At 71.2% G+C, this 54864-nt stretch carries 57 protein-coding genes and 1 pseudogene (2 of these 58 running past the window's edge); 31 read left to right on the top strand and 27 right to left on the bottom strand.

Going from position 1 to position 54864, the window contains the following annotated elements:
* The 4 genes in view from QRN40_RS00825 to QRN40_RS00810 are tightly spaced (at most 60 nt apart) and all read left to right on the top strand, a layout consistent with a single transcriptional unit that may run on beyond the window.
* On the top strand, positions 1 to 724 hold the 3' portion of the coding sequence (locus QRN40_RS00825; RefSeq protein ID WP_285113575.1) for an aldo/keto reductase. 248 nt of this gene lie to the left of the window's left edge; 724 of the gene's 972 nt are visible here — the last part of the coding sequence; its start codon lies off the left edge, out of view; it ends in the stop codon at positions 722 to 724.
* A 60-nt stretch (positions 725 to 784) separates the two neighbouring features.
* Positions 785 to 1426, top strand: coding sequence for a TetR/AcrR family transcriptional regulator (locus QRN40_RS00820; RefSeq protein ID WP_285113573.1), 642 nt, complete (start codon positions 785 to 787; stop codon positions 1424 to 1426).
* Positions 1417 to 3150, top strand: coding sequence for an ABC transporter ATP-binding protein (locus QRN40_RS00815; protein ID WP_285113571.1), 1734 nt, complete (start codon positions 1417 to 1419; stop codon positions 3148 to 3150). The genes QRN40_RS00820 and QRN40_RS00815 overlap by 10 nt, the downstream gene beginning before the upstream one ends.
* Before the next feature lie 11 nt (positions 3151 to 3161).
* Positions 3162 to 5135, top strand: a complete 1974-nt coding sequence (locus QRN40_RS00810; protein ID WP_285113569.1) for an ABC transporter ATP-binding protein — start codon at positions 3162 to 3164, stop codon at positions 5133 to 5135.
* 7 nt (positions 5136 to 5142) lie between these two features.
* Here QRN40_RS00810 and QRN40_RS00805 read toward each other — a convergent pair whose 3' ends face one another.
* Positions 5143 to 5934: a DUF1206 domain-containing protein gene (locus tag QRN40_RS00805; RefSeq protein WP_285113567.1), complete on the bottom strand. Its 792-nt coding sequence runs from the start codon at positions 5932 to 5934 to the stop codon at positions 5143 to 5145.
* Between the two features lie 108 nt (positions 5935 to 6042).
* Between QRN40_RS00805 and nusA the strand changes: the two genes are divergently transcribed.
* A complete protein-coding gene (gene nusA / locus QRN40_RS00800; protein ID WP_285113565.1) occupies positions 6043 to 7050 on the top strand; it encodes a transcription termination factor NusA in 1008 nt (335 codons plus the stop codon).
* Between the two features lie 57 nt (positions 7051 to 7107).
* Here nusA and QRN40_RS00795 read toward each other — a convergent pair whose 3' ends face one another.
* The gene (locus QRN40_RS00795; RefSeq protein WP_285113564.1) at positions 7108 to 9552 is read right to left on the bottom strand and encodes a cell wall-binding repeat-containing protein; all 2445 of its coding nucleotides are present in this window, start codon (positions 9550 to 9552) and stop codon (positions 7108 to 7110) included.
* 135 nt (positions 9553 to 9687) lie between these two features.
* Here QRN40_RS00795 and QRN40_RS00790 point away from each other — a divergent pair, with 135 nt between their 5' ends.
* The 4 genes from QRN40_RS00790 to QRN40_RS00775 all read left to right on the top strand — a co-directional run bounded on the left by QRN40_RS00790 (position 9688) and on the right by QRN40_RS00775 (position 13710).
* Positions 9688 to 9939 (top strand): YlxR family protein, encoded by a 252-nt coding sequence (locus QRN40_RS00790; RefSeq protein WP_285113562.1) that lies wholly within the window; start codon positions 9688 to 9690, stop codon positions 9937 to 9939.
* A 106-nt stretch (positions 9940 to 10045) separates the two neighbouring features.
* Positions 10046 to 12862 (top strand): translation initiation factor IF-2, encoded by a 2817-nt coding sequence (gene infB / locus QRN40_RS00785; protein ID WP_285113560.1) that lies wholly within the window; start codon positions 10046 to 10048, stop codon positions 12860 to 12862.
* Between the two features lie 60 nt (positions 12863 to 12922).
* Positions 12923 to 13393, top strand: a complete 471-nt coding sequence (gene rbfA / locus QRN40_RS00780; RefSeq protein WP_285113558.1) for a 30S ribosome-binding factor RbfA — start codon at positions 12923 to 12925, stop codon at positions 13391 to 13393.
* A 26-nt stretch (positions 13394 to 13419) separates the two neighbouring features.
* A complete protein-coding gene (locus QRN40_RS00775) occupies positions 13420 to 13710 on the top strand; it encodes a YciI family protein (protein ID WP_285113556.1) in 291 nt (96 codons plus the stop codon).
* A 67-nt stretch (positions 13711 to 13777) separates the two neighbouring features.
* On the opposite strand, the gene QRN40_RS00770 is transcribed toward QRN40_RS00775, so the two are convergent.
* Complete coding sequence (locus tag QRN40_RS00770) at positions 13778 to 14644, bottom strand: iron-sulfur binding domain-containing protein (protein ID WP_285113554.1); 867 nt, start codon at positions 14642 to 14644, stop codon at positions 13778 to 13780.
* A gap of 39 nt (positions 14645 to 14683) precedes the next feature.
* Here QRN40_RS00770 and QRN40_RS00765 point away from each other — a divergent pair, with 39 nt between their 5' ends.
* Positions 14684 to 15268: a nucleoside/nucleotide kinase family protein gene (locus QRN40_RS00765; protein WP_285113552.1), complete on the top strand. Its 585-nt coding sequence runs from the start codon at positions 14684 to 14686 to the stop codon at positions 15266 to 15268.
* A 16-nt stretch (positions 15269 to 15284) separates the two neighbouring features.
* Here QRN40_RS00765 and QRN40_RS00760 read toward each other — a convergent pair whose 3' ends face one another.
* Both QRN40_RS00760 and QRN40_RS00755 read right to left on the bottom strand, forming a co-directional pair.
* Positions 15285 to 16292: a ketopantoate reductase family protein gene (locus tag QRN40_RS00760; protein WP_285113550.1), complete on the bottom strand. Its 1008-nt coding sequence runs from the start codon at positions 16290 to 16292 to the stop codon at positions 15285 to 15287.
* 41 nt (positions 16293 to 16333) lie between these two features.
* The gene (locus tag QRN40_RS00755; RefSeq protein WP_285113548.1) at positions 16334 to 17842 is read right to left on the bottom strand and encodes a DHA2 family efflux MFS transporter permease subunit; all 1509 of its coding nucleotides are present in this window, start codon (positions 17840 to 17842) and stop codon (positions 16334 to 16336) included.
* Between the two features lie 72 nt (positions 17843 to 17914).
* On the opposite strand from QRN40_RS00755, the gene QRN40_RS00750 reads away from it, so the two are divergent.
* From QRN40_RS00750 to QRN40_RS00725, 6 genes are read left to right on the top strand one after another with little or no spacing between them, the layout of a single operon-like run.
* The gene (locus tag QRN40_RS00750; RefSeq protein WP_285113546.1) at positions 17915 to 18595 is read left to right on the top strand and encodes a TetR/AcrR family transcriptional regulator; all 681 of its coding nucleotides are present in this window, start codon (positions 17915 to 17917) and stop codon (positions 18593 to 18595) included.
* Positions 18592 to 19515, top strand: coding sequence for a tRNA pseudouridine(55) synthase TruB (gene truB, locus QRN40_RS00745; protein WP_285113544.1), 924 nt, complete (start codon positions 18592 to 18594; stop codon positions 19513 to 19515). Before QRN40_RS00750 ends, truB begins: the two co-directional genes overlap by 4 nt.
* Positions 19512 to 19880, top strand: coding sequence for a hypothetical protein (locus QRN40_RS00740; protein WP_285113543.1), 369 nt, complete (start codon positions 19512 to 19514; stop codon positions 19878 to 19880). The genes truB and QRN40_RS00740 overlap by 4 nt, the downstream gene beginning before the upstream one ends.
* 29 nt (positions 19881 to 19909) lie before the next feature.
* Positions 19910 to 20386, top strand: a complete 477-nt coding sequence (locus QRN40_RS00735; protein ID WP_285113541.1) for a hypothetical protein — start codon at positions 19910 to 19912, stop codon at positions 20384 to 20386.
* Positions 20383 to 21357, top strand: a complete 975-nt coding sequence (locus QRN40_RS00730; protein ID WP_285113539.1) for a bifunctional riboflavin kinase/FAD synthetase — start codon at positions 20383 to 20385, stop codon at positions 21355 to 21357. Before QRN40_RS00735 ends, QRN40_RS00730 begins: the two co-directional genes overlap by 4 nt.
* On the top strand, positions 21357 to 22577 hold the full coding sequence (locus QRN40_RS00725; RefSeq protein WP_285113537.1) for an MFS transporter: 1221 nt from the start codon (positions 21357 to 21359) through the stop codon (positions 22575 to 22577). The genes QRN40_RS00730 and QRN40_RS00725 overlap by 1 nt, the downstream gene beginning before the upstream one ends.
* A 29-nt stretch (positions 22578 to 22606) precedes the next feature.
* Here QRN40_RS00725 and QRN40_RS00720 read toward each other — a convergent pair whose 3' ends face one another.
* Positions 22607 to 23599, bottom strand: a complete 993-nt coding sequence (locus QRN40_RS00720; RefSeq protein ID WP_502878888.1) for an ROK family protein — start codon at positions 23597 to 23599, stop codon at positions 22607 to 22609.
* Between the two features lie 57 nt (positions 23600 to 23656).
* Between QRN40_RS00720 and QRN40_RS00715 the strand changes: the two genes are divergently transcribed.
* The 5 genes from QRN40_RS00715 (at position 23657) to QRN40_RS00695 (ending at position 28804) form a co-directional block, all read left to right on the top strand.
* Positions 23657 to 24649, top strand: coding sequence for a sugar-binding transcriptional regulator (locus tag QRN40_RS00715; protein WP_285113534.1), 993 nt, complete (start codon positions 23657 to 23659; stop codon positions 24647 to 24649).
* Between the two features lie 16 nt (positions 24650 to 24665).
* Positions 24666 to 25703: a deoxyribose-phosphate aldolase gene (gene deoC / locus QRN40_RS00710; protein WP_285113532.1), complete on the top strand. Its 1038-nt coding sequence runs from the start codon at positions 24666 to 24668 to the stop codon at positions 25701 to 25703.
* A gap of 16 nt (positions 25704 to 25719) precedes the next feature.
* On the top strand, positions 25720 to 27216 hold the full coding sequence (locus tag QRN40_RS00705) for an aldehyde dehydrogenase family protein (RefSeq protein ID WP_285113531.1): 1497 nt from the start codon (positions 25720 to 25722) through the stop codon (positions 27214 to 27216).
* Positions 27213 to 28073: an aldehyde dehydrogenase family protein gene (locus tag QRN40_RS00700; protein ID WP_285113529.1), complete on the top strand. Its 861-nt coding sequence runs from the start codon at positions 27213 to 27215 to the stop codon at positions 28071 to 28073. The genes QRN40_RS00705 and QRN40_RS00700 overlap by 4 nt, the downstream gene beginning before the upstream one ends.
* A gap of 137 nt (positions 28074 to 28210) precedes the next feature.
* Positions 28211 to 28804: an SGNH/GDSL hydrolase family protein gene (locus QRN40_RS00695; RefSeq protein ID WP_285113528.1), complete on the top strand. Its 594-nt coding sequence runs from the start codon at positions 28211 to 28213 to the stop codon at positions 28802 to 28804.
* Positions 28805 to 28846: 42 nt separating this feature from the next.
* Here the strand turns inward: QRN40_RS00695 and QRN40_RS00690 are convergent, their stop codons facing one another.
* From QRN40_RS00690 to QRN40_RS00680, 3 genes are read right to left on the bottom strand one after another with little or no spacing between them, the layout of a single operon-like run.
* Entirely contained in the window at positions 28847 to 30211 is a 1365-nt protein-coding gene (locus tag QRN40_RS00690; RefSeq protein WP_285113526.1) for a M20/M25/M40 family metallo-hydrolase, read from the bottom strand.
* On the bottom strand, positions 30208 to 30738 hold the full coding sequence (locus QRN40_RS00685; protein WP_285113524.1) for an O-acetyl-ADP-ribose deacetylase: 531 nt from the start codon (positions 30736 to 30738) through the stop codon (positions 30208 to 30210). Before QRN40_RS00685 ends, QRN40_RS00690 begins: the two co-directional genes overlap by 4 nt.
* An 8-nt stretch (positions 30739 to 30746) precedes the next feature.
* Positions 30747 to 31025: a metal-sensitive transcriptional regulator gene (locus QRN40_RS00680; RefSeq protein WP_285113522.1), complete on the bottom strand. Its 279-nt coding sequence runs from the start codon at positions 31023 to 31025 to the stop codon at positions 30747 to 30749.
* 194 nt (positions 31026 to 31219) lie between these two features.
* Here QRN40_RS00680 and QRN40_RS00675 point away from each other — a divergent pair, with 194 nt between their 5' ends.
* The 3 genes from QRN40_RS00675 to QRN40_RS00665 all read left to right on the top strand — a co-directional run bounded on the left by QRN40_RS00675 (position 31220) and on the right by QRN40_RS00665 (position 34450).
* Positions 31220 to 31648 carry an RbsD/FucU domain-containing protein gene (locus QRN40_RS00675; RefSeq protein WP_285113520.1) on the top strand — a complete coding sequence of 143 codons (429 nt, stop codon included), beginning with the start codon at positions 31220 to 31222 and terminating at the stop codon, positions 31646 to 31648.
* 125 nt (positions 31649 to 31773) lie between these two features.
* The gene (locus QRN40_RS00670; RefSeq protein ID WP_285113519.1) at positions 31774 to 32121 is read left to right on the top strand and encodes a DUF6804 family protein; all 348 of its coding nucleotides are present in this window, start codon (positions 31774 to 31776) and stop codon (positions 32119 to 32121) included.
* Positions 32122 to 32290: 169 nt separating this feature from the next.
* Complete coding sequence (locus QRN40_RS00665) at positions 32291 to 34450, top strand: DEAD/DEAH box helicase (protein WP_285113517.1); 2160 nt, start codon at positions 32291 to 32293, stop codon at positions 34448 to 34450.
* A 70-nt stretch (positions 34451 to 34520) separates the two neighbouring features.
* Here the strand turns inward: QRN40_RS00665 and QRN40_RS00660 are convergent, their stop codons facing one another.
* Positions 34521 to 34721, bottom strand: coding sequence for a hypothetical protein (locus QRN40_RS00660; protein ID WP_285113514.1), 201 nt, complete (start codon positions 34719 to 34721; stop codon positions 34521 to 34523).
* A gap of 43 nt (positions 34722 to 34764) precedes the next feature.
* A complete protein-coding gene (locus tag QRN40_RS00655) occupies positions 34765 to 35157 on the bottom strand; it encodes a DUF3224 domain-containing protein (protein ID WP_285113513.1) in 393 nt (130 codons plus the stop codon).
* Positions 35158 to 35233: 76 nt separating this feature from the next.
* Between QRN40_RS00655 and QRN40_RS00650 the strand changes: the two genes are divergently transcribed.
* The 4 genes from QRN40_RS00650 (at position 35234) to QRN40_RS00635 (ending at position 38409) form a co-directional block, all read left to right on the top strand.
* Positions 35234 to 35863, top strand: a complete 630-nt coding sequence (locus QRN40_RS00650; protein ID WP_285113511.1) for a CYTH domain-containing protein — start codon at positions 35234 to 35236, stop codon at positions 35861 to 35863.
* A 97-nt stretch (positions 35864 to 35960) separates the two neighbouring features.
* The gene (locus QRN40_RS00645) at positions 35961 to 36989 is read left to right on the top strand and encodes a 6-phosphofructokinase (RefSeq protein ID WP_285113509.1); all 1029 of its coding nucleotides are present in this window, start codon (positions 35961 to 35963) and stop codon (positions 36987 to 36989) included.
* Positions 36990 to 37053: 64 nt separating this feature from the next.
* Entirely contained in the window at positions 37054 to 37977 is a 924-nt protein-coding gene (locus QRN40_RS00640; protein ID WP_285113507.1) for an NADP-dependent oxidoreductase, read from the top strand.
* A 24-nt stretch (positions 37978 to 38001) separates the two neighbouring features.
* Complete coding sequence (locus QRN40_RS00635; protein ID WP_285113505.1) at positions 38002 to 38409, top strand: hypothetical protein; 408 nt, start codon at positions 38002 to 38004, stop codon at positions 38407 to 38409.
* Here QRN40_RS00635 and QRN40_RS00630 read toward each other — a convergent pair.
* Together QRN40_RS00630 and QRN40_RS00625 are read right to left on the bottom strand one after the other, a co-directional pair.
* A pseudogene (locus QRN40_RS00630) lies at positions 38406 to 39742 on the bottom strand (alpha-hydroxy-acid oxidizing protein). The gene QRN40_RS00635 and the pseudogene QRN40_RS00630 sit on opposite strands and share 4 nt — an antisense overlap.
* Before the next feature lie 106 nt (positions 39743 to 39848).
* A complete protein-coding gene (locus QRN40_RS00625) occupies positions 39849 to 40505 on the bottom strand; it encodes a LysR family transcriptional regulator substrate-binding protein (RefSeq protein WP_285113503.1) in 657 nt (218 codons plus the stop codon).
* A gap of 33 nt (positions 40506 to 40538) precedes the next feature.
* Between QRN40_RS00625 and QRN40_RS00620 the strand changes: the two genes are divergently transcribed.
* The gene (locus QRN40_RS00620; protein WP_285113501.1) at positions 40539 to 40922 is read left to right on the top strand and encodes a DUF5997 family protein; all 384 of its coding nucleotides are present in this window, start codon (positions 40539 to 40541) and stop codon (positions 40920 to 40922) included.
* 6 nt (positions 40923 to 40928) lie between these two features.
* Here QRN40_RS00620 and QRN40_RS00615 read toward each other — a convergent pair whose 3' ends face one another.
* The 6 genes from QRN40_RS00615 to QRN40_RS00590 form a co-directional block, all read right to left on the bottom strand.
* Positions 40929 to 41396, bottom strand: a complete 468-nt coding sequence (locus tag QRN40_RS00615; protein WP_285113499.1) for a DUF1622 domain-containing protein — start codon at positions 41394 to 41396, stop codon at positions 40929 to 40931.
* Between the two features lie 94 nt (positions 41397 to 41490).
* Positions 41491 to 43470, bottom strand: coding sequence for an APC family permease (locus tag QRN40_RS00610; RefSeq protein ID WP_285113497.1), 1980 nt, complete (start codon positions 43468 to 43470; stop codon positions 41491 to 41493).
* A 40-nt stretch (positions 43471 to 43510) separates the two neighbouring features.
* A complete protein-coding gene (locus tag QRN40_RS00605; RefSeq protein WP_285113495.1) occupies positions 43511 to 45013 on the bottom strand; it encodes an SDR family NAD(P)-dependent oxidoreductase in 1503 nt (500 codons plus the stop codon).
* Between the two features lie 36 nt (positions 45014 to 45049).
* A complete protein-coding gene (locus QRN40_RS00600; RefSeq protein WP_285113494.1) occupies positions 45050 to 45316 on the bottom strand; it encodes a DUF6510 family protein in 267 nt (88 codons plus the stop codon).
* Entirely contained in the window at positions 45313 to 46065 is a 753-nt protein-coding gene (locus tag QRN40_RS00595) for an FAD-binding oxidoreductase (protein WP_285113492.1), read from the bottom strand. Before QRN40_RS00595 ends, QRN40_RS00600 begins: the two co-directional genes overlap by 4 nt.
* A gap of 14 nt (positions 46066 to 46079) precedes the next feature.
* A complete protein-coding gene (locus tag QRN40_RS00590; protein ID WP_285113491.1) occupies positions 46080 to 46673 on the bottom strand; it encodes a sulfite oxidase-like oxidoreductase in 594 nt (197 codons plus the stop codon).
* A gap of 79 nt (positions 46674 to 46752) precedes the next feature.
* On the opposite strand from QRN40_RS00590, the gene moaA reads away from it, so the two are divergent.
* Together moaA and QRN40_RS00580 are read left to right on the top strand one after the other, a co-directional pair.
* Positions 46753 to 47850: a GTP 3',8-cyclase MoaA gene (moaA, locus tag QRN40_RS00585; protein ID WP_285113490.1), complete on the top strand. Its 1098-nt coding sequence runs from the start codon at positions 46753 to 46755 to the stop codon at positions 47848 to 47850.
* On the top strand, positions 47843 to 48088 hold the full coding sequence (locus QRN40_RS00580; RefSeq protein ID WP_285113488.1) for a MoaD/ThiS family protein: 246 nt from the start codon (positions 47843 to 47845) through the stop codon (positions 48086 to 48088). Before moaA ends, QRN40_RS00580 begins: the two co-directional genes overlap by 8 nt.
* A 150-nt stretch (positions 48089 to 48238) precedes the next feature.
* On the opposite strand, the gene QRN40_RS00575 is transcribed toward QRN40_RS00580, so the two are convergent.
* The 8 genes in view from QRN40_RS00575 to QRN40_RS00540 are tightly spaced (at most 46 nt apart) and all read right to left on the bottom strand, a layout consistent with a single transcriptional unit that may run on beyond the window.
* Positions 48239 to 49270 carry a sulfate/molybdate ABC transporter ATP-binding protein gene (locus QRN40_RS00575; RefSeq protein ID WP_285113487.1) on the bottom strand — a complete coding sequence of 344 codons (1032 nt, stop codon included), beginning with the start codon at positions 49268 to 49270 and terminating at the stop codon, positions 48239 to 48241.
* The gene (locus QRN40_RS00570; protein ID WP_285113485.1) at positions 49267 to 50145 is read right to left on the bottom strand and encodes an ABC transporter permease; all 879 of its coding nucleotides are present in this window, start codon (positions 50143 to 50145) and stop codon (positions 49267 to 49269) included. The genes QRN40_RS00575 and QRN40_RS00570 overlap by 4 nt, the downstream gene beginning before the upstream one ends.
* Positions 50142 to 50945 carry a molybdate ABC transporter substrate-binding protein gene (gene modA / locus QRN40_RS00565; RefSeq protein ID WP_285113482.1) on the bottom strand — a complete coding sequence of 268 codons (804 nt, stop codon included), beginning with the start codon at positions 50943 to 50945 and terminating at the stop codon, positions 50142 to 50144. The genes QRN40_RS00570 and modA overlap by 4 nt, the downstream gene beginning before the upstream one ends.
* 2 nt (positions 50946 to 50947) lie before the next feature.
* A complete protein-coding gene (locus tag QRN40_RS00560) occupies positions 50948 to 51361 on the bottom strand; it encodes a TOBE domain-containing protein (protein WP_285113481.1) in 414 nt (137 codons plus the stop codon).
* 35 nt (positions 51362 to 51396) lie between these two features.
* A complete protein-coding gene (locus QRN40_RS00555) occupies positions 51397 to 51810 on the bottom strand; it encodes a molybdenum cofactor biosynthesis protein MoaE (RefSeq protein WP_285113479.1) in 414 nt (137 codons plus the stop codon).
* Positions 51807 to 52814, bottom strand: a complete 1008-nt coding sequence (gene moaCB / locus QRN40_RS00550; protein ID WP_285113477.1) for a bifunctional molybdenum cofactor biosynthesis protein MoaC/MoaB — start codon at positions 52812 to 52814, stop codon at positions 51807 to 51809. The genes QRN40_RS00555 and moaCB overlap by 4 nt, the downstream gene beginning before the upstream one ends.
* Positions 52811 to 54040 carry a molybdopterin molybdotransferase MoeA gene (locus QRN40_RS00545; RefSeq protein WP_285113475.1) on the bottom strand — a complete coding sequence of 410 codons (1230 nt, stop codon included), beginning with the start codon at positions 54038 to 54040 and terminating at the stop codon, positions 52811 to 52813. The genes moaCB and QRN40_RS00545 overlap by 4 nt, the downstream gene beginning before the upstream one ends.
* Before the next feature lie 46 nt (positions 54041 to 54086).
* On the bottom strand, positions 54087 to 54864 hold the 3' portion of the coding sequence (locus QRN40_RS00540) for a ThiF family adenylyltransferase (RefSeq protein WP_285113472.1). The gene runs 353 nt beyond the window's last position; the window shows 778 of its 1131 coding nt (coding positions 354-1131); the start codon falls outside the window, past its right edge — the gene reads right to left on this strand; it ends in the stop codon at positions 54087 to 54089.

The following is a 54864-nucleotide window of genomic DNA, read 5'->3' as shown; positions in this document are numbered from 1 at the left end:
GCTGGCCACGAAGTTCGGGATGGATATGTCCGGGGTCAACGGGCCCGACTGGAACGCACGCGCCTCACGCCGGTACATCCGGCTCGCGGTGGAGAGCTCGCTGCGCCGTCTCCGCACCGACTGGATCGACCTCTACCAGCTGCACCAGCCCGACGGCGTCACGCCGATCGAGGAGACCCTGGAGACGCTGGACGACCTCATCGCCGAGGGCAAGGTCCGTTACATCGGCCACTCGAACCTTCCGGGCTGGCAGATCGCCGAGGCCGAGTTCACGGCCCGGCTGCACGGGCATCCGAAGTTCGTCTCCGCGCAGAACGAGTACAGCCTCCTGGCGCGCGACGCCGAGCGCGAGGTGCTGCCGGCGGTGAACCGCTACGGCCTGGGGTTCCTGCCGTACTTCCCGCTCTACAACGGACTGTTCACGGGCAAGTTCACCCGCGAGGGCGGCCCGGCCGACAGCCGGATCATGAACCTCCGCAAGCACCTGCTCGACACTGCCCCGTGGGATCGCATCGAGCAGTATCAGGCGTTCTGCGACCAGCGCGGCGTCAGCATGCTGGCGGCCACGTTCGCGTGGCTGCTGGCGCAGCCGGGCCTGACCAGCGTGATCGCCGGGGCGACCAAGCCGGAGCAGATCGTCGCCAACGCCGAGGCTGCGACGGCCTGGAAGCCGACCCCCGCCGAGGTGGACGAGATCTCGGAGATCTTCGCACCAGGCGAGTGACCAAGAACTGGCGACCCGAACGCTTGTGAGTGAGCACTCACTCCGCGTAGAGTGTCGCCCGTGAACGACGATGCCCTGACCGTGGATGCGCCGCGCACGCGCGCCCAGCCCATGGCCGCGGACCACCGCAAAGCGATGATCGTGGATGCGGTCATCCCGCTTCTCCTCGAGCACGGCCGCGGAGTGACATCGCGGCAGATCGCGGAGGCCGCCGGCATCGCCGAGGGCACGATCTTCCGCGCCTTCGGCGACAAGGAAGCGCTGGTGCAGGCCGCCATCGAGAAGTACCTCGACCCGGAGCCGCTGCGTGAGGCGCTCCGCAGCATCGACCCCGCGCTGCCGCTGGAGCACAAGGTCCGGGCCATTCTCTACCTGCTCCGGGAGCGGTTCCACAGCGTCATGCGCATCATGCACGTCATCGGCGCCGAGCGTCCGCCCGTGCCGCAGGAGCGCGGCGAGTTCGCCCGGATCATCGCGCACATCCTGGAACCCGAGGTTCAGGAGCTGAACTGGCCGCCGGAGCGCGTCGCGCACCTGCTCCGGTTGATCAGCTTCTCGTCCGCCTTCCCCGCCCTCAACGACGGGATCGAGTTCAGCATCGACGACCTCGCCCGGATGACCCTCGTCGGCATCGCGGGCACCTCGCCCCACGTCGCATCCACTCCCACCCCGTCGCCGCACCCGGAGGCATCATGCTCCTGAAACTCCTCGGCCGGTTCCTCCGGCCTCACTGGCCGCTGCTGATCGGCGTGCTCGTCTTCCAGCTGGCGCAGTCGCTGCTCTCGCTCTGGCTGCCGACGCTGAACGCCGCCATCATCGACAACGGCGTCGCGAAGGGCGACACGGGCTACATCATGTCGGTGGGCGCCGAGATGCTCGGTGTCACGCTCGTCCAGGTCGCCTGTGCGATCACGGCGGTCTACTTCGGCGCGAAGGTCGCGATGCTGGTCGGCCGTGATCTTCGGGAAGCGATCTTCCACCGCGTCGGCGAGTTCTCCGAGCGCGAGGTGTCGTCGTTCGGGGCGCCGTCGCTGATCACCCGGAACACCAACGACGTGCAGCAGGTGCAGATGCTGGTCATGATGACCTGCACGCTGCTCGTCTCCGCGCCCATCCTCGCCGTCGGCGGGATCGTGCTGGCGATGCAGCAGGACATCGACCTCTCCTGGCTGATCGCGGTCAGCGTCCCAGCGCTCCTGATCGCCGTGAGCATCATCATCTCCCGGATGGTGCCCCTGTTCCGGCGGATGCAGGACAGGATCGACCGCGTCAACCGCGTCATGCGGGAGCAGCTCAGCGGCATCCGCGTGGTGCGTGCGTTCGTGCGCGAAGACGTCGAGACCCGCCGCTTCCGCACCGCGAACGACGAGGTCACGGAGACCGCGCTGAAGGCGGGGCGGCTGTTCGCGCTGATGTTCCCGATCGTCATGCTGGTGCTCAACGTGTCGAGCGTCGCGGTGATCTGGTTCGGCTCGTTCCGCGTCCAGGACGGCTCCCTCCAAGTCGGGACGCTGACCGCATTCCTGCAGTACCTCACGCAGATCCTGATGGGCGTGATGATGTCGACCATGATGGCCGTGCTCGTGCCGCGTGCCGCCGTCTGCGCCGACCGCATCGGCGAGGTGCTGGGCACGGAGTCGTCGGTGCGGATGCCCGAGCGTCCGGTGACCGAGGTGCAGGCCCACGGAACCGTTGAGCTGGTCGACGTCGGCTTCTCGTATCCCGGCGCTGAGCACCCGGTGCTGACGGACGTCACGTTCCTGGCGGAGGCCGGCCGGACGACCGCGATCATCGGGAGCACGGGCGCGGGCAAGACGACGCTGGTGAACCTCATCCCGCGGCTGTTCGATGCGACCAGCGGGCTCGTGCTGGTCGACGGAGTGGATGTGGCTGAGCTCGATCCCGAGCTGCTCTGGTCGCGCATCGGCATCGTCCCGCAGAAGCCGTACCTGTTCTCGGGCACCGTCGCATCCAACCTCCGCTACGGCAACCCGCAGGCCAGCGACGACGAACTCTGGCACGCGCTGGAGGTGGCGCAGGCGCGCGACTTCGTGGAGGCGATGCCCGAGAAGCTCGAAGCCCCGATCGCGCAGGGCGGCACCAACGTCTCGGGCGGTCAGCGGCAGCGGCTCGCGATCGCGCGGGCGCTCGTCCGGAAGCCCGAGATCTACGTCTTCGACGACTCGTTCTCGGCGCTCGACACGGCGACCGACGCCCGGCTGCGGGCTGCGCTGGCGAAGGACGTGGCCGACGCGACCATGATCGTCGTCGCGCAGCGGGTATCCACCATCGTGGATGCGGACCAGATCATCGTCCTCGAGGACGGCCGCGTGGTCGGCCGGGGGACCCACGACGAGCTGCTGCAGAGCAACGCGACGTACGCCGAGATCGTGTCGTCGCAGCTCGCGGCGCAGGATGCGGCCTAGGAGGCACCGGGATGAGTGAGAAGACGACAGCTCCGGCCCGCCCGGTGGGCCCCCCGATGCGCCGTGGTCCGGGCGGTGGAGGCCCGTTCGCCGGGATGGGGATGCCGGCCGAGAAGTCGCTGAACTTCGGTCCGAGCGCCAAGCGGCTCCTGGGCCGGCTCCGGCCCGAACGCCTCCGGCTGGTCGCGGTGACGCTGCTCGCGATCGTGTCCGTCACGTTCGCCGTGCTCGGCCCGAAACTGATCGGCAACGCGATCAACCTGGTGTTCGCCGGCGCCATCTCGCTGCAGTTCCCGCAGGGGACGACGCAGGCGCAGATCATCTCCGGGCTGCGGGCGCAGGGCCAGAACCAGTTGGCCGACCTGCTCTCCGGCACCACCTTCACTCCGGGCGCGGGCATCGACTTCACCGCGGTCGGGCAGATCCTCCTGTGGGTGCTCGCGCTCTACGTGCTGTCGTCGGTGTTCAGCTACCTGCAGGCGTACGTGCTGAACGGCGTCACCCAGCGCACGGTCTACCGCCTGCGCGCGGACGTGGAGGACAAGCTCCACCGACTGCCCCTGAAGTACTTCGACGGGATGCAGCGCGGCGAGCTCCTCAGCCGCGTCACCAATGACATCGACAACATCTCGCAGTCGCTCCAGCAGACCATGAGCCAGCTGCTCACCTCGCTGCTCACGGTCATCGGCGTCATCGTGCTGATGTTCGTCATCTCGCCCCTGCTCGCGGTGATCGCCCTGGTTACCATCCCTCTGACGCTGGTCATCACGACGATCATCGCGAAGCGCTCGCAGAAGCTGTTCGTCGCCCAGTGGAAGCACACCGGCGAGCTCAACGGCCAGATCGAGGAGGCGTTCACCGGGCACTCACTGGTCAAGGTGTTCGGTCGCCACCGCGAGGTGGAGGCGCGGTTCCGGGAGAAGAACCAGGAGATGTACCGGGCCAGCTTCGGCGCCCAGTTCATCTCCGGCATCATCATGCCCGCGATGATGTTCGTCGGGAACCTGATGTACGTGGCGATCGCCGTCGTCGGCGGACTTCAGGTGGCGAGCGGAGCCATGCAGCTCGGCGACGTGACCGCGTTCATCCAGTACTCGCGCCAGTTCACGCAGCCGCTGACGCAGCTCGGCTCGATGGCCAACCTGCTGCAGTCGGGCGTCGCGAGCGCCGAGCGCGTCTTCGAACTGCTGGATGCGGAGGAGCAGTCGGCCGATCCGGCCGAGCCGGAGAACCCGGAGGGCACCCGGGGCCTGCTGGCGTTCGAGGACGTCTCGTTCCGCTACGTGGAGGACACCCCGCTCATCGAGGACCTGTCGCTGGTCGCCCAGCCCGGGCAGACCGTCGCGATCGTCGGGCCGACCGGCGCGGGCAAGACGACGCTGGTGAACCTGATGATGCGGTTCTACGAACTCGACGGCGGCCGGATCACCCTGGACGGCGTCGACATCGCGACCATGAGCCGGCACGACCTGCGGAGCCGCATGGGGATGGTGCTGCAGGACACCTGGCTGTTCAAGGGGACGATCCGCGACAACATCCTGTACGGCCGCCCCGACGCGACCGAGGAGGAGATGCTGGATGCGGCACGCGCGACCTACGTCGACCGCTTCGTGCACTCGCTCCCGGACGGTTACGACACCGTGCTCGACGACGAGGGATCCAACGTCTCGGCGGGGGAGAAGCAGCTGCTGACCATCGCCCGGGCGTTCCTGGCCCGCCCGAGCGTGCTCATCCTCGACGAGGCGACCTCGTCCGTCGACACCCGGACCGAGCTGCTGGTGCAGAAGGCGATGAGCGCACTGCGGGCTGACCGCACGTCGTTCGTGATCGCGCACCGGTTGTCGACCATCCGCGACGCCGACCTCATCCTGGTGATGGAGGCCGGGCGGATCGTCGAGCAAGGCACGCACCAGGAGCTGCTGGCGCGGGGCGGCGCGTACTACACGCTCTACAACGCGCAGTTCGCGGGCGCCGCCAGCGAATAGCTCCGGGTCACTGCTCCTTGAGGCGGGACGCGTAGGCGCGCACGCACCAGAAGACGCCGTACAGGATCAGCCCCAGCGCGATGGTCACCAGCAGCACGACGCCGAACGGTACCTGCTTCAGCGCCTTGAGGCTGCCGTCGAGGCCGCCGGCCTTCTCCGGGTCGGCGGTGATGGCTCCGAAGGTGACGAGGCCGCCGACGATCACCAGCGCGACTCCTTTGGCGACGTAGCCGATGCGGCCGAGCATCGTCGTCACGGTCGCCCAGCGGTTCGGCGGCAGGCGCAGGTCGCGCTCGAACCGGTGGGTCACTCCGTTGAAGACGAAGACGATTCCGACCACGACGATCACCAGACCGATGGCGGCGAGGAGGAAGACGCCCCCGGGCATCCCGAGCAGCTTTCCGCTCATCGACTGCTCCGACGAGGAGGCGTTCTTGCGGCTGCCCGTGGCGATGGAGATCGCGATAACGGCCAGTGCCGCGTAGACCACGCACTTCACGACCTCGATCACCTTCTCGCCGGGCTTGTGCGCGGTGAACGCCTGCAGGATCTGCCACGCGGAGAGGAAGATCAGGCCGACGATCACCGCCCACACCACGAAGAGTCCTCCGGGGACGGCGACGAGGGCCTGGAGGGCGCCGGACTGGTCGGCGTTCCCGCCCGATCCGAACGCGACGGCGAGGGCGATGACGCCGATCAGGATGTGCAGGACGCCGATCGCCGCCAGGCCCACGCGTGCGAGGACGCGGACGACGGGCTGGCGTTCGACTCGGGAGGCGACCCGGGTGGGGGAGGTCATGCCGTGAACGGTACCCGGCGTGCACGCGTTCCGGAATCTCGGGTACCGTAGAGGACTGAGTCCGCCGCGCCGTCACGCGGTGGCGAGATCTGAATAGAGGAGGCCGGCATGGACATCGACCTCAGCGTCTTGCGTCTCATGGAGCGCGAGAAGGAGATCCCCTTCGATGAACTGGTGCAGATCATCGAGCAGGCCATCCTGACCGCCTATCTGAAGCACACGAACCAGGCCGATCACCGTCATGGCCACAGCGACCAGCCGCCTGCCGCGCGCGTGCACCTCGACCGCAAGACCGGACATGTCTCCGTCTACGTGCCCGAGCACGATGACGAGGGCAACGTCATCGGCGAGGCCGAGGACAGCCCCAGCGACTTCGGCCGGATCGCGGCCTTCGCGGCGAAGCAGGTCATCAACCAGCGCCTGCGCGACATCGCCGACGACGCCGTGCTCGGCGAGTTCCGCGGACGCGAGGGCGACATCGTCGCGGGCGTCATCCAGCAGGGTCCGAACCCGCGCATGATCCACGTCGACCTGGGAAGCGTCGAGGCGATCCTGCCTCCGGAGGAGCAGGTCCCGGGCGAGGAGTACGCGCACGGGTCGCGCATCCGCGTGTACGTCACCAGTGTGAGCAAGGGCCCGAAGGGTCCGTCCATCACCGTTTCGCGCACCCACCCGGCGCTCGTCCGCAAGCTGTTCGCACTCGAGGTCCCCGAGATCGCCAGCGGAGTGGTGGAGATCGTCTCGCTCGCCCGCGAGGCGGGGCACCGCACCAAGATCGCCGTCCGGGCGACCGAGCCCGGCGTGAACGCCAAGGGCGCCTGCATCGGCGAACTCGGCCAGCGCGTCCGCGCCGTGACCGCCGAGCTCAACAACGAGAAGATCGACATCGTCGACTACTCGCCCGACCTCGCGACCTTCGTGTCGAGTGCACTCTCGCCGGCGAAGGTGACCAGCGCGTTCGTCATCGACGAGTCGCTCAAGGCCGTGCGGGCGCTCGTCCCCGACTACCAGCTCTCGCTCGCCATCGGCAAGGAGGGCCAGAACGCCCGCCTGGCGGCCAAGCTGACCGGCGCGAAGATCGACATCCAGCCGGACTCGATCCTCGACCGCGACTGAGCTCGGCCGACGGAGTTCGAAAGAGCCGGGCCCGCAGCCGCGGGCCCGGCTCTTTCGTCACTTCACGTAGGAGGCGAGGGCCGCCTGCACGGCGTCGCTGACCGCATCCGTTCCGCCGACCACCGTGATGCGCGAGGCGGCGAGGCGATTCAGCTGCGCGGCGACCGAGGGCGGCACTGCGCCGGGCTCGGTGAGCAGCAGCGGAGCCTTGGCCGTTCCGGCCGCTGCCGAAGCCGACAGCGCATCCGGGAAGGCGAGGCCAGAGGCGACGTAGGGCTTCACCGTCCCGGCGGGATACGCCGCAGCGGCGGCCGCGCTCGTCTCGAACCGGTCGGAGCCGCTGATCCGTGAGACGGACCCGGTCGTGTACGCCTTGAGGGCTGTCAGCACCCCGGCCGAGACCGCCTGGGCGCCGCCGACCACCACGATCGACTTGGGCGCCAGCCGCTTGAGCTCGGCGGCCGTCGAGGCCGGGAGGGAGGACTGCGTGGTCAGCAGCAGCGGCGCACCGGCGGTCCGGGCGGCGAGCGCGCCGGCGGAGAGCGCATCCGGGAACGACAGGCCCGAGACGACGTACGCGGCCGCCGGTCCGACCGGCGCCGTTGCGCGCGACACCGCGGCCGCGGTCTCGAAGCGGTCGGATCCGCTGACCCGCGTCACGCCGCCGGCCGTGAACCCTTTGAGCGTGGTCATCACGGCGTTCGAGACGCTGGTCGCTCCGCCGAGCACGACGATCTTTGCCGGGTGGAGGCGCCGCAGCTCCGCCTGCACGGAGAGCGGCACCGCTCCCTGCTGCACGAGGAGCATCGGGCCTCCGGCGCGTCCGGCGGCGGGCGAACCCGCGAGGGCGTCCGGGAACTGCAGCCCCGACGCGACGTAGGCGACGGGCGCGTTCGCGGAGTAGGTGGCCGCGGAGACGGCGGCACTCGTGCCGTAGCGGTCGTCCCCGGCCACGCGCGCGACCTTCTGCGCGCTCGGCGGGATGGCGAAGGCGCGGAGCTTGCCACCCCCGTCGGTGAAGTACAGCTTGCCGTTGACGACGATCGGGCTCTGCCAGTGCAGGCCGCTCCCGCCGGCGGTGTTGGTCCACAACTGGGCGCCGGTGGCGGGGTTGAGCGCGCGCACCCCGTTCTTCGACAGGTAGAACAGCACGCCGCCGGCCACGATCGGCGTCGTGCCCGCGGCGGTCTGCTTCCAGACCTGCTGGAGCGCGGGCTTCCTCGCGCCGTCGACGACGAGCTTCAGTGCGGAGATGCCGCTGTTGTTCGCCACGAAGACCCAGGAGGTGCCGCTCTTGTCGACCCAGTTCGCCGGCTGGGTGAGCACCTGCCCGCCCTGCGGCACGGCGATGGACTGCAGCTCTCCTCCGGTGTGCCCGGCGCCGCCGCCGCCCAGGGCGGCGGTGTTCAGGAGGCGGATCATCGCATCCTTGCCGCTCTGCATGGCGAGGTGGGTGAAGGCCGAGTTGGCCGGCGGGGTGACGACCTGAGGAGCCGTGCTGCCGAGGTCGAGGTCCTGCTGGTCGAGCTGCGCGTAATTGCTCGGTGTGTAGCTGTCCACGGGACCACCGCCGGTGCCGCTGCCGTCCGGGTTGATCGCGAGGACCGAGTCGCCCCAGTTGCGCGTTCCGTCGAACTTCGAGTTGCCGGTGGAGAAGAGGATGCGGTTCGTGCCCGGGTCGTAGACGACGCTCGGCCGCGCCCACACCGCGGACTGCACGTTCGCGCAGGCGCCGTAACCGAGGTGGCCGGTCTTGTCGCTGCACAGCGAGTTGAACACCCGCTGCGTCCCGCTCCCGAGGTCGATCGTGGTCACGTGCCCCTGGTAGTCCCCGCGGTCGCCCGGGTAGCCGCCGTTGGAGACGTAGAGATACGAGTGACCGCCGGTGGTCACGATGGTCAGCGCCGGCGAGCTCTTCTCGTCCTGCGGCTTCACGGTGGCGACCTGCGGCCATCCGCCGGTCTTCACCTCCGTGCCGCTGCCGGTCGCGTACTTGTGCACCTTTCCGTCGAGGCCGTAGCTGTAGACGTAGGTGCCGCCGGGGCCGACGGCGGGGGAGGACGTGGTGTAGCACGGCGTCGACCCGCCGTTGATCTTGCAGGTGCCCGGGCCGTTCTGATGCGCCCAGACTTCCGCGCCGGTCGTCGCGTCGGTGGCGGTGATCCAGCCGTCCTTGGTCGTGGTGAACAGCAGATCGCGCGTGCCGCCTGCGGTCGAGACGCCGGGCTGCTCGACGGGCGGGCCGTCCGACACTCCGCGCAAGGAGGCGGTGAACAGCGGCGTCAGGGAGGCGACGGTCGCCGGAATGATCTGCGACTCGGCGGCGTTGACACCACTGTGCGAGGGTCCGTTCCCGAACTGACTCCACGCGATGGACGCCGCTGCCGCGGGTGACACCACGGGTTGCGCCACAGCGAACGTGGCGGCGGCCAGGCCGGCGGCGAGGACGAGGTGCAGTGCACGTCGTCCGATGGGCTTCGCGTCTTCGCGAGAAGTGTTCATGGTGCCTCCCCCGCGCAGTGTGCGCCGATCGGCGTGCGGCCGCCAGTCCTCCACCCGGCGGACAGGCCGGGGGACAGCTAGCCTGGAAGAACGGGCGCACCCGCCCGTTCGGCGCGGAGCGCCGAGAGGAGTAAGATGGAACCCGTCAGAACGTGCGTCGGATGCCGTTCTCGCGCTCCCCGGTCCTCTCTTCTGAGGGTCGTCGCCCAGGAATCGGAACTCGTGGTGGATTCGTCCGCCGCACTTCCCGGGCGTGGTGCGTGGCTGCATCCGGTCGACGAGTGTCTCGACCTCGCGTTGAAGCGCCGTGCCTTCGGGCGCGCGCTGCGTGTGGAAGGACCACTCGGCACCGCGGCCATCCGGTCGCAAATTATGAGAACAGGCTGAAGAAGTTGACTTCACATGAGTGACAACCGATGAGCGGCTCGAAATGAGATCCGTCCACAACTAACGCCTGCCCCTGTCCGGGGGTAGGCCCCCAGACAGGAGAATTGTGGCTGCAAAACCACGCGTACACGAGGTCGCGAGCGAGCTCGGCGTCGACAGTAAAGTCGCGCTCGCGAAACTCAAGGAAATGGGCGAGTTCGTCAAGGGACCGTCCTCCAGCATCGAGCCTCCGGTAGCCCGCAAGCTGCGTGCCGCCCTCGAGGCCGAGGGCCACTCCGGCTCTGCGAAGCCGGCCGCCGACAAGGCGACCGCCACCGCACCGAAGGCACCCTCCAGCGCGCCGCGTCCCGGTGCGCCGCGCCCGCAGGCGGCCCAGGCCGCTCCCGCAGCGCCCGCCGCAGCGGCCGACTCCGACACGGATGCCGGCCCCAAGCCGCAGGCGCCGATGTCGGTCGCCGAGCGTCAGGCCGCGGCTGAGAAGGCCGCAGCGGAGAAGGCCGCCGAGAAGGCGGCCGAGCAGGCAGCGACCACCACGTCGGCAGCGGACGCCCCGTCCACCGACGCGGTCAAGCCGTCCACGCCGCGCCCCGGTGGCAGCAGCATCCCGCGCCCGAGCGCACCGCGACCCGGCAACAACCCCTACTCGTCGAACCAGGGGATGGGTCAGCGCACGCCGCGACCCGGCAACAACCCCTTCTCGTCGTCGCAGGGCATGGGCCAGCGCCCGTCGCCGAGCAACATCCCCCGTCCCACCCCGCCGCGTCCCGGTGCCCCGCGCATAGGCGCGCCCGGTCAGGGCGGCGGCAACCGCCCCGGCGGCGGTCGTCCGGGTGGCGGCGGCGGTCGTCCCGGCTTCCAGCAGCGCCCCGGCAGCGGTGGCGGCGCAGGTGCCGGTGCCGGCGCAGGCGGCGGCTTCCAGCGTCCAGGCGGCGGCTTCGGCGGCCCGCGTCCCGGTGGGGGCGGCGGCCGTGGTCGTGGACCGGGCGGCGGCACGGCCGGTGCATTCGGCCGTGGTGGCGGCAAGAGCAAGGCCCGCAAGTCGAAGCGCGCGAAGCGTCAGGAATTCGAAATGCGGGAGGCCCCGTCGCTGGGCGGCGTGTCCGTACCCCGCGGCAACGGCGACACCGTCATCCGACTGCGTCGTGGCTCCTCCATCTCCGACTTCGCCGACAAGATCGACGCGAACCCCGCGTCGCTGGTCACCGTCCTCTTCCACCTGGGTGAGATGGCGACTGCGACCGAGTCGCTCGACGAGGCCACCTTCGAGGTGCTCGGCGACGAGCTGGGCTACAAGATCCAGGTCGTCTCGCCCGAGGACGAGGACAAGGAGCTCCTGGAGGGCTTCGACATCGACCTCGACGCCGAGCTGGAAGGCGAGTCCGACGAGGACCTCGAGATCCGGCCTCCGGTCGTCACCGTCATGGGTCACGTCGACCACGGTAAGACGCGCCTCCTCGACGCCATCCGCAACGCGAACGTCGTCGCGGGCGAGGCCGGCGGCATCACCCAGCACATCGGTGCGTACCAGGTGTGGACGGAGCACGACGGCATCGAGCGTGCCATCACCTTCATCGACACCCCGGGTCACGAGGCGTTCACCGCCATGCGTGCCCGTGGTGCGCAGGTCACCGACATCGCGATCCTCGTGGTCGCGGCGGACGACGGCATCATGCCGCAGACCATCGAGGCGCTGAACCACGCCCAGGCGGCGAACGTGCCGATCGTGGTGGCGGTGAACAAGATCGACAAGCCGGACGCCAACCCGGCCAAGGTGCGCCAGCAGCTCACCGAGTTCGGGCTGGTCGCGGAGGAGTACGGCGGCGACGTCATGTTCGTCGACGTCTCGGCCCGCAACGACATCGGCATCGACGCACTGCTCGACGCCGTGCTGCTGACCGCCGACGCCGGTCTCGACCTCCGTGCGAACCCCAACAAGGACGCACGTGGTGTCGCGATCGAGGCGAAGCTCGACAAGGGCCGCGGCGCGGTCGCGACCGTGCTCATCCAGTCCGGAACCCTCCGGGTGGGCGACGCGATCGTGGCGGGTACCGCCTACGGCCGTGTGCGTGCGATGGCCGACGAGAACGGCGACGCCGTCTTCGAGGCAGCGCCGTCGCGTCCGGTCCAGGTCCAGGGCCTCTCCAGCGTCCCGCGCGCCGGTGATGTCTTCCTCGTCACCGAGGAGGACCGCACCGCACGTCAGATCGCCGAGAAGCGCGAGGCCGCCGAGCGCAACGCCCAGCTGGCCAAGGCCCGCAAGCGCATCTCGCTCGAGGACTTCACCCGTGCTCTGGAAGAGGGCAAGGTCGAGGCGCTCAACCTCATCATCAAGGGCGACGTGTCCGGTGCCGTGGAGGCGCTGGAGGAGTCGCTCATGAAGATCGAGGTCGACGATTCGGTCTCGCTGCGCATCCTGCACCGCGGTGTCGGTGCCGTCACCGAGTCGGACATCGACCTGGCGACCATCGACAACGCGATCGTGATCGGCTTCAACGTCCGCCCGGACGTGAAGGCCCGCGAGCGTGCCGCCCGCGAGGGTGTGGATGTCCGCTTCTACTCGGTCATCTACAACGCCATCGAGGACATCGAGAACTCGCTCAAGGGCATGCTCAAGCCCGAGTTCGAAGAGGTCCAGTCCGGTGTCGCCGAGATCCGCGAGGTGTTCCGCTCCTCGAAGTTCGGCAACATCGCCGGTGTCATCGTCCGGTCCGGGACGATCACCCGCAACGCCAAGGCGCGGGTCATCCGCGACGGCGTCGTGGTGGGCGACAACCTGGCCATCGAGTCGCTGCGGCGGTTCAAGGACGACGTCACCGAGGTCCGTACGGACTTCGAGGCCGGTATCGGTCTCGGGAAGTACAACGACATCCAGATCGGCGACGAGATCGAGACGACCGAGCTTCGCGAGAAGCCTCGCGTCTGATCGGAGCGAAGGCCGGTGGCTCTGCCACCGGCCTTCTTGCCCGAAAGGAAGGCACACAACATGGCTGATCCGGCACGCGCGAGGAAGCTCGCGGACAGGATCAAGGAGATCGTCGCCAAGCGCCTCGATCGCGGCCTGCGCGACCCGCGCCTGGGGTTCGTGACCATCACGGACGTGCAGGTGACCGGCGACCTGCAGCACGCCACCGTCTTCTACACGGTGTACGGCACCGAGCAGGAGCGCGAGGACAGCGCTGCGGCGCTCACCGCGGCGACCGGGATGCTGCGCAGCGAGGTGGGCAAGAACATCACCGCCCGCCTGACGCCGACACTGGTGTTCCAGCTGGACGCGATCCCGGAGAACGCGGCCCACATCGAGGACCTGCTGCGGGAGGCGCGCGAGCGCGATACCGAGGTGGCAGGACTAGCTGCGACGGCGGCGTACGCCGGCGACGAGGACCCGTACGTCAAGCCGCGCACCGACGAGGACGACGAGGACGACGAGGACGAGGCCGAGGGTTCGGAGCGCTGAGCGCATCCCGGTCCTAAGCTGACGGCATGTACGCCGTCTCGTTCTACGACGCCGACCCCGAGGCCGGCCCGGAGCACTTCCAGCGTCTCGTGGAGACGTATCCGCGGCATCGCGCCTATCTCGACGAGTTCGCGAAGGGCGGCGAGGTGCTGATGATCGGCACGTTCGGCGACCCGGCCACGCAGGGATCCATGGCGATCTTCCGTTCGCGGGAGGCCGCCGAGCGCTTCCGCGACGGCGACCCGTTCTACACCGAGGGACTCGTGCACCGTTCGCGCATCCTCGACTGGGATCCGCTGCTCTTCGCCGAGCGCTGAGGTGCTCGCAGTTGCGCCTCGACACGGCGTGTCGGGCGCAACTACGAGCACCTCAGCGGCCTGAGGGTCAGGGGAGGGTGTAGCCGCCTTCGGCGGCTACGGCCAGGCCGTCGGCCAGCAGGCCGGCGAGGGCACGATCGCGCTGGGCGGGGTCGGGCCAGACCGTTTCGAGCTCGGTGGCGGTGACCGGGATGTGCGACGCGCGCAGTTCCGCGAGGATGCGGCCGCGCACCTGCCGGTCGCTGCCCTCGTACCGCTTCTGCACCGCTTTGCGCGGCCCGTCGTAGGGCGGGTAGCCGGCCTGCCGCCAGGCGCAGCGGTCCGCGAGCGGGCACACCTCGCACCGCGGCGAGCGGGCGACGCAGACGATCGCGCCCAGTTCCATCATCCCGGCGTTGAACGCGGCGGCGGCCGGACGGTCGTCGGGCAGCAGCGCCTCCATCGCGGCGAGGTCGCGCCGGGCGCTGGGCGGCCCGGGCTCCGCCTGGCCGTCGACGGCCCGGGCGATGACGCGCCGGATGTTCGTGTCCACCACCGGGTGCCGGTTGCCGTAGGCGAACACCGCCACCGCGCGGGCGGTGTAGTCGCCGATGCCCGGGAGCGCGAGGAGCGCATCCACATCTTCCGGCACGACACCGCCGTGCTGCTCGGTGATGGCGACGGCTGCGGCGTGCAGCCAGAGGGCGCGTCGCGGGTAGCCGAGCGACTGCCAGGCGCGCACCGCCTCGCCGGGAGGGACCGCCGCCAGGTCGGTCGGGGTCGGCCACCGGGTGAGCCACTCCTCGAGCCGCGGGATGACCCGGGACACGGGGGTCTGCTGCAGCATGAACTCGCTGACCAGCGTGCCCCAGGCGGTGAAGCCGTCGCGCCGCCACGGCAGGTCGCGCCGGTTGGCGTGGTACCAGGCCACCACCGTCCCGGCGAAGTCGTGCATGCATCGAGGCTAACCGGTGCGGCGGCCTATGCTCGTCGCATGATGCTCCCGCCGACGCCGCGCGTGCAATTCCTGCGCGTGCTGGTCGGCGACATCCGCCGGGTGTTCCCGCTGGGACGCGTGATCGTCGCGGTCGACGCCGCCGACGCCGGCGGGCCGTTCGCGGACGACCTGGCCGAGGTGTTCCGCGAGGCGGGCGCCGACACCTTCCGAGCCTCCCTGCGGAACTTCCACCAATCCCGGGCGTACCGCACCCGGCTCGGCCCGGAGACGCCGGAGAGCTACTACCGCGACGGCTACGATTACGTGACCCTGCGACGCGTGCTCCTCGACCCGTTCCGGCTGGGCGGCAGCGCCGGGTTCCAGACGGCGGCCTTCGACGAGGAGCGCGATCAGCCGGTGGAGGCGCGCTGGCTCACGGCCGGACCGGATGCGGTGCTCGTCGTGGACGGCGAGTTCCTGTTGCGGCCGTCGCTGCGCGACGGGTGGAACGCGTCCATCCTGCTCGTCAACGCGCTGCAGGACCCGGCGTACCTGGACGAGGCGCGTCCGCTGGCGCACGCCGACCACCTCGTGGACGACTCGGATCCGTCGCTCCCGCTGCGGATCGGCCCGATCGACTGACGGCGGACCGCACAGGTCACGCGGCGAGCAGGGGCCGCATCCGTTCGGCGACCGCATCCGGCGTCAGGAAGGCGCCCGTCCGCTCCACCTCGTGCACGAGGCCGGTGATCGCGGCATTGATCGGGGCCTCGATCCCTGCGCTCCGGGCCTCGTCCACCACGGCGCCGTTGAGGTAGTCGATCTCGGTGAGCTGACCGCGGCGGATGCTCTGCAGCGTGGAACCGGGGTTCGGCGTTGCGCCCATCCTGCGCTTCATCAGCAGCGGCACCGCCTGCGCGGCCCAGCGGGGTGCGCGGGCGACGACGCGGAGGATGCGGTCGTCGAGGCCCTGGATGCTGCCGAAGCGAACCCCGCGCGCGTAGCCGACCCGGGTGGCCTCCTGGAGGCTCGCGGTGACGATGGGCCGCAGCCGCCGGTCGCCGAGCACCTGCTGGGCGCTGAGTCCGGTGACGGCGGGGAGCGCGTTGATCTGGTTGACGATGAGCTTGGTCCACTGGGCACCGCTGAAGTTGTCGATCGCGTGGGCGGGCATGGCGGCGTCGAGGATGCGCGCGGCTTCCACCGCGGCGGGCGGCGGGGGACCGTCGCCGGCGCCGAGGTACGTGTTCGCCGTCGTGGTGACCGAGACCCGGCCGGGGGAGAGGTAGCTCGCGGCATACAGCGCCAGGGCGCCGACGCACGTGGAGTCCGGCAGCAGCTCGACGGCCTCGCGCAGCCCGGCGAGACCGTTCTGCACGATGACGACGGTGATGCCCTCGAGGAGGGCGGCGTTCGCGGCGATCGCCGCCGGTGCATCCTGAGCCTTCGTGCACACGAACGCCAGCTCGGGAGCGGTCTGCAGCGTCTCGGCGGCGGCGACCCGCGCGGTGTGCGTGCCCCAGCCTCCGTCGAGCCGCAGCCCCGATTCGCGGATGGCGGCGAGCTGTTCCCCGCGGGCCGTGACTTCGACGAGGTGCCCGACGCGGTCCAGCAGCGCCGCGATGGTTCCGCCGATGGCTCCCGCTCCGATCACGCCGATACGCACGCGCTCCAGCCTAACCGCGTGCGTACCGGTGGATGCGGCGCTCAGTCGGCGAGGACGGGCGCCGGCTCCGCGGCGGCGAGGGCGTCGACGGCGGCCTCGGCCGGCGACTCGGGCGCGGCGGACGCTGCCGCCAGCCGTGCAGCGGCCCGCTTGCCCGGCAGCGCCAGCGCGATCACGGCGGCCGCGCCGAGCACACCGGCTCCGACCCACACGGCCGGGACCGCGGCATCCACGTAGCCCGTCGGGGTCAGCGTCCCGCCTGCGCCGGTGAACACCGCCGTGAGCACGGCGACGCCTAGGGCGACACCGACCTCCCGGAGGGTGGAGTTGGTGCCCGACGCCTTCGCGTGGTCGGCCGGGCGCATGTTGGCGAGCACCGCGGTGGAGCTCGGCGCGAAGACCAGGCCCATGCCGATGCCGGCCAGGAGGAACGGCGGCCACATCCCCGAGTAGGGCAGTGTCGCGGAGAGGGTGGCGGCGATCCAGCCCATCGAGACCGCCAGCAGCACCAGTCCCACGACGACCGGGAGGCGGGTGCCCGTCCGCGGCGACAACAGCCCGGTGAGCGGTGCCACGACCATCGGCGCCAGCGTCCACGGCATGGTCATCACGCCCGCCTCGAGCGGAGTGTGACCCTGCACGACCTGGAGGAACTGGATCAGGATGAAGATCGCCCCGAAGATGCCGAAGCTGAAGGTGACGCCCACCAGGTTGGCGACGGTGAAGCTGCGGTCGCGGAACAGCCGGAGTGGGAGCAGTGGGGCCTTCGCCCGGGACTCCCAGAGCGCGAACGCGACGAGCAGGGCGGCTCCCGCGATCAGCGGGACGAGCACCTCCGCGCTGCCCCAGCCGGCGTCGTTCCCGCGCACGATGGCGAACACGACGCCGAGGACGCCGGGGGCGGCGAGCAGCAGTCCGACGACGTCGGCGCGCACCCGCTCCCCGAAGCTGTTGGGCAGCGCGAACAGGGCGAGCGGGAACGCGATGACGCCGAGCGGGACGTTCAGCCAGAAGATCGCCTGCCAGTTCCATCCCTGGACCACGGCGCCGCCGATCAGCGGGCCGAGGGCGACGCCGAGACCCGAGATCCCGCCCCAGATGCCGATCGCGGCGGGGCGGAGGCGTGCGCTCACGCTGCCGGCGAGGAGGGTCAGCGACAGGGGGAGGAGCGCGGCGGCCCCGGCGCCCTGGATGGCGCGTGCGGCGATGAGCTGCCACGGCTCGGTGGCGAGGGCGGCCGCGGCGCTGGCGAGGGTGAAGACGGCGATGCCGGCGAGGAACACCGAGCGCCGGCCGAGCCGGTCGCCGAGTCCGACCGCCATCAGCATCAGGGTCGCGAAGGTCAGAGTGTAGGCGTTGACGACCCACTGCAGCTCCTCGATGGAGGCGGTGAGGTCTTTCGCGATCACCGGCAGCGCGCTGGTGACGACCAGGTTGTCGAGGGTGGCCATGAACATCGGCAGCGAGGCGGCGACGATCGCCAGCCAGACCGGGATGCGGCGGGCGCCTGCACGCCGTGGGGCGGCGGTGGTGGCGAGGGGAGCGGACATGCGCGCCTCCAGTTGTTGTTATCGGATGATTACAAGAGCCGACACTAGTAATCGACTGATAACCTGTCAAGTGTGACGGACAAGATCAGCGAGAGGATCCCGTCGGCCGAGCGCCGCGAGCAGATCCTCGAAGCCGCCAGCCGGGTCTTCGGCGAGCGCGGCTACTTCGGGGCGACGACCGACCAGATCGCGAAGGCCGCGGGCATCAGCCAGCCCTACGTGGTGCGGATGTTCGGCGGCAAGGAGAACCTGTTCGTCGGCGTGCTGTCGCGATCGCTGGAGCGTCTGCTCGTCGCCTTCACCAGCACACTCGAGCAGTGGAAGGCCGAGGGTTCGCCCGAGTCCCCGTCGAAGCTCGACAGCGCCTTCGTCTCCACCGCGCACGGCGAGATCGGACGTCGGCTCGGCCTGGCGTACGTGAACCTGATCGAGGACCGCGGTCTCCTGCTGTCGCTGATGCAGGCGTTCAGCATGGGCCAGGACCCGACCATCGGCGCGAAGGCGCGCGACGGCTTCCTGGCGATCTACCGGCTGCTGCGCGACGAGGCGGGGTTCGCACCGGAGGAGGTGCGCTCGTTCCTCGCGGAAGGGATGCTGCTGAACACCCTGCTCGGACTCCGGCTCCCCGACGAGTACGAGCGCGACGAGGCGGCCACCGAGCTCCTCGAGTGCACCTTCCGCACCAAGCTCGACTTGGTGCTCCACGTCTCGGCCGAGAACGTCCAGGCCGGCGCCGCCGGAACGGTCGCATGACCGGGAGCGGACTCATCCTGGTCGACAAGCCCGCGGGCATGACCAGCCACGACGTCGTGTCGCGCGTGCGCAGGGCGGCGGGCACGCGCAAGGTGGGCCACGCCGGGACGCTCGACCCGATGGCGACCGGCCTGCTCATCCTCGGCATCAACTCGTCCACCCGGCTGCTGACGTACGTCGTCGGCGCCGACAAGGAGTACCTGGCGACCATCCGTCTCGGCGCATCGTCGACCACGGACGACGCCGAGGGCGACCTGGGCGAGCCGGCCGCGCAGTCGCAGCTGGATGCGGTGACCGAAGCGGCGATCGACGCCGGGATCGCGCAGCTCACCGGCGAGATCGAGCAGGTGCCGAGCTCCGTCAGCGCGATCAAGGTCGACGGCAAGCGCGCCTACGCCCGCGTGCGCGCCGGCGAGCAGGTCGAGCTGCGGGCGCGAGCGGTCACGGTGGCGGAGTTCGAGCGGATCGCCACCCGCCGCGCCGACGGGGCGATCGACCTCGACGTGCGCGTCGTCTGCTCGTCGGGCACGTACATCCGGTCCCTGGCCCGCGACCTTGGTGCAGGCCTCGGAGTGGGCGGCCACCTGACCGCCCTGCGACGCACGCGCGTCGGCCCCTACGACGTGCGCGACGCGCACGACCTCGCTACGCTCGATGCGGACGCGGCGCTGATCCCCGCGGCGGACGCCGCCGGACGGCTGTTCGAGCGGCTGGACCTCACCGAGGAGCAGGCGATCGACCTGACCCACGGGCGCCGCATCCACCTCGCCGACCGGGAGGGACCGGGCGGTCAGCCGGTCGCCGCCATCGCGCCGTCCGGGGCGCTTGTGGGGCTGATCGAGTTCCGCGGAAAGGAAGCCAGGACGCTCGTGAACTTCCCCACGGACGAAGCGGTCGGCCCGGCGGTCGGCGGCGCATGATCGAGTGGTTCACCACGGTGCAGGTCGTCGTGGCCTGTGCCGCGGGCATCCTCTGCCTGGTCCTCGGGCTGGCCGGACGGCTGCCGAACGACCTCACGATGGGCGCCGTGGCGCTCGTGGAACTGCTCCTCCTCGCCCAGCTGGTCGTCGCGATCGTGGCGCCCGCGGTCGGCAATCCGCCCTCGGGCAGCCTCGCGGAGTTCTACATCTACCTGATCTCGGCGATCATCCTGCCGCTCGCGGGAGGATTCTGGGCGCTGGTCGAGCGCAACCGCTGGAGCACCGTCATTCTCGGCGGCGTCTGCCTCGCCATCGCGGTCATGGTGTACCGGATGGGCCAGATCTGGTTCGTGCAGGGCGTCTGAGGTCCGAGCGCCAAATAGAATCGAAGGCGATGTCCCACCACACCATGTCCGCACGCACCGACTCCGACCCGTCCCCTCGGCGGCGGATGTCCGGGGCCGGCCGCGTGCTGGTCTTCGTCTACGGCGTGCTGGCCCTCGCCGCGACCGGCCGCAGCGTCTTCCAGATCATCGACCGCTTTCATGAGGCGCCGGTGGCTTTCACCCTGTCCGCGCTGTCCGCGCTCGTGTACATCGTCGCGACCATCGCGCTGGTCGCGCCCGGACGGGTCTGGTACCGGGTGGCCTGGATCACCATCAGCTTCGAGCTCGCAGGGGTGCTGATCATCGGCAGCCTCAGCCTGTTCGCGCCCGCGGCCCTCGGACTGCACGACATCGACCCGTTCGGCCGCGACGCCACCGTCTGGTCGGTGTACGGGATGGGCTACCTCTTCATCCCGCTGGTCCTGCCGATCCTGGGGCTGCTATGGCTGCGCCGTCACCGTCCCGTCGAGGAGCCGGCGTCGTGAGGGTCTTCCACTCGGTCGACGAGGTGCCGGATGGATGGGGCCCGAGCGCCGTCACCATCGGCAAGTTCGACGGCGTCCACACCGGGCACCGTGCCGTGATCGACCGGTTGCGCACGGTCGCCGCCGAGCGCGGACTCACCTCGACCATCATCACGTTCGACCGCAACCCGCTCCAGGTGCTGGCGCCCGCGAAGTGCCCGCCGTCGCTGGTGAGCAACGAGCAGAAGCTCGACCTGCTGGCCGCGACCGGTGTCGACGCGACACTCATGGTCGCCTTCGACCGCGCCCTCGCCGGCCTCGACCCCGAGGAGTTCGTGCACCGCATCCTCGTCGACCGCCTGCACGCCGCGGTCGTGCTGGTGGGCAGCGACTTCCGGTTCGGCGCGCGCGGCGCCGGCGACGTGGCGTTGCTGCGCCGGCTGGGCGAGAAGTACGGCTTCGAGGTGGAGCTCATCGACGACGTGCGCCCGGAGCACGGCCGGCGGGTCTCGTCCACCTGGATCCGCGAGCTGCTCGCCGACGGCGAGGTCGGGCACGCGACCGAGCTGCTCGGCTCGGCGCCGACGGTCCGCGGGCTCGTGGTGCACGGAGCCGCGCGCGGCCGCGAACTCGGCTTCCCGACGGCGAACCTCTCGCCGCAATCGGAGGGTCTGATCCCCGCCGATGGCGTGTATGCCGGCTGGCTGACGGACGCGGGGGAGCGGTACCCGGCCGCCATCTCGGTCGGCAACAACCCGACCTTCGAGGGCGTGCCGCACAAGCAGGTCGAGGCCTACGTGCTCGACCGCGAGCTCGACCTGTACGACCACACGGTGGAGGTCTCGTTCGTCGCGCGCATCCGCGGCATGGTCGCCTACACGGGCATCGAGCCGTTGATCGCCCAGATCGCCGACGATGTGGAGCAGGCGCGCCGCATCCTGGGCGCCGAACGTTCCCCGCGCCCCGCTGCCGACGCCGACGAGCTCTCCTGATGGCGGGGGACGCCCCGGCCGCCGGAGCGCGGCCGCTCTGGCACGGCCGCGCCATCGCCCTGGTCGGCATCCTGCTGATCGCGGCGAACCTGCGCACCGCCGTCGCCGCGCTCTCGCCGATCTTCGCCGAGATCCGCACCGAGTTCACCGTGACGAGCATCGACGTCGGCCTCCTCGGGATGCTGCCCCCGGTGTGCTTCGCCGTGTTCGGCCTGATCGCGCCCTCCTTCACCCGGCGATTGAGCCTCGAGACGCTGGTGGTGCTGTCCCTCGGCGTGATCCTCGCCGGTCACCTGGTGCGCGCGTCGGCGACCTCGTTCGCCGTGCTAGCCATCGGCTCGGCGGTCACCTTCGCCGGGATGGGCGTCGGCAACGTCCTGCTGCCCCCGCTGGTGAAGCGGTACTTCCCCGACCGCATCGGCCTGGTGACCTCGCTCTACGCGACCGTCATGTCCGTCTCCACGCTGCTGCCGCCGCTCCTCGCGGTGCCAGTGGCGGACGCGGCGGGATGGCACGTCTCGGTGGGCATGTGGGCGCTGGTGAGCGTGCTGGCGATCCTTCCCTGGCTGCGCATCCTGATCACGCACCGTCCGGCGCACCCGGACAGCGACGTGGAGGTCGAGAAGGCGCAGCCCGCGATGGCCGGGCGGGTGTGGCACTCGCCGCTCGCGTGGGCCATGGCGGTGCTGTTCGCCGTGTCGAGCCTGAACGCGTACGCCATGTTCGCTTGGCTGCCGCAGATCCTCCACGATGTAGCGGGCGTCCCGCCGGCGGAGGCGGGAGCGCTGCTGTCGGTGTACGCCGGGATGGGCATCCCGGCCGGGCTGCTCGTCCCGCTGCTGGCGGCGCGGATGCGGAACGTCGCCGTGCTCATCTACGCGGGCGTCGCGTTCTTCATCGCGGGCTATCTGGGGCTCATCCTGGCTCCGGCCGCGGCCACCTGGCTCTGGGTGTCCTTCGCCGGCCTCGGGCCGCTGCTGTTCCCGCTGTGCCTCGTGCTCATCAACGTGCGCACGCGGACGCACGCGGGGTCCGTCGCGCTCAGCGGCTTCACGCAGGGCCTCGGCTACACGCTCGGCGCGCTGGGGCCGCTCGCGGTCGGAGTCCTGCACCAGCTGACCGGCGACTGGACGCTCGCGCTGCTCGTGCTCACCGGCACCGTGCTGGCGGCGGCCGCCGCGGGCGCCGTCGCCGCGCGCCCCCGCTACCTCGAAGACTGACGCCGCCCTCGGGCCCGTCGGCTGGCGGGCTACGGCAGCAGGTGCGCGCGGTGGATGAGCGCGGCGGCGCCGATGAGCGGGCCCTCGGAGGAGAGGGCGGACGGCACGATGCGCACCTTGCGGACGAACGGGAAGTAGTGGTGCTCGATCACGGCGCGCATGTGGTCGAACAGGTCCGGAGTGGCGTGGGAGAACCCGCCGCCGATCGCGACGAGCTCGAGGTCGAGCAGCGCCGTCGCCGACGCGATCGCGTGACCGACCGCCTTGCCCGTGCGGGCGATCGCCTCGTGCGCCACCGGCTCGCCCGCGGCGTACGAGGCGGCGAGCTCCTCGCCCGTCGTGCCCTCGAAGCCTTCGCGCCGCGCCCACGCGACGGTGTGCGGGCCGGATGCCATCGCCTCCAGGGCGTAGCGGCTGCCGAACGTGTCCTCGCCGCGGATCTCACCGACCTCGACGTGACCGATGTGGCCGGCGTTGCCGGTCGGGCCCGTGATCACGCGACCGCCCACGATGAGGCCGCCGCCGATCCCGGTGGAGATGACCATCCCCATCACGTTGTCGACACCCTGCGCGGCGCCCACCCAGTGCTCCGCGAGGGTGATGGCGACGCCGTCCATCTCCAAGGTGACGGGGACGTCGAGCCCGAGCTCGGCGGCCACGCCGGCGACGTAGTCGCGCATCGGGTAGTCGCGCCAGTGCGGGACGTTGAGCGGGGAGACGAGGCCCTGACGGCGGTCGATCGGCCCGGCGCTGCCGATCCCGACCCCGACGATGCGACCGTCCGCGGGCAGGGCGGCGAATGCCGCGCGGACGACGCCTCCGACCGACGCTTCGAGCTCCGGGACGGTGGCCGTGCGGCCGGTGGGCCGGCGGTGGCGCGAGCCGTCGACGAGCCGGCCGTCCACATCCACGAGGGCGGCCTCGACCTTGGTCCCGCCGAAGTCGACGGCGAGGGCGTACAGGGCGGCGGCGGGGGAGTCTGTGGGCACGACCCAACGATAAACGAATCGCGGGATGCTCATTTGAGCAGTCATCGCACACATGTTGCTCGCTCGCGCGCCACTTCCTAAGCTGGAGGGGTGGCCCTGAACGATTCCGACGAGATCCTCGCCGTCAAAGCCGCGGAACTGTACTACGAGGCCGGCAAGACGCAAGACGAGATCGGCGTGGCGCTGAACGTGTCCCGCTGGAAGGTCGGCCGCCTCCTCGTGGCCGCCCGTGAGCACGGTTTCGTGCGCATCGAGATCGTGCATCCCAGCGCTCGGCGGTTCTCGCTCGAGCGTGAGCTCTGCGGGTTCTACGGGCTGGCCGACGCCGTCGTCGTGCCCGCTGCAGAATCCGACTCCGAGGTGCAGGGCCGCGTCGCACAGGCGGCGGCCGACTACCTCACCACCCTCCGCCCGGTGCCGCGCACGCTCGGCGTCAGCTGGGGTCGCACCCTCCACGCGGTCGCCGCGCGCCTGCGCCCGGGCTGGGCCGTCGGAGTGAACCCGGTGCAGATCAACGGCAGCGTCTCCTCCACCCGGCAGGCCACCGCGGCGGCCGACACCGCGGTCGTCATCGCCCGCAAGGCGCAGGGGACGGCGACGCTCCTGCCCAGCCCGGCGATCTTCGAGCACGCCGCGACCCGGCGCGCGATCGAGGCCGACCGGTCGGTGCAGAGCGTGCTCGAACTCGCACGCAGCGCCAATGCCTACCTGTTCAGCGCGGGCGTCGTCGACACGAGCTCCGTGCACGTCGACTCCGGCTACCTGTCGGTCGAGGATGTGGCGGCGCTGGCCGAGAAGGGCGCGGTCGGCGACGTCGTCGGCCGCTTCATCACCGACGACGGCCAGGTCGCCGACCCCGAGCTGAACTCGCGCACCCTGGGGCTGAGCCTCGACGAGCTGCGCTCGGCCCGCACCTCGATCGCCGTCATCGCCGGGGCGCAGAAGCACCGCGTGGCGCACGCCGTCGTCGCCAGCGGGCTGTGCACGACGCTGATCACCGACGAGGAGACGGCCAACGACCTGCTCGGGCGCAACGCCCCGGGCGCAACGACTCAGCAGCGGCCGGCGACGACGGCCCCGTAGCAACATGGAGGAACACGTGACCATCGAGACAACGCCGCCCGTGCGCACGCTCGCGCCGGCGGCCCGCGCCGTGGAGGTGCTCGGCGGCGACCTCACCGAGGGGTCGCTGCGGCGCTATCTGAACGGCATCCCCGGCGTGGATGCGGTGGGCCTGGAGCAGCGCGCCGCCGGCCTCGGCACCCGCTCGATCAAGACCAGCAGCAAGAAGTGGGCGCTGGACACCGTCATCGAGCTCATCGATCTCACCACGCTGGAGGGCGCCGACACCCCCGGCAAGGTCCGCTCGCTGATCGCTAAGGCGCTCACGCCGGATCCGTCCGACCTGTCGGCTCCGCGGCCGGCCGCGGTCTGCGTGTACGGCGACATGGTGCCGTACGCGGTCGAAGCGCTGGGCGCCGCCCACGCCGGCGCGGTCCGCCGTGCGGGAGGCGAAGGCGGCGTCAACGTGGCCGCGGTCGCCACCGCGTTCCCGAGCGGGCGCGCCTCCCTCAAGGTCAAGCTCGCCGACACCGCGGACGCCGTCGCAGCGGGAGCCGACGAGATCGACATGGTCATCGACCGCGGCGCCTTCCTCTCCGGCCGCTACGGTCTCGTGTTCGACGAGATCGTCGCGGTCAAGGAGGCCTGCCGCCGCGAAGACGGCTCGTACGCGCACCTGAAGGTGATCCTCGAGACCGGCGAGCTGAACACGTACGACAACGTGCGGCGCGCATCCTGGCTCAGCATCCTGGCCGGCGGCGACTTCATCAAGACCTCGACCGGCAAGGTCTCGCCGGCCGCCACGCTGCCGGTGACCCTGCTCATGCTCGAAGTGGTGCGCGACTGGCACCAGCTCTCCGGCGAGGAGATCGGCGTGAAGCCGGCCGGCGGCATCCGCTCGTCGAAGGACGCCATCAAGTACCTCGTGACCGTCGCCGAGACGGTCGGAGAGCGCTGGCTGCAGCCGCACCTGTTCCGGTTCGGCGCCTCCAGCCTCCTGAACGACGTGCTCCTGCAGCGCCAGAAGCTGGCCACCGGGCACTACTCCGGCGCCGACTACGTGACGATCGACTGACGAAAGCTGAACTGACATGAGTTTCCTCGAATACGCCCCGGCTCCCGAGTCGCGGTCGATCCTCAACCTGCGCGACGAGTACGGACTGTTCATCGACGGCGAGTTCGTCGCCGGTCACGGCACCCCGTTCCAGACGATCTCGCCGGCGACGGAGGAGCGCATCGCGACCATCGCGACCGCCGACTCCTCCGATGTCGACGCCGCCGTCGCCTCCGCCCGCCGCGCCTACGACCGGGTCTGGTCGCGGATGAGCGGCAGCGACCGCGGCAAGTACCTGTTCCGCATCGCACGGCTCGTGCAGGAGCGCGCCCGCGAGCTCGCCGTGGCCGAGAGCCTCGACAACGGCAAGCCCATCAAGGAGAGCCGGGATGTGGATGTCCCGCTCGTCGCCGCCTGGTTCTTCTACTACGCGGGATGGGCGGACAAGCTCGAGCACGCCGGCCTCGGCCCCGCGCCGCGCGCGCTCGGCGTCGCGGCGCAGGTCATCCCGTGGAACTTCCCGCTGCTCATGCTCGCGTGGAAGATCGCCCCGGCCCTCGCCGCGGGCAACACGGTCGTGCTGAAGCCGGCGGAGACGACCCCGCTGACCGCGCTGCTGTTCGCGGAGATCGTGCAGCAGGCCGACCTCCCCGCGGGCGTCGTCAACATCGTCACGGGCGCAGGGGAGACCGGCCGCGACCTGGTCGCCCACCCGGACGTGAACAAGGTGGCCTTCACCGGCTCCACCGCGGTCGGGCGCGAGATCGCCCGCACGGTCGCCGGCACCTCCAAGAAGCTGACGCTGGAGCTCGGTGGCAAGGCCGCGAACATCGTCTTCGACGATGCGCCGATCGACCAGGCGGTCGAGGGCATCGTGAACGGCATCTTCTTCAACCAGGGCCACGTCTGCTGCGCGGGCAGCCGGCTGCTCGTGCAGGAGTCCATCCACGACGAGGTCGTCGACCGGCTCAAGCGCCGCCTCTCGACGCTGCGTCTCGGCGACCCGCTGGACAAGAACACCGACATCGGAGCGATCAACAGCGCCGAGCAGCTGCAGCGTATCCGCGAACTCTCCGACATCGGCGAGGCGGAAGGCGCGGAGCGCTGGACGGCCGACTGCGCCATCCCGGAGAACGGCTTCTGGTTCGCGCCGACGATCTTCGACAACGTCTCGACGAGCCACCGGATCGCCCGCGAGGAGATCTTCGGCCCGGTGCTCTCGGTGCTGACCTTCCGCACCCCGGCCGAGGCGATCGCGAAGGCGAACAACACGCCGTACGGCCTCTCGGCCGGCATCTGGTCCGAGAAGGGCAGCCGCATCCTCGCCGTCGCCGACAAGCTGCGCGCAGGCGTGGTCTGGGCGAACACCTTCAACCGGTTCGACCCGGCCAGCCCGTTCGGCGGCTACAAGGAGTCCGGCTACGGACGCGAGGGCGGCCGCCACGGCCTGGGCGCGTACCTCGTGCCCGGCCGCTCGCTGCCGGCCACCACGTCCATCCCCGCCCGCCTGACCCGTAAGGGAGCCTCCAAATGAGCCGCCTTGCCGTGCCGAAGACCTACAAGCTCTACATCGGCGGGAAGTTCCCCCGCAGCGAGTCCGGGCGCACGTACGAGGTCGCCTCGGCGAAGGGAGCGTTCCTCGCGAACGCCGCCAAGGCGTCCCGGAAGGATGCGCGGGATGCGGTCGTCGCCGCCCGCGCCGCGGTCTCCGGATGGTCGGGAGCGACCGCCTACAACCGCGGTCAGGTGCTCTACCGCATCGCCGAGCTGATGGAGGGTCGCCGGGCCCAGTTCGTCGACGAGATCCAGAAGGCGGAGGGCGTCTCGGCGGGCGCCGCGACCGCGCAGGTCGATGAGGCCGTCGACCGCTGGGTCTGGTACGCGGGATGGGCGGACAAGTTCGCGCAGGTCGCCGGCAACGCCAACCCGGTCGCCGGACCGTACTTCAACATCTCGGTGCCCGAGCCGACCGGGGTCGTCGCCATCATCGCGCCGCAGGACTCCAGCCTGCTCGGCTTCGTCAGCGCGATCGCTCCGGCGCTGGTCGCGGGCAACACCGTGGTGGTCGTCGCCAGCGAGCGGTTCCCGCTCTCGGCGATCAGCCTCAGCGAGGTGCTCGCGACGAGTGATGTCCCGGGCGGCGTCGTCAACATCCTGACCGGTTCTCCGGCCGAGATCGCCCCGTGGCTGGCGTCGCACGCGGACGTCAACGCGCTCGACCTCGTCGGCGCGGGCGACCTCGACTGGGTCGACCTGCAGATCGCCGCGGCCGACACGCTCAAGCGGGTGCTGACGCCCGAGAACGGCCCCGACGCGGCCGCGCCGTCGCTCGACCGCATCGCCTTCTTCACCGAGACGAAGACGGTCTGGCACACCAAGTCCCTGCTCTGACCCGCCACGATTCGTGCCGAATGTGCGCAATTCCTCACGAATAGCGAACATTCGGCACGAATCATGGCAGGGACTGAGCGTTCCTTCCCCTTCCACGTTCGGTGAGGGAGGATGGAAGGGACGAGACGGGAGGCGCCATGGGGGATGAGTGGAGGCCGGAGCGCGAAGAGTTGGTGCTGGTCGGCGACAGCCTGACGCAGGGCGGCGACTGGGAGGCGCTGCTGCCCGGTGAGACGGTGCGGAACTTCGGCATGGCCGGCGACACTACCGACGACGTCATCGCGCGCCTGTGGGACGTCATCGAGACGCGGCCGGCCCTCGTCGCGCTGCTCATCGGCACGAACGACCTGGCCTGGCGGCGCTCCGTGGAGCACATCGTCCGCAACATCGAGACCGTGCTCGTCACGCTGCGCAAGGAACTGCCGGAGACGCGCATCCTCGTGCAGTCGGTGATGCCGCGCGGACACGAGTTCGCCGACCAGATCCGCGACATCAACCGGCACCTGTGGCAGTTCGCCCCGACCGTGCACGCGGGCTGGCTCGACCTGTGGCCCGCGATGGCCCTGGAGGACGGCGAGCTGAACCCGGCGTTCACCGAGGACCGCCTCCACCTCAACGCCGACGGCTACCGCGCCTGGGCGGGCGAGCTGGCCCCGGCCCTGGAACGCCTCCGCGAGCTCCCGCCGTCCAGCCGCGCGATCACCCTCCCCGACCTCGGGGGCGCCTCGTAGCGGTCCCTCCCTCGCCGGGAAGCGCGGGTCAGGAGGCGCGGGTCAGGAGGCGCGGAGCAGCCGCGCGTACACCTCGATGCCGCGGAGCCAGGTGGCGACGCGGATGCGCTCGTCGCGCGCGTGCAGCGCGCCGCGCTCCTCGGCGCTCAGCTCGAACGGCGTGAAGCGGTAGACGACGTCGCACACGCCGGTGAAGTGGCGGCTGTCGCTCGCGCCGAGCATGACGTACGGCGTCACGACGGCCCGGGGATGGACGGCACCGATCGCGGAGACCAACCGCTCCCAGTGCGGGCCCTCGGACGGGGAGACCGGCGACGGCTCGCTCGCATCCACAGCCTCCACCCGCACCGCGTCGTCGCGGATCGCCCGCCGGATGTGGTCGAGAGTCTCGGCGACCGACGACCCGACGGCGATGCGGGTGTTGACGACCGCCTCCGCCCGCTCAGGCAGCGCGTTCGCGGCGAGACTCCCGCTCAGCTGGGTGACGGCGGTCGTGGTGCGCACGATCGCCCGCGTCTCGTCGCTCAGGCGCCCGAGCACCGCGCGCAGCACCGGCTGCAGGCGCCGGGCGCGCGTGAACACCGCCCGCAGCGGTCCGGTCGCGTGCGCACCGAGCGTCTCGACCATCCGCAGGTTCGTCTCGGTCAGCCGGGCCGGGAAGGGGCGCGCGTCGAGCCGCGTGATGGCGCGGGCCAGGCGGACGGTAGCCGTCATCCGCGGGGGAGTGGAGGCGTGGCCGCCGAGCTGCTCGACGGTCAGCCGAACGGTGGTGATGCCCTTCTCGCTGACGCCGACGACCGCGATGGGCTTGCTGACGCCGGGGAAGATGCGCTCGACGACCGCACCGCCCTCGTCCAGCACGAGCGCGGGGCGGACGCCGCGGTCGGCGAGCACCGCCGCGATCGCCTGCGCGCCCGACCCGACCGTCTCCTCGTCGTGGCCGAAGCTCAGGTAGACGTCGTTCCCGGGCTGGAAGCCGGCCAGCACCAGCGCCTCCACCGCCTCGAGGATGGCGACCAGAGCGCCCTTGTCGTCGATCGCCCCGCGCGCCCACAGCAGCTGCTGCTCGCCGGCTCCCGTGAGCTCGGCGGCGAACGGGGGATGCGTCCAGCCCTCGTCCGTCGCGGGGACGACGTCGTAGTGCGCCATCAGCACGGTCGGCGCGGCGTCCGTGCGTCCCCGCCAGCGGTACAGCAGGGAGTATCCGTGGCGTTCCTGCTCCAGCGCGGCATGGAGCGCCGGGTACAGCGCGGGCAGCGCATCGAGGAACCGCTCGAACACCGTCCACTCGGTCGCCGCGACGTCGTTGCGCGACATGGTCGGGATGCGGAGCAGCGTCCGGAACCGCTCCAGCGCCTCCGGCGCATCGACCGCGCCGGGGCCGGTCGACGGCTCGACGGCCGTCATTCGCCGGCCGCCGCGCGGAACGCGTCGAAGGCCTCGTCCGAGAACAGGACGAACCGCACGTGCTCGACCGAACCGACGCCGGACGAGAGCACGGCGCGCACGGTGCTGATGGCTGTGCGCGCGGCATCCTCCATCGGCCAGCCGTAGACGCCGGCGGAGATCGCCGGGAACGCCACCGTCTGTGCTCCCAGCTCCCGCGCGACGCGGAGGGACGAGCGGTACGCGTTCTGCAGCAGCGGCGTGCGATCCTCCTGGGTCGACCACACCGGTCCGACCGTGTGGATGACCCACTTCGCCGGCAGGTCGCCCGCGATGGTCGCGACCGCCTGCCCGGTGGGCAGCCCCTCGCGGAGGGTGGTGGCGCGCAGTTCACGCGTCGCCTCCAGGATCGACGGGCCGCCGCGGCGGTGGATGGCGCCGTCGACGCCCCCGCCGCCGAGCAGTGAACTGTTCGCGGCGTTGACGATCGCGTCGACGGTCTCGTCGGTGATGTCCCCGCGGACGATGCGGATGAGATCCTCGGCCATGGTCGCCGTCAGCCGCGGTTGTTGGAGAGCTCGTAGATCTTGAGCAGCTCGACGATCGCGTCGTCTGCAGCCGTTCCGCCCTCGTCGAACGCCTCGGCGACGTGCGTGCGCAGGTGGTTCTCGACCAGCAGCCGGTTGAGCGAGCCGAGCGACTTCTGGATGGCGAGCGACTGGGTGATGATGTCGATGCAGTAGTCCTCGTTCTCGATCATCTTCTCCAGTCCCCGGAGCTGGCCCTCGAGGATGCGCGTGCGGTGGAGCGCACGCTTCTTGATGTCTGCGATCACCCCCTCAGGATAAGCCCGGGGCCTCATACCCCGCAGGGGTAGTCGTCGCCCAGGCGGACTGTGCAATCCATCGGCGAACGGGAGACGTTTCCTGGCACGTATCCCCCTAACGGGGGGTTACGGGTGGACAAACAGATGGGTCTATCCTCCAGGGAGGGGTTGAGAAATATTCGTTTAACAGGAAAGGCCCGACTTTGCTGAAGAACCTCAGCCCGCTGCTGTCCGGTGCGCTCTTGAGCGCACTGGATGCTATGCACGATGGCCAGACGCTTACCCTCGTCGGCAGCGGCTACCCGGAAGAACAGATCACCACGCCCGTCATCCACCTCGGTGATGACGTCACGACGGAGGCCGCCGCAGAGGCGATCCTGTCCGTCTTCCCGCTCGATCAGAACGACGCCGCGCCCATCGTGTTCCTCGACCTCACCGCCGAACCCTCCGACGTACCCGACGTCGCGTTCGCAGTGAACGGGATCGCCTCGGACGCGGAGCTCCGGCGGGTCCCGATGACCCGACTCGAGCTTGCGCCGTTCCTCGAGCTCGCCCGAACCTCCGCCGTCACGGTCCGCGTCGGCTCCGACGCGCCGCCGTGCGCCTTCCTGCTCCGCCGCGGAGTGCTGTAAGCCCGCAGCAGCCCGCGTACACACAGCGCACCATCGTCGCCCGTCCGGCCGGAGAGAACGTCTCCGCAACCGGGCGGGCGCACCATGTCCGGCACTCGGATCAGCGCGCGTAGAGTTGTGTCTCGATGTCTCGACCACACACGCCGCAGCCGCCCGCCTTCAACCGTGCGGCGCTCGCGCCCGGACTGCTCGGCGCCATCGTGCTGCTCGCCGGTCTCGCGCTGGTCGGCGGCGAGTGGTACCTGTACGTGCAGTACGCGGTCAGCATCCTCGCCCTCATCCTCTGCGTCTTCGCCGGACAGGCGCGGCTGTGGTGGTGGCTGGCGGGTCTCATCCCGCTCGCGGTGGTGTGGAACCCGGTGTGGCCGCTGCCGCTGAACGGCATCGCGCTCCAGGGTCTGTCGATCGCCGGCGCCGTCGTTTTCGTGGCTGCAGCGGTCACCATCAAGATCCCCGCAGACACGCGTCGCTGAACGGCGCCGCGTGCCGTAAAATGGTCGGTGTGCGGCCGTCCTGTGCCGCGCATCCCGGCGTCACCCGCGTCGAGCCCGGTCCACTCGGTACCGGTCTCCTCGCCCCGCCGGCCTCACGCCCAACGGCGTCGCGCCCTCCGACAGCGTGCGACGCCTCTCTTGGAGGACCATGTCTCGTTCCGGTCAGCGCACCAGCCCGACCAGGCCGCAGCAGCGGAAGAACCGGCACGCCAACAACGACGGACTCATCCCCGTCCTCGCCCGTAAAGTGCGCGAGGTCGAGGCGAAGGCCGCCGACGGCAAGAAGCTGGGACCCACGAACCGCACCAAGTTCCAGGTGATCGCGTTCCTGATGCGCGAGGAGCGCGCCCGCGCGAAGTCGGATCCCGACCTCAGCGATGCGGCACGCGCCGAGCAGCTGAAGCGCCTGGACGGGATCGCGACCATCCTCGCGAAGACCGCGGCCCGCGACACGTCGCTGATCTCGCTGCTGGAGTCCGAGTCGCCCTCGACCGCCACCGCGCAGACGATGCGACGCGACTGGCTGCTCGAGTCCGGCACCGAGCTCTCGCCCGACGACCTGATCATCACGATCGAGCGTCCCGTCGCGAAGCAGGACAGCGTCATCCCGCCGGAGCTCGCCGAGAAGCAGGTCGTTCCGCAGTCGGTGAAGGCGCGGCAGCTCTCGAACCCGTTCCTCGCGCCCGACCTCGCGCGTCTCACCCCGGCGGCCCCCACCCCCCGCCGCAGGCTCGACTCGTGGGAGCTGCTCGGCCCGCTGTTCAAGTCGTTCGAGTACGGCGCGGGCGGCCAGGCGGCCAGCATGGACCTGCCGCCGGCACCGCTGATCGACCGCTACTCGCCCAACGGCCTCGAACTGATGCACCACCAGTCGCGGTTCATCGAGAGCGTGCGCCTGGGTCACCGCAGCTTCCTGCTCGCCGACGAGCCGGGACTCGGGAAGACGGCGCAGTCGCTCCTCGCGGCATCCGTCGCCGGCGCGTACCCGCTGCTCGCCGTCGTCCCGAACGTCGTGAAGATGAACTGGGCGCGCGAGGTCGAGCGCTGGACACCGCACCGCCGGGCCACGGTCATCCACGGAGACGGGGAGGGCCTCGACGCCTTCGCCGACGTGGTCATCGTGAACTACGAAGTGCTGGACAGGCACCTCTCCTGGCTGAGCACGCTCGGCTTCCAGGGGATGGTCGTCGACGAGGCGCACTTCATCAAGAACCTGCACTCGCAGCGCTCGCGCCTGGTGCTCGGACTGGCGGACGCCATCCGCTCCTCCGCTCCGGACCCGCTGATGATCGCGCTGACCGGTACGCCGCTGATCAACGACATCGACGACTTCAAGGCCATCTGGCAGTTCCTCGGCTGGATCGACGGCAACAAGCCGACCGCGAAGCTGATGGAGCACCTGGAGGAGACCGAGCTGACCCCGGCCGACTTCGGCTTCTACGCCGCAGCGCGCGAGGCCGTCATCGACATGGGCATCGTGCGCCGCCGGAAGCTCGACGTCGCCTCCGACCTGCCGAGCCGCCGCGTGGTCGACCTGCCGGTCGAGCTCGACGACGAGCTGGGACGCTCGATCCGCCAGGCCGAGCAGGAGCTCGCCGCGCGGCTGGTCACCCGGTTCAACCGCGCCTCCGCCGCCGGTCGTCCCGACTCGTTCGAGGGCGACGACGAGGCGCACCGCCGCCACCTCATCCGGCTGGTCGCCCAGTCGGAGCTGGAGGAGTCGAAGTCGGCCAAGTCCGGCGACAACGTCTTCACCATGGTCCGGAAGATCGGTCAGGCGAAGGCCGGGCTGGCGTCCGACTACACGGCGCAGCTGGCGCGCTCGGTCGGCAAGGTCGTCTTCTTCGCCAAGCACATCGACGTGATGGATGCGGCGGAGGAGGCCTTCGCGGCCCGCGACCTCAAGACGATCTCGATCCGCGGCGACCAGTCCGCCCTCGCGCGGCAGAAGGAGATCGACGCCTTCAACAACGATCCGGAGGTCGCCGTCGCCGTGTGCTCGCTGACCGCCGCCGGCGTCGGGCTGAACCTGCAGGCCGCATCCAACGTGGTGCTGGCGGAGCTGTCGTGGACGGCCGCCGAGCAGACGCAGGCGATCGACCGCGTGCACCGCATCGGCCAGGAGGAGCCCGTGACCGCCTGGCGGATCATCGCGGCGCAGACGATCGACGCCAAGATCGCCGAGCTGATCGATGCCAAGCAGGGCCTCGCGGCCCGCGCGCTCGACGGCAGCGACGTCGAGCCCGGCTCGACCGACTCGGTCCAGCTGGATGCGCTCATCCACCTGCTGGAGGACGCGCTGGCCTGACCGAACACAGGAGGTCACGACCGCTTGGCCGCTGAGACTCCTCCGTTTTCGGCGGTGCCGCGCTGACGGCTCAGGCGATCTCGGCGTCGTCGGGGTCGAGGGGGACCGGGCGGTCGTCGTCCGGGAGGAGTTCGTCGTCCTCGTCGTCGACCACCGGGAGGTCCTCCGGGTCGTGCACGACCGGCTCCGGCTCGTAGTCGGCCTCCTGCGCCTCGCGGAAGTCGTCGAGGTCCTCGTCGTCTCGGTTCTCACGTCCTCTGGGGTCGCTCATGCCCCGAGGGTACCGCCGTGCGCGGTGGTCGTGAAGAGCGGTCTCAGTCGAGCTCGAACACGAAGAACGCACCCCGCTCGTCGTGCTCGATCCTGGCGCGCCCGCGGAACCCGGCGAAGTCGCCCGTGCCTGTCCCCGGGATGATGTGGCCGAACGCGGAGGCGTCGCCGGGATGCTGCAGGGCGCCGTGGTGGACGGTCAGCGATCCGCTTCTGCCGTCGTCCACCGTGCCGGTGATCCGCTCGGCCGCCAGGTAGCCGCGTCCGCCCTCCTCGGTGCCGGAGGAGATGAAGTGCGCGACCGACTCGCCGACCAGCCCCTCGGTGTAGGTCTTCCGCATGACGACGGCACCCACCCAGTCGCCGTCGATGCCCGGGAGTTCCGCCGGCTCCCAGCCGGTCACGTCGAAGCGGGCGGTGATCGTCTCTGAGGTCATGCGTTCACCGTAAGGGCTGCATCCGCCCGTCCGCTTGTAATTTCGCGACAGAGGAAATGTGGGCTAGACAGGGGATATGCCCCACGACGCTCAGCCCCACCACTCGCAGATCGAGATCGAGCGCAAGTACGACGTCGATGCCGAGGCGCAGCATCCGCAGCTGGTCGGCGTCGGCGCGGTCGCGGTGCAGGGCGAGCCGCAGCGGCACGAACTCGTCGCCACCTATTTCGACACGACCGACCTGGCCCTCGCCCGGCATCACGTCGCGGCGCGCGTCCGGCGCGGCGGCCACGACGCGGGCTGGCACGTCAAGCTGCCCGCCGAGGAGGGCCGCACCGAGCTGCACTGGGAGCTGACGGACGGCGACGAGCCGCCCGCGGCGCTGCGCGAGCACCTCCGCGACCTCATCGGCGACGAGCCCCTGGTCCCCATCGCGCGCGTCACGAACCAGCGCGACAGCGTCGTGCTGCAGGATGCGGCCGGCTTCGAGATGGCGGAACTCACCGATGACCACGTCAGCAGCGAGAACCTCCGCTCCGGCGGCACCCAGCAGTGGCGGGAGTGGGAGGTCGAACTGCTGGGCGGAGCACCCGACAGCAGGGAGGGACGCACGGCGCTTCTCGACGGGATCGAGGAGCGACTGCTCGCCGCGGGCGCCCGTCCGTCGGCCAGCTCGTCGAAGCTGCAGCGCGCCCTCGGGCTCTGATCGCCTACCACCGCCGGGCGGCCTCCGTCCAGTGCGATTTTGTGCAGCCCCGTGCGTCCGGGCATGATTCAGGGGACGCAATGAGAACGGGAGCAGCATGAAGATCGGCATCCTCACCAGCGGCGGCGACTGCCCGGGCCTGAACGCGGTCATCCGCGGCGCGGTCCTGAAGGGCGACCGTGTGTACCGCTCCGAGTTCGCCGGTTTCCGATACGGCTGGCGCGGCGTCGTCGACGGCGACATCATGCCGCTCGACCGGCACAGCGTCCGCGGGCTCTCCCGCCAGGGCGGCACGATCCTCGGCTCCAGCCGCACCAACCCCTTCGAGGGCGACAAGGGCGGCCCGGAGAACATCCAGCGGATGATGGACGAGCACGGCATCGACTCGATCATCGCCATCGGCGGCGAGGGCACGCTGACGGCCGCCCGCCGCCTCACCGACGCCGGCCTCCGCATCGTCGGTGTTCCGAAGACGATCGACAACGACCTGGCCGCCACCGACTACTCCTTCGGGTTCGACACGGCCGTCGAGATCGCCACCGAGGCCATCGACCGGCTCCGGACCACGGCCGAGTCGCACCAGCGCTGCATGGTCGTCGAGGTCATGGGCCGTCACGTCGGCTGGATCGCCCTGCACTCCGGCATGGCCGGCGGTGCGCACGCCATCCTCATCCCGGAGCAGCCCAAGTCCATCGACCAGATCTGCGAGTGGGTCGAGTCGGTCCGCGACCGCGGCCGCGCCCCGGTCATCGTCGTGTCCGAGGGCTTCCACCTCGACACCATGGAGGAGGCGCACTCGCACAAGGGACTGGATGCGTTCAACCGTCCGCGCCTCGGCGGCATCGGCGAGATGCTCGCCCCGATGATCGAGGAGCGCACCGGGATCGAGTCGCGGGCGACCGTGCTCGGGCACATGCAGCGTGGTGGCGTCCCGAGCGCGTACGACCGGGTCCTGGCCACCCGGCTGGGCATGGCCGCCGTGGACGCCGTCTACGAGGGCCGGTGGGGCTCGATGGTGTCGCTGCGCGGGACGGACGTCGTCAACGTGTCGATCGCCGATGCGACCGGCGGCCTGAAGACGGTCCCCGAAGCGCGCTACGACGAGGCCGCGCTGCTCTTCGGCTGAGAGTCCCCGCCCTTCGGCCCCTGCCGGGGCTAGGCTCCTAGCACCAGAGGGAAGGAGCCCGTCCGTGCCGCGTTTCGTCCAGTTCGATGAGTTCGGCTCTCGCGACCACCTGCACGTCGTGGAGCGGGAGCGGCCGTGGCCGGGTCCCGGTCAGCTCCTCGTCCGGGTGATGGCCGCTGGACTGAACCCGATGGATGTGAAGGCGTACCGCTCCGAGGCCGCCGCCGCGCGGATGGGCGTCACGCTGCCGAGCGGGATCGGGCAGGACTTCGCGGGCTTCGTCTACGGAGTGGGGGAGGGCGTGACCCGCTTCGAGTGCGGCCAGGCCGTCCTGGGTACGGCGCCTTTCGCCTCCTTCGCCGACTTCGTCGTCGTCCCCGAGGACGGCCAGGTGATCCTCAAGCCGGACCCGCTCACGTTCGAAGTGGCCGGCTCGCTCGGGGTCGTCGGTCGCACGGCCATGGCGACGGTCCGTTCGCTCAACGTGCACGAGCGCGACACCGTGCTCGTCAGCGCCGCCGCCGGCGGGGTCGGCGTCATCGCCGCGCAGCTCGTGGTCCGTTCGGGCGCGACCGTCATCGGGACGGCGGGGGAGGAGAACCACGAGTTCCTCGAGTCGCTCGGCATCATCCCCGTGACCTACGGCGAGGGACTGGCCGAGCGGGTCCGGGATGTGCTCGACGACGACCACGTCACCGCGGTGCTCGACAATCACGGCGCCGACACGATCGAGGCGGCGCTCGAACTCGGCGTGCCGATCGAGCGGGTGAACTCCATCGCCGTCTTCGGCCCGGACGCCCACGGCGCCCGAAACGTCGGCGGGCGGGCGGCCGGCAACGACGAACTCGCCGAGCTCGCGGACCTCCTGGCCGAGAACGAGCTCGTGCTGCCCATCGACTCGATCTACCCGATCGAGCGCACGGCCGACGCCTACGGGAGGCTCGAGGGCGGCCATGTGCGCGGCAAGATCGTCGTCGTCACCGACTGAGAAAGCGACCGAGAAGGAGAACAGATGATCGCAGAGGACATCGCCCGCCAGCTCCGTGCCGCCGGGCTGCGCTGGCAGCCGGCGTCAGGGGACACCTTCGCCATCGACCGGCCCGGGATGGAGGGCGAGCGGTTCACGGTCAGCGACATGACGATCGAGCCGCACCACTTCGACACCGGGACGATCCTCGGTTTCAACGGCACGACCGAGTGGGCGCTCGACTCGCTCGCCGTCGAGGACGCCCTGTGGATCCCGCGCGAGGACCAGCTGCGGGAGCTCCTGCGGGGAACGTTCCGCCACCTGGCCCGCACGCCGGACGGGTATCGGGTCACCGTGATCATCGAGGACCAGGAGCGGTTCTTCGAGCACGAGGACGCGGCGTCGGCGTACGCGCAGGCGCTGCTCTCGCTGATCGGCGCCGCGGTCTCCTAGAGCGCCGGGCCGGGGGCTGCGGCAGTGATCGCGGCGGTGGCGGAGCGGGTGCTCAGGACGCGCGCATCCAGTTCGCCGACACTGCGCACGCCGGCGAGTCCGAGCGTGATGTCGAGTTCGGCGATGGTGTTGCGCAGGAGTTCCCTCACGCCGTCCTCGCCGCCCACCGCGAGGGCGTAGGCGTAAGGCCGGCCGATCGCGACGGCCCGCGCGCCCAGCGCCAGCGCGACCACCGCATCCGACCCGCCGCGGACGCCGCTGTCGAAGATCACCGGCACGCGGCCGTCGACGGCGTCGACGACACCCGGCAGGGCGTCGAGTGCGGCGACCTCGCCGTCGAGCTGGCGGCCGCCGTGGTTGGAGACCTGCACCGCGTCCATCCCGGCGTCCTGCGCACGGCGGGCGTCGTCGGGGTGCAGGACGCCTTTCAGGACGATCGGCAGGCGCGTCCGCTCGCGGAGGAAGGCGAGGTCGTCCCAGGTCAGCGACGGGTCGGCGAACACGTCGAGGAAGGTTTCGACCGCCGCGAGTGGCTCGCCCGACCGCAGGTTGTCGCGCAGCGCGCCGGGGTGGTGGCGCAGGATGCTGGCGAAGGACGCGAGGGCAGCGGGCGTCGGCGGCGTGCGGGGACCGCTCGACCCGACTGCCCGGCGTGCCGCGCGTTCGCGGACCAGCTGCTGGAACATGGGGTCGCTCGTGTACTGCGCGATGCCCAGCCCGCGGCTGAACGGCAGGTAGCCGAGGTCGAGGTCGCGCGGGCGCCAGCCGAGCACGTGCGTGTCGAGGGTCACCACGATCGCCTCGCAGCCCGACCGCTCCGCCCGCGCGACGAGGCTCGCCACGAGGTCGCGGGACGAGCTCCAGTACAGCTGGAACCAGCGGGATGCGCCGGGCGCGGCCGCATCCATCGCGGCGGCGACCTCCTCCATCGGCTGCGACGCCTGGTTCGACAGGACGGCGGGGACACCGAGGGCAGCCGCAGCACGGGCCGCGGCCGCATCGCTCCGCGGCGGGCCAGCTCCAGCACGCCGATCGGCGCCAGCAGCAGCGGGGTGGGCCGCCGCATGCCGAACAGTTCGACGGACAGGTCGCGGGCGGACACGTCGCGCAGCACCCGCGGGACGATGCGGTGCCGCCGGAACGCGTCGAGGTTGGCGTCCGCCGTGCGCTCCAGCCCGGCGGACCCGGCGATGTACGCGAAGGCCGCCCTGCTCAGACGCCGCTCGGCCGCCCGTTCCAGCTGCCGGTAGCCGACCGGGATGCGCGGCCGGCGGCCTGCCACCCCGTCGCGGTAGATGTCGGACTGGGCATCCCGGCCGGCGCTGGAGGTCATCCCCCCATTCTGCGCTGCCGCCGCCCGTGCCCTGCTGCACCTAGTGGTCGCGACACGCCGTCTCGGGCCGTCGCGTGACGGCGTGTCGTGACAACCAGATGCGGCGTCAGCGGCGGCGGGTGCGCTTCCGGCCGTCGGCCGGCGTGCGCTTGTCGGCCGCCTTGCGACCACCGGCGGACTCGCGCTTGTCGCCGGCCTTGCGGCCGTCGGCCGCCTCGCGGGCGGCGACCTCGGGATTGCGCGAGCTGTGAGCGGTGCGCCCGCGCACGATGCCGATGAAGTCGTCGACGAGGGGATGCTGCCCCTCGCGCGGCCAGGTCAGGCCGATGCGGCTCTGTGGGGCGTCCTTGAGGTGCATCGCCGTGACGTCCTTGCGGCGCAGCGCCTTCGCGACGGACGCGGGCAGCAGCGCGATCCCGTCGCCCTCGGCGACACTGCGCATGAACGCCTCGGACGGCTCCCCGGCGACCCGTGGCTCTCCCTCCAGGTCGGCCAAGTGCAGCTTCTCCTCCAGGGTCAGCAGGTGCTCGTGGTGCATGACGACCACGACGTCCTCCGTGTACAGCGGGATGAGGTGGCGGTCGTCGTCGGGCTCGGCGTCGCGAGCGAACACCATGTCCGCGTCGCCCGCCGCGAGGGCCGCCAGCGGCTCGTCGCTCGGCCGCACCACCAGCTCCACGCGGGGGAAGCGCTGCTCGAAGGCGCGCGTCCACTTGCCGACGGTGACACCGAGGGGGAAGGCGATGGCGAAGCGGGAGGACACGTGACGAGGGTAGCGAACGGTAGCCTGGAGCATATGAAGGCGCAGACCATGAAACCGGCCACAGCGGCCAAGAAGCTCGGCATCTACCTGCCGGCGGCGCCCGACGAGTTCCGCGACCGCGAGATCAGCCGTACCGAGCTGGATGCGCTGACCGCCGAGCCGCCGGAGTGGCTGCAGACCCTGCGCGCCGAGGGCCCGCACCCGCGCGACGTGGTCGCCCGCAAGCTCGGCGTGTCCAATTCCGGTCTCGCCCGCGGTGGGATCACCGAGGCGCTGACGACCGCCGAGATCAAGGCGCTGCTGGCCGACCCGCCGCAGTGGCTGGTCGACGAGCGCGCCACCCAGGCGGCCGTGCGCGCCGAGAACGCCCGCGTGAAGCAGCGCGACGCCGAGCGGGCGGCCCGTCGCGCCGAGTAGCGCGGGCTAGAGCCCGGTCGGCTGGGCGGTCCCGTCGGGGGTGTCTCCGCCGGAGGCAGTGCCGCCGGAGGTGGTCCCGCCGCCGCGCGTCGCCGAGCGTGCGGCCCGGGTGACCGCCTGCGGCCCCGTCAGCAGGGCGCGGCGCCACGGCGCGACACCGTCGATCTCCGTCTGCAGCGAGAAGCTCAGGATCGTGCGGATGAGCACGATGATCCCCAGGACGAACGCGTCCGTGAGCGACGGCGCCGACGTCACGGTCCGCACGAGGTCGGCCGCGACCAGGATCTCGAGCCCGAGCAGGATGACGCCGCCGAAGCTCTCGCGGAGTGTCCGGAACGCGGCCTGACCGCTCCGCTGCCGACGCCACGCGACCAGGGCGAGGCCGATCGACACGACGAATCCCACCGCCATCGTGGCCACCCCGGCGAACTCGAACCCCGTGGCGGTGGTCTCGAACCACGCGTGCGCATCCATTCGCTCATCGTCCCGCAAGCGGCCACCTGGTTGACGCAACACGCCGTTCAGGCGCCCGCCCGCACGGCGAGTTGCGTCAACCAGGTGCAGCGGGTCAGGACACGTGCACGGCCGGGCGGCGCTTCACGTCGCGCTCGGCCTCGCGGAGCACCTCGCGCGTGACCGGCGCGACCTCGCCGACGCCCGTGATGAGGTAGCGGAACATGTTCGAGATCGGGTTGCCTTCGGTCCACTCGAAGTAGATCGTCGGCACGACGCCGGTGATGTCACGGATCTCGATCAGTACAGCGGCGATCGTGTTGGGCACGTTGCCGCTCCGCACCTGCAGCACGCGGTAGCCGTGCTTGATGACGCCCTGCACCAGCAGGTCCTCCTCGAAGTCGGAGGAGTCCGACCGCAGCACTTCGAGGAAGATGGTGCGCGAGCGCTGCGGGATGTGGCTGAACTTGCGCTCGTCCTTGTTCTTCTGCGCGTACTCGATGGTCGTATCGACGTCGGGCTCGTGCGAGATGATGCGGATCTCGCCCTCTTCGGCATCCTCGAGGATGAAGTCGAGCGCGGTGACGTCGAAGGTCACGGAGGTGGCGCGCAGCTGGAACGAGCGGCCGATGCGCGACACGATCGACACGACCAGGATCGCCAGGATGAACAGCGTCGCGATCCGGAGACCGTCCGGCCGTTCGATGATGTTGTCGACCGTCGTGTAGACGAAGATCGCCGTGATCACGCCGAACGCGACGGTGCGCTTGCGCTGCCGCTTGCGCCGGGCCGACAGCGTAACCGCGAGGGATGCGGACGTGATGAGTACCAGCACGCCGGTCGCGTACGCGCCGCCCTGCGCATCCACGCTGGCATCGAAGACCAGGGTGATCAGGAACGCGATCGCCGTGAACACCAGGACCAGCGGACGCACGGCGCGCGCCCACTGCGGCGCCATCCCGTAGCGGGGAAGGTAGCGCGGCACCAGGTTCAGCAGGCCCGCCATGGCCGAGGCCCCGGCGAACCAGAGGATCAGGATGGTGCTGATGTCGTAGACGGTGCCGAACCCGTTGCCGAGGTACTCGTGGGCCAGGTAGGCGAGCGCGCGGCCGTTGGCCGGTCCGCCGGGCTCGAAGTCCTTCTGCGGGATGAGCAGCGTGGTCGTGAAGCTCGAGGTGATGAGGAACACGCTCATGATGATCGCGGCGGTCGTGAGCAGCCGGCCGGCGCCGCGGATGCGGCCCTTGGGGTACGCGGGGTCGTCGTCGGGACGTCCCTTGATCTGCGGCATCACGGCGACGCCGGTCTCGAAGCCGGACAGGCCGAGCGCGAGGCGCGGGAAGACGATCAGCGCGATGCCGACGACCACGAGCGGGCTGCCGTTCTGGCGGAACAGGGCGCTCCACCAGTCGTCGACCGCGGTCGGGTGCTGGAACACCTCCACGATCGAGGTGGTGACGACCACGACGTTGAGCGCGAGGTAGACCGCCACGAGGACGACCGCGATGCCGATGGCCTCCTTGAACCCCTTGAGGAACACCGCGCCCAGGAGCGCCAGCAGGAACAGGGTGATCAGGACGTTGTTGCCGTGGAACCAGTCCGGTGCGTACGGGTTCTCGATCGCGTGCGCCGACGCATCCGCCGCCGACAGCGTGATCGTGATCATGAAGTCGGTGGCCGCGAACCCCAGCAGCACGAGCACCAGCAGCTTGCCCGCCCACCACGGGAGGAGCCGCTCCAGCATCGCGATGGAGCCGGAGCCCTTGAAGCTCTCGCGCGCGACCCGCCGGTACACCGGGAGCGCGCCGAGCAGGGTCAGCGCCACCAGCACGAGCGTCGCGAACGGCGACACGAGGCCGGCGGCCAGCGCCGCGATGGCGGGCTGGTAGCCGAGGGTCGAGAAGTAGTCCACACCGGTCAGGCACATGACCTGCCACCAGGTGTGCGTGTGCTCGGGGTTGCGGCCGTGCGGTCCCTGCTGGGTGCCGCGTTCGTCCTGCAGGCCGGTCAGCAGCCAGTGCCGCAGACGTCCGCCCTTCTGCGCCCGGGGGGTGGGCCTCGCCTGACCCGGTACCGGGACGGGACTGCTCGACATCGGGGACCCTCCGCTCACGTCCTCGTCGCCAGCGTAGCGGTCACCAGGCCGAGGCACGGTAGTCCTTCAGGAACACTCCGTGAAGGTCTTCCCCGGCCTCGCCGCGGACGATCGGGTCGTAGACGCGCGCGGCGCCGTCGACGAGGTCGAGCGGGGCGTGGAAGCCCTCCTCGGCCAGCCGCACCTTGGTGTGGTGCGGGCGCTCGTCGGTGATCCATCCGGTGTCCACGGCCGTCATCAGGATGCCGTCGGTCTCGAAGAGCTCGCCGGCGCTGGTGCGCGTCAGCATGTTGAGTGCCGCTTTGGACATGTTGGTGTGCGGGTGCCCTGCGCCCTTGTACTGCCGGCCGAACACGCCCTCCATGGCGGAGACGTTGACGATGTACGAGCGCCCGGCAGCGGCGAGGGAGGGGCGCAGCCGGTCGATCAGAATGAAGGGCGCGGTCTGGTTGCACAGCTGCACCTCGAGCAGTTCGAGCGCGTCGATGGAGCCGATGGCCTGCGTCCAGCTGTTCACGTGCGCGACATCGGGGACGAGACCGCCGGCGTCGATCGCGGACCCGTCGGCGTGCTTCGCCAGCGACGAGGAGCCGGCCGCCATGGCGGCGCTCGCCAGGTCGTCGGCGGTCAGCGCGGGAGCCCCGGCGAGTTCGGCGATCGTGCCGCGGACGTCGGCGGCCGAGAGCAGTGGATGCGCGGCGACCGAGCGCTCCAGCGCGAGCGGGTGCGGGTCGGCGGTGTGGCCGAAGGTCTCCAGCTCCGGGAGCGGCCCGTCGGGCAGCGGCTGCGTCTCCGCCTCGGCGAGCAGCGAGTACGACCCGGGCGAGCGGCGGACCGTCTGCGCGGCGTTGTTGATGAGGATGTCGAGCGATCCGCGCTCGGCGACCGAGTCGGCGAGGGCGATCACCTGGGCGGGGTCGCGGAGGTCGATGCCCACGACCCGCAACCGGTCGATCCAGCGACCTGCGTCGGGCAGCTGGGAGAACCGCCGGACCGCGTCCCGGGGGAAGCGGGTGGTGATGGTGAGGTGGGCGCCGTCGCGGAGCAGCCGCAGCGCGATGTGCATGCCGATCTTCGCCCGTCCGCCGGTGAGCAGGGCGCGCTTGCCGGTGAGGTCGGTGCTCGCGTTGCGCTTGACGTGGCTGAAGGCCGCGCACGACGGGCAGAGCTGGTGGTAGAACCAGTCGACCTCGGTGTAATGCTGCTTGCAGATGTAGCAGGGCCGCGAGGTCTGCAGGGTCCCTGCGGTGCGGGAGCCGGTGCTGCTCGAGGTCAGTTCGCGGCCACGGGTCTCGTCGTCGATGCGGTCGGGCGCACCGGTCGCGGTCGCGGCGATGACGGCACGGTCCGCATCCTGGACCGCCTGCCGCAGCTCACGACGCCTGGCCTGCTTGTGGGCCTTGAACATGTGGGCCGTCGCCCGGCGGACCGCCTGGTAGTGGGGATGCTCGCGGTCGAGCTCGTGGAGCTGCTCGAGGACGCGGAGGGTGGCGGCGAGGTCGTCGGGGTCGAGGCCGGACGGGGCCGCGGTTTCGGGAGGCACCGGAGAATTCTACGGCGGGGGAGATGAGCGGATGCTCTACTCGACGGCGAACTCCAGCCAGGCCAGGCCGCGGAGGTCGAGGAAGAGCCGTCCGGCGTGCTCGGAGGCGACCGCGAGCACGTCTCCGCAGACCGAGCATCGGAGCACCAGACCGTGCTCGTCGACGTAGACCCGGCCGCGCGCGACGACGGATTCGTCGCCGCAGTGCACGCAGCATCCGAGCGCGGTGGTGACGTCGGCCGCGAAGACCTCCGACAGCATCCCGGCGGCGGCGTTCCCGTCGAGGTAGTCCTGATCGGTCATGGCGTTCCTCCGATGCCGCCGTAGCGCTCGGTGCGGATCCTCGCCGGGTCGTGGCCCGCGTCGACGAGCCAGCCGGAGACGGCCTCGACGAAAGGTGTCGAACCGCAGATGAAGAAGGTGGGGGAGTCGGAGGCCGGGAGTGCGCGCTGCATCAGGCCCTCGGCGGTGAGCCGTCCGGGAGGCGCGCTCGCGCCGGCGGGGGCCTGCCGTGTGTAGACGTAGTCGACCTCCAGCGGCGCAGCGGTGTCGGCCGCAAGGGTCGTCAGCTCGTCGCCGTAGTAGCCGGAGGCCGGTGTCCGGAGCGAGTACAGCATCCGGAACGGCGCCGCGCTGCCGGCGGCCGCGTGCGCCCGCGCCATCGACATGAGCGGGACGACGCCCGAGCCTCCGGCGATGAGCTGGACCGGAGTGGTGTCGCCGTCTCGCCAGATGAACCAGCCGCCGACCGGACCGCGCACCTCCAGCTGGTCCCCGGCCATCAGGCCGCGGACCAGGTACGGCGAGACCTCGCCGTCGACGAGTTCCTCGACGGTGAGCTCCAGCTCGTCGGCGGGCAGCTCGTGCGGTTCGAGTGCTCCGCGCCCGCCGCCGGACGCGATCGAGTACGACCGGACCGCCTGGTAGCCGTCGGGCGCGGTCAGGCGGATGTCGACGTGCTGCCCTGCGAGGTGGCCGTGCAGGCCGGGGATGCGCAACCGGATGGTGCGGGCCGTCGGGGTCTCCATCCGCGTGTCGACGACGTCGGCCACTCGCCATACGCTGCTCACCAGTAGCGCTGTTCCTTCCACGGATCCCCGTACATGTTGTAGCCGTTCTGCTCCCAGAAGCCTGGCTGGTCCTGCGGGAGCATCTGCAGCCCGTTGACCCACTTCGCGCTCTTCCAGAAGTACAGGTGCGGCACCAGCAGGCGGGCGGGGCCGCCGTGCTCGGGTTCCAGGTCTTTCCCGTCGAAGGAGTGGGCGACCCACGCCTTGCCGTCGAGCAGGTCCGCGAGCGGCACGTTCGTGGTGTAGCCGCCGTAGCTGTGCGCCATCGTGTACTCGAACGAGGTGTCGATGTCCTTGAACAGGGTGTCCAGGGCGACACCGCGCCACGACGTCCCGAGCTTCGACCAGCTGGTGACGCAGTGGATGTCGGTGCTCACGTCCTCCTGCGGGAGGGCCAGGAACTCGTCCCAGCTCCAGCGGTGCACGTCGCCCTTCTCGGTGGTGATCGTGAAGGCCCAGTCGTCCTTGGCGATCCGCGGGGTGGGCCCGGCCGACAGCACCGGGAAGCCCTCGGTCAGGTACTGACCGGGTGGAAGGCGCGGATCGTCGGTCCTGCGACGACCCAGGAAGCCGGAGGAGATGATTCCCATGGGGGCAGCATATGGCCGCGATGCTCCTCCGGTCTACGACGGACTCGGACTTGTGGCCCGCCCGGTCTAGGGTGAGGACATGACAGCCGTCAACCTGGGGCTCCCGCTGCGGGCGCAGCCGGGTCCGGACGCATCCGCCGGTGCCGCTCCCAGCCTCGAGGGGCGCCCGGAGCATTCCGGGCTGATCGACCGGTTCGGGCGCGTCGCCCGCGACCTGCGGGTGTCGGTGACCGAGAAGTGCTCGCTGCGCTGCACCTACTGCATGCCCGCCGAGGGGCTTCCCGCGATCCCGCGCGACGACCTCCTGAGCGCCGCCGAGATCGCGAGGCTGGTCGGGATCGGCGTCCGCGACCTCGGAGTGCGCGAGGTGCGGTTCACCGGCGGCGAGCCGCTGATGCGCGCCGACCTGGCGGAGATCATCGGGCGCTCGGCCGCCGTGGCCCCCGGTATCGACCTGTCGATCACGACCAACGGCATCGGCCTGGATCACCGCATCCGCTCGCTGGTGGATGCCGGGCTCACCCGGGTGAACGTGTCCCTCGACACTGTCGACCGGGAGCACTTCGCGCGGCTGACCCGGCGCGACAGGCTTCCCGCAGTGCTCGCCGGCATCCACGCCGCCCATGCCGCCGGCCTGACGCCGCTGAAGCTGAACGCCGTGATGATGCGCGACACCCTCGCCGACGCACCCGACCTGCTGGAGTGGGCGCTCGAGAACAACTGCCGGCTGCGGTTCATCGAGCAGATGCCGCTCGACGCCGACCGAGCGTGGATGCGCGACAACATGGTCCCGGCGGAGGAACTGCTGGCCGTGCTCGGCGAGCGGTTCACCCTGGTCGAGGCGGGCCGCGACGACCCGCACGCGCCCGCCGAGGAGTGGCTGGTCGAGGGATGGACGGTGCACGGCCTCCCCGCCACCGTCGGCATCATCGCCTCGGTCACGCGCTCGTTCTGCTCGGCGTGCGACCGCACCCGCATCACCGCAGAGGGCACGGTGCGCTCGTGCCTCTTCGGCGACGACGAGACCGACCTGCGCGGGCTGCTCCGCGGTGGGGCGGACGACGCCGAGATCGCCCGCTGGTGGCGTGGGGCCATGTGGGGCAAGCAGTCCGGGCACGGGATGGACCGCGACGGCTTCGCGCCCCCGGTCCGCAGCATGGGGGCGATCGGTGGCTGAGGTGCTGGTGCGGTACTTCGCGGCGGCGGAGGAGGCGGCTGGACTGCCCGAGGAACGCGTCGAGGTCGCGGATGCGACCGTCGGCGGGCTGCAGGCGGCGCTGGTCGCCCGCTACGGCGAGCCGATGGAGCGCGTGGTGCGGTCGGGGTCGTTCCTCGTCGGCGGCGTCGTGTCGCGCGACCCGTCGCGCGAGCTGTCGGGCACCGTGGACGTGCTTCCGCCCTTCGCCGGCGGCTGAGCGCGCGAGCGCGCGAGCGCTCCCGCGCCCGCTCCCGCTCCCGCTCCCGCTCCCGTCGAGTGGTGAGTCGATGTCGGAATCCTCGTCGAGTGGTGACGAGATGTCGCAACTCGGCGGGGTCAGGGCGGGTGGATCGCGACGGCGGCCGGGTCAGGCCGGGTAGATCGCGACGGCGTCGGACGGGACGTCGAGCGCGACCGGGTCGCCCACCCGCAGGCGCAGGTCGGCCGGCACGGCCGGCGGCACGAGGGCGTCGAGCCGGTCGGTCCGCACGCGGACCAGGTCGGCCTGAGGTTCGAGGGCGGTGACGGCGGCCGGGATGTGCGCGCCACCGGACCCCGGTGCCAGGAGGCGCACCGCCGACGGGCGCACCGCCGCCCGCACGCGGGCTCCCGCCGGGAGGCCGTCCTCGGCGGCACCCGGGAGGTGCATCCCGTCGTCCGTCCGGATGCCGTCCGCGGTCCGGACGCCGGCGAGGAGCGTGAGCCCGGAGAGCTCCGCGGTGAACGCGTGCCGCGGGCGCTCCAGCACCTCGCGCGTCGGGCCCTCCTCGACGACCCGGCCGTCGTGCATGACGGCGACGCGGTCGGCGAGCAGGTACGCGTCGAGCGCGTCGTGCGTCACGAGCACGGTCGTGCGTCCGGGCAGTACGTCTGCGAGCGTCCCGCGGACCTCGGCCGCGACCGACACGTCCAGGGCCGACAGCGGTTCGTCCAGCAGCAGCAGGCTCGGCTCGGCGGCGAGGGCGCGGGCGATCGCGACCCGCTGCGCCTGACCGCCGGAGAGCTCGGCAGGCCGCCGGTCGGCGAACGCCGTGGTGCCGGTGCGCCGCATCCACTCGCCGGCCCGGTCGGCGGCCTCGGCCCGCGGCGTTCCCGAGGATCGCGGGCCGAACGCGACGTTGCTCTGCACGCTGAGGTGCGGGAACAGCAGCGCGTCCTGAGCCAGGAGCGCGACGCCGCGGCGATGGGGCGCGAGCCATGCGTTCGGCAGGTCGAACAGCACCTCGCGCCCGAGCGTGGCCCGGCCGCTGTCGGGACGGATGAGCCCTGCGAGCATCCCGAGCACCGTCGATTTGCCGGCGCCGTTCGGTCCGAGGAGGGCGAGTGTCTCGCCGTCGGCCACCGACAGCTGCGCCTCGACGTCGCGGTCGGCGGAGGTCGCGGTCAACTGCAGGCTCATGCGGCGGTCCGTTCGGGGAGCCGTGCTGTCGTGCTGTCCGCGCGCGGCCGGGAGGCGCGCCACGGCCGCATCCCCTCGCCCGCGCCGTGCGCGACGGCGACGACGGCGACGGCCACCGCGACGAGCACCAGCGAGAGTGCGACCGCCGCATCCGGGTCGGTCTCGCGCTGGAGGTAGATCTCCAGCGGCAGCGTCCGGGTCACGCCCTGCAGGCTCCCCGCGAAGGTGAGCGTCGCGCCGAACTCGCCGAGCGCCCGCGCGAACGACAGGATGCAGCCCGACACGATCGCGGGAAGCACCAGCGGCAGCGTCACCCGGAAGAGCACGGTGGAGGGACGCGCGCCCAGCGTCGCGGCGACCGCCTCGTACCGCTCTCCGGCCGAGCGCAGCGCTCCCTCCAGGCTGAGCACCAGGAACGGCAGCGCGACGAAGGTCTGCGCGATGATCACGGCCGGGGTCGAGAAGGCCACATCCAGGGCCCCGCCGAGGACGCCCCTCCTCCCGTACAGCGCGAGCAGCGCCAGGCCGCCGACGACCGGCGGCAGGACGAGCGGTAGCAGCACGACCGCGCGGACGATCCGCTGCCCGGCGAACGGCACGCGCGCCAGCACGACCGCCATCGGGACGCCGAGCACCAGGCAGCCGAGCGTCGCGATGAGCGACGTCCGCAGGCTGAGGAGCAGGGCATCCACCGAGGACGGGGAGGTGATCAGCGGGATGAAGTGCAGCCAGTCCACCCGGAGCGCCATCGCGATCAGCGGCAGCAGCACGAAGAGGGCGCCGACCACGGCGACGGCGACGATCCAGCCCGGGACGCCGGTCCGCGGAGCAGGGGCCGGGACGCGGCGCCCGCTCACGGTGCGGCGCCCGCTCACGGCGCGCCGAAGCCGGCGGCGGCCAGGGCCTTCCGTCCGTCGGGACCGGTGACGAATGCGACGAACGCCCGGGCTCCGGGGGCGTTCGGCGCGTGGGCGACGGTGGCGATCGGGTACACGTTGAGGGTCTTCGCGGCCTCCGGGAACGGGACGGACCCGACCTTCGATCCGGCGCCCTTCACGTCCGTGGCGTAGACGATGCCCGCGTCCGCCTCTCCCGAGCTCACCTTGCCGAGGACGTCGGTGACGGACGACTCCTGGCTCACCGGGCTGAGGGTGACGCCGGCGGACTTCTCCACTTTCGCGGTGGCCGCCCCGCACGGAACCTGCGGGGCGCAGACCACGGTCTTGATGGACGGGGACGCCAGGTCGGCGAAGCTCTTCACCTTCGCCGGATTGCCGGGCGGCACCGCGATCGCGAGCACGTTGGTCGCGAAGTCGGTCGCGCTGCCGTCGATCACGCCGCCGCTCGCGGCCTTCGCCATGTTGGCCTCGTCGGCGGAGGCGAACACGTCCGCCGGCGCACCTGCCGTCAGCTGGGAGACGAGATCGGAGGAGCCGGCGAACGAGAAGGCGACCTTCGCTCCCGGGTTCGCCTTCTCGAATTCGGAGCCCAGCTCGGTGAACGTCGTGGTGAGGGAGGCGGCGGCGAAGACGGTGATCGTGCCGGTGACGCCCGTGGTCGAGGGCGCTGGGGCGGTCGGGGTCGCCGCCGCTCCGGTGGAGACGGAGCTGCAGCCGCTCAGTGCCAGCGCGGCCGCGGCCACCACCGCGAGGGATGCTGCGAGCCGTCGACGCATCCTCAGGCCTTCCCGCTCGGAGCGCTGGGCGCCTCCACGATGACGTTGGTCGCCTTGACGACGGCCACCGCCACCGAACCGAGTTCGAGCCCGAGGTCGCGGACCGCCTCACTACTGATGAGCGACACCACGCGGTGCGGGCCGCACTGCAATTCGACCTGCGCCATCACCTTGTCGGTGATGATGTCGGTCACCAGCCCCACGAAGCGGTTCCGCGCGGAGCCGGCGACGCCCGACGGATCGCCGGGGAGCACGGCGTTCTGCTTGGCCAGCTGCGCGAGCTCCAGCCCGTCCACGACGGTCCGCCCGGATTCGTCGCGCGAGCTGGACAGCACCCCGCCCTCGACCCAGCGTCGGAGGGTGTCGTCGCTCACCCCGAGGTAGAGCGCGGCGTCTTTGATCCGTATCTGCGGCACGAAACCGATCTTAGACCCGCAAATGCGTCAGGATGCTACAGTCCGACCCACTCGGAGGCGCCGTCGGTGAAGTGCTGCCGCTTCCAGATCGGGACGCGCGCCTTGATGATCTCGACCAGCTCCGCGCAGGCGGCGAACGCCTCGGCCCGGTGCGGCGCCGCGACCGCGGCGATCAGGGCGAGGTCGCCGATGGTGAGCGAGCCGACGCGGTGCTGGGCGGCGACACGCAGTCCCGTCGTGCGGGAGACCTCCTCGCAGCACGCGAGCAGGAAGTCTTCCGCGTCGGGATGCGCCCGGTAGTCGAGCGACACGACGCCTTTTCCGCCGTCGTGGTCGCGGACGATGCCCTGGAACGAGACGACGGCGCCGGCCTCGGCGCGCCAGACGAACTCGTCGACGGTCGACGGCTCCAGCGGGTCGACGCTGATCGTGGCGAGGACGTCGCTCATGAGTGGTCTCCTCCGCGCAGCTGGTCGAGCAGGTGCGGGAGCAGATCGTCCAGCACCGTCAGCCCGTCGGCCACCCCGCCGCGCGACCCGGGCAGGTTCACGACCAGGGTGGAGCCCGCCACGCCGACGAGGCCGCGGCTCAGGGCCGCCAGGGGAGTCGACTCCGCGCCGCGGACCCGCAGCGCCTCGGCGACGCCGGGCAGCTCGCGGTCGAGCACGGCGGCCGTCGCCTCCGGCGTCCGGTCGGTCGGCGAGACGCCGGTGCCGCCCGTGCTGATGATCACGCGCGGGCGTTCCGCGACCGCCTGCCGCAGGGCCGCATCCACGTCGGCGTCTGCGACCACGCGCACGTCGGCAGGAAGCCGGCGCTCGGCCAGCCACTCGGCGATCACCGGGCCGGTGGTGTCCTCGTAGACACCCGTGGCCGCGCGCGTGGATGCGACGAGCACGATCGCGGGGGAGCCGCCGGCAGCAGGCGCCGCCGACGCAGCGGCCTCGGCCTCGGATCCGGTCCCGCCGACTTCCTCGCCGTCCCGGCGCCAGTCCCCGCGCTTCCCGCCGCTCTTCGCGACGAGCCGCACGTCGGTCAGGCTCGCGGCCGGGTCCACCGCCTTCACCATGTCGTGCAGGGTCAGGCCCGCGAGCGCGACGGCGGTGAGCGCCTCCATCTCGACGCCTGTGCGCCCGTGGGTGCGCGCGACGACCTCGATCTCGATGGTGCCGGCGTCCGCATCCAGCTCGAAGTCGACGCGGACGCTGTTCAGGGGGAGCGGGTGGCACAGCGGGATGAGCTCACTGGTGCGCTTCGCACCGCCGATGCCGGCGATGCGCGCGGTCGCCAGCACGTCGGCCTTCGGCAGGTCGTCCGCGGCGACGAGCCGCACGACGTCCGGGGTGGTCACGAACCGGCCGCGCGCGACCGCTTCGCGGTCGGTCTCCGGCTTGCCGCCGACGTCGACCATGCGGGCGCGCCCGTCGGCGTCGAGGTGGGTGAGCTGGGTCATAGCGTCCAGACTGTCACGGACGCGCCGGGTTCGACCGACTCCGACTCGGCCGGGACGTCGATGAGCACGTCGGCCCGGGCCATCCCGGCCACCAGGTGCGACGACGGTCCCGACACCGGAGCGACGCCGCCGGCGCCGTCGAGACGTCCGCGGTGGAACTGCCGACGCCCGGGCACCGAGCGCAGGCCGTCCGTCAGGGTCGCGGACTGCTGCTCCACCGGCGGCAGCCCGGCGGCCGCGCGGAGGGGGTCGCGCAGGAACACCACGAACGACACCTGCGTGCTCACCGGATTGCCCGGGAACGCGATCACCGGGACGCCCCCGACCACGGCCGTCGCCTGCGGGCCGCCCGGCTGCATGGCGACGGTGGTGACGTCCGCGCCGCGCGGCAGCAGCACCTCCCGGACGACCTCGTAGGCGCCCTTCGAGATGCCGCCGGAGGTGATGACGAGGTCGCTCTGCTGGAGGGCGTCCTCGAGGATGCGCTCGAACGCCGCCGGGTCGTCGTCGCTGCTCGCACGGACGGACACGGTCGCGCCGGCTTCCTCGACCAGCGCGGCCAAAGCGATGCCGTTCGCGTCGTAGACCTGCCCGAACGCGGGGTCGCCGCTGGAGATCAGCTCGGTGCCGGTGGTCAGGATCCCGACCCGCAGCCGCGCACGCACGCGCACGGTCTCGACCCCGGCGGCCGCGAGAGCCGCCAGGTGCCGGGGTCCGAGCCGGACGCCCGCGGGCACCAGCACTTCGCCTCGATGGACGTCGCTGCCGCGCTCCCGCACGTACTCCCCGGCGGTCCGCGACCGGCGGATCTCGACCACTGCGCCGTTCAGATCGTCGTCGCGGCCGAGCACGAGCTCCGTGTCCTCGATCGGGACGATCGCGTCCGCACCCGTCGGCACCGGTGCGCCCGTCATGATCCGCAGCGCGGTGCCGGCGATGAGCGTGACCGGGGTGGCGTGGCCGGCCGGGATGTCGCCGGAGACCTCGAGCGCGACCGGGACGGAGCGGATGTCCGCCGCCCGCACCGCGTACCCGTCCATCTGGGAGTTGCGGAAGAGCGGCAGGTCGACCTCGGAGCGCACCTCCTCGGCGGTCACGCGGCCGAGGGCCGCATCGAGCGGGACCGTCTCCTCGGTGGGCTCGTCGGAGAGCGGTTCGAGCATCCGCGCGATGGCGTCCGCATGGTCTTCGACGCTGCGCGGCTGTGCGGACGGGTCCGGTGTCATGGGTTCAGTATCCCGCGAAGGATGCCGCGCGGTCAGTGCCGCGCGGTCAGTACCGGGGCAGGGCAGGGTCGACGTCGCGTGCCCACGCGTCGAGTCCGCCGGCGAGCACCACTCCCGGTGCGCCGACGTCGGCGAGCAGCTGCCGTGCGGTCTCCGCCCGGATGCCGTGGTGGCAGATGATCACCAGCGGGTCGCCGGGCAGCCGCTCGGCGACCCCGGCCGGGTCGCGCTGAACGACCCCGAGCGGCACGAGGAGCGAGCCGGGCAGCTCCACGATGTCGGCCTCCCAGGTCTCGCGGACGTCGAGGAGGGTGTGCGGTTCGCCGGCTGCAAGGCGCGCGTTCAGCTCGGCGGGCGACATGGTGTCGCTGACGCCGCAGAAGAGGTCGTAGTCGATCAGCTGGGTGACCGGTGCGGCCTGCGGGTCGCGCTCGTAGACGAGCTCGCGGAAGGTCCCCCGCAGCGCGTCGTGGATGGTCACCCGGCCGAGGAGCGGATCACCCGTCCCCGTGACGAGCTTGATCGCCTCGCTCACCATCAGTCCGCCGATCACCCCGCACACCGACGGGAGCGCGCCGGCCTCCGCGCAGCTGGCGACACTGCCCGGCGCCGGTGGCACCGGGAACAGGTCGCGGTAGGTCGGCCCCTGGGCGGCCCAGCTGAGCCCGACCTGGCCGCCGGTCTGGTGCACCGCGCCCCAGACGACCGGGATGCCGCCGAGCGTGGCAGCGTCGTCCACCAGGTAGCGGGTCGGGAAGTTGTCGCTGCCGTCCAGCACCAGATCGAACCCCGAGAGGATGTGCCGCGCGTTCTCCGCCGTGAGC

This window comes from Leifsonia sp. fls2-241-R2A-40a (genome assembly GCF_030209575.1).
GTDB lineage: Bacteria > Actinomycetota > Actinomycetes > Actinomycetales > Microbacteriaceae > Leifsonia.
This window is presented reverse-complemented; position numbering and strand designations above follow the sequence as displayed.

What these genes read in the sequence shown, in the direction of transcription:
- modA (WP_285113482.1), bottom strand. Translation starts at nt 50,945, where the DNA reads ATGCGTCGACGGCTCGCAGCATCCCTCGCGGTGGTGGCCGCGGCCGCG.
- moaCB (WP_285113477.1), bottom strand. Translation starts at nt 52,814, where the DNA reads ATGACCCAGCTCACCCACCTCGACGCCGACGGGCGCGCCCGCATGGTC.
- QRN40_RS00790 (WP_285113562.1), top strand. Translation starts at nt 9,688, where the DNA reads ATGGAACCCGTCAGAACGTGCGTCGGATGCCGTTCTCGCGCTCCCCGG.
- QRN40_RS00555 (WP_285113479.1), bottom strand. Translation starts at nt 51,810, where the DNA reads ATGAGCGACGTCCTCGCCACGATCAGCGTCGACCCGCTGGAGCCGTCG.
- QRN40_RS00815 (WP_285113571.1), top strand. Translation starts at nt 1,417, where the DNA reads ATGCTCCTGAAACTCCTCGGCCGGTTCCTCCGGCCTCACTGGCCGCTG.
- QRN40_RS00690 (WP_285113526.1), bottom strand. Translation starts at nt 30,211, where the DNA reads ATGACGGCCGTCGAGCCGTCGACCGGCCCCGGCGCGGTCGATGCGCCG.
- QRN40_RS00665 (WP_285113517.1), top strand. Translation starts at nt 32,291, where the DNA reads ATGTCTCGTTCCGGTCAGCGCACCAGCCCGACCAGGCCGCAGCAGCGG.
- QRN40_RS00720 (WP_502878888.1), bottom strand. Translation starts at nt 23,599, where the DNA reads ATGAGCATCCCGCGATTCGTTTATCGTTGGGTCGTGCCCACAGACTCC.
- QRN40_RS00770 (WP_285113554.1), bottom strand. Translation starts at nt 14,644, where the DNA reads ATGCACGACTTCGCCGGGACGGTGGTGGCCTGGTACCACGCCAACCGG.
- QRN40_RS00725 (WP_285113537.1), top strand. Translation starts at nt 21,357, where the DNA reads ATGGCGGGGGACGCCCCGGCCGCCGGAGCGCGGCCGCTCTGGCACGGC.
- QRN40_RS00660 (WP_285113514.1), bottom strand. Translation starts at nt 34,721, where the DNA reads ATGAGCGACCCCAGAGGACGTGAGAACCGAGACGACGAGGACCTCGAC.
- QRN40_RS00545 (WP_285113475.1), bottom strand. Translation starts at nt 54,040, where the DNA reads ATGACACCGGACCCGTCCGCACAGCCGCGCAGCGTCGAAGACCATGCG.
- QRN40_RS00705 (WP_285113531.1), top strand. Translation starts at nt 25,720, where the DNA reads ATGAGTTTCCTCGAATACGCCCCGGCTCCCGAGTCGCGGTCGATCCTC.
- rbfA (WP_285113558.1), top strand. Translation starts at nt 12,923, where the DNA reads ATGGCTGATCCGGCACGCGCGAGGAAGCTCGCGGACAGGATCAAGGAG.
- QRN40_RS00740 (WP_285113543.1), top strand. Translation starts at nt 19,512, where the DNA reads ATGATCGAGTGGTTCACCACGGTGCAGGTCGTCGTGGCCTGTGCCGCG.
- QRN40_RS00575 (WP_285113487.1), bottom strand. Translation starts at nt 49,270, where the DNA reads ATGAGCCTGCAGTTGACCGCGACCTCCGCCGACCGCGACGTCGAGGCG.
- QRN40_RS00695 (WP_285113528.1), top strand. Translation starts at nt 28,211, where the DNA reads ATGGGGGATGAGTGGAGGCCGGAGCGCGAAGAGTTGGTGCTGGTCGGC.
- QRN40_RS00620 (WP_285113501.1), top strand. Translation starts at nt 40,539, where the DNA reads ATGAAGGCGCAGACCATGAAACCGGCCACAGCGGCCAAGAAGCTCGGC.
- QRN40_RS00670 (WP_285113519.1), top strand. Translation starts at nt 31,774, where the DNA reads ATGTCTCGACCACACACGCCGCAGCCGCCCGCCTTCAACCGTGCGGCG.
- moaA (WP_285113490.1), top strand. Translation starts at nt 46,753, where the DNA reads ATGACAGCCGTCAACCTGGGGCTCCCGCTGCGGGCGCAGCCGGGTCCG.
- QRN40_RS00735 (WP_285113541.1), top strand. Translation starts at nt 19,910, where the DNA reads ATGTCCCACCACACCATGTCCGCACGCACCGACTCCGACCCGTCCCCT.
- QRN40_RS00805 (WP_285113567.1), bottom strand. Translation starts at nt 5,934, where the DNA reads ATGACCTCCCCCACCCGGGTCGCCTCCCGAGTCGAACGCCAGCCCGTC.
- QRN40_RS00810 (WP_285113569.1), top strand. Translation starts at nt 3,162, where the DNA reads ATGAGTGAGAAGACGACAGCTCCGGCCCGCCCGGTGGGCCCCCCGATG.
- QRN40_RS00645 (WP_285113509.1), top strand. Translation starts at nt 35,961, where the DNA reads ATGAAGATCGGCATCCTCACCAGCGGCGGCGACTGCCCGGGCCTGAAC.
- QRN40_RS00590 (WP_285113491.1), bottom strand. Translation starts at nt 46,673, where the DNA reads ATGGGAATCATCTCCTCCGGCTTCCTGGGTCGTCGCAGGACCGACGAT.
- QRN40_RS00655 (WP_285113513.1), bottom strand. Translation starts at nt 35,157, where the DNA reads ATGACCTCAGAGACGATCACCGCCCGCTTCGACGTGACCGGCTGGGAG.
- QRN40_RS00685 (WP_285113524.1), bottom strand. Translation starts at nt 30,738, where the DNA reads ATGGCCGAGGATCTCATCCGCATCGTCCGCGGGGACATCACCGACGAG.
- QRN40_RS00615 (WP_285113499.1), bottom strand. Translation starts at nt 41,396, where the DNA reads ATGGATGCGCACGCGTGGTTCGAGACCACCGCCACGGGGTTCGAGTTC.
- QRN40_RS00650 (WP_285113511.1), top strand. Translation starts at nt 35,234, where the DNA reads ATGCCCCACGACGCTCAGCCCCACCACTCGCAGATCGAGATCGAGCGC.
- QRN40_RS00775 (WP_285113556.1), top strand. Translation starts at nt 13,420, where the DNA reads ATGTACGCCGTCTCGTTCTACGACGCCGACCCCGAGGCCGGCCCGGAG.
- QRN40_RS00635 (WP_285113505.1), top strand. Translation starts at nt 38,002, where the DNA reads ATGATCGCAGAGGACATCGCCCGCCAGCTCCGTGCCGCCGGGCTGCGC.
- QRN40_RS00700 (WP_285113529.1), top strand. Translation starts at nt 27,213, where the DNA reads ATGAGCCGCCTTGCCGTGCCGAAGACCTACAAGCTCTACATCGGCGGG.
- QRN40_RS00600 (WP_285113494.1), bottom strand. Translation starts at nt 45,316, where the DNA reads ATGACCGATCAGGACTACCTCGACGGGAACGCCGCCGCCGGGATGCTG.
- QRN40_RS00755 (WP_285113548.1), bottom strand. Translation starts at nt 17,842, where the DNA reads ATGTCCGCTCCCCTCGCCACCACCGCCGCCCCACGGCGTGCAGGCGCC.
- truB (WP_285113544.1), top strand. Translation starts at nt 18,592, where the DNA reads ATGACCGGGAGCGGACTCATCCTGGTCGACAAGCCCGCGGGCATGACC.
- QRN40_RS00795 (WP_285113564.1), bottom strand. Translation starts at nt 9,552, where the DNA reads ATGAACACTTCTCGCGAAGACGCGAAGCCCATCGGACGACGTGCACTG.
- nusA (WP_285113565.1), top strand. Translation starts at nt 6,043, where the DNA reads ATGGACATCGACCTCAGCGTCTTGCGTCTCATGGAGCGCGAGAAGGAG.
- QRN40_RS00765 (WP_285113552.1), top strand. Translation starts at nt 14,684, where the DNA reads ATGATGCTCCCGCCGACGCCGCGCGTGCAATTCCTGCGCGTGCTGGTC.
- QRN40_RS00610 (WP_285113497.1), bottom strand. Translation starts at nt 43,470, where the DNA reads ATGTCGAGCAGTCCCGTCCCGGTACCGGGTCAGGCGAGGCCCACCCCC.